We start from the raw sequence: 56,072 nt of genomic DNA, 5'->3' as shown, positions 1-56,072 counted from the left end.
TTTAGCGTTTCCGTCGCCATCAGAGCATCGTTGCCGTCCTGATAGCCTTCAAGTGCCTGCCGATCGACCAGCAAGGCCTGCGCATAGGCGCGGCTGACTTCGGTCGCCGAGTTCATCAGGCTTTCGATCGGGTCGGTGACATTATGGCTCTGGTCGAGCATGTGCATCGGTGCAAAACCGTCCGCTGCCCGTGTCTCGGCATCGACCAGTTCGTTGAAGATCAGGAACAGCCGGTAGGGATCGATCGAGCCTGTGTCCAGATCGTCGTCGCCATATTTCGAATCGTTGAAATGAAAGCCGCCGAGCTTCTTGAACTGAATCAGCCGGGCGACGATCATCTCGATATTGACGTTCGGCGCATGGTGGCCGAGGTCGACCAGGCAATGCGCCTTGGGGCCGAGTTCCTGGGCGATCAGATAGTTTGTGCCCCAGTCCTGCACCACTGTCGAATAGAAGGCCGGCTCGAACATCTTGTGCTCGGAAAAGATCTTCCAATCGTCCGGCAGCCCCTTGTAGATCGCCTTCATCGCCTCGAGGTAGCGCTCGAAGCTCTTGGTGAAGTTCACCTGTCCGGGAAAGTTGGAACCGTCGCCGACCCAGACGGTGAGCGCCTTGGAACCCAACGCCTTGCCGATCTCGACACATTCGAGATTGTGATCGACGGCCTGCTGGCGGGTCGCAGCATCGGCATGGCTGAGCGAGCCGAACTTATAGGAATGCGCCTGATCGGCGGCATCGGAAAAGGTGTTGGAATTCATCGCATCGAAACCGAGCCCCAGAGCGTTGCCCTTTTCCTTCAGTTCTGCGAGGTCATCCACCTTGTCCCAGGGAATGTGCAGCGAGACCGTCGGCGTCGCCTTGGTCAGCTGCTGGATAACCGAGCAATCCTCGATCTTGTCGAAGATATGGCGCGGTTCGCCGGTGCCCGGAAAGCGGGCAAAGCGTGTGCCGCCGGTGCCGACGCCCCAGGATGGGACGGCAACTCCGTAAGCCGATACTTTCGCTTTAACCGTGCCGATATCGATACCCCGGCGGGCGAGTTGTGTGCCAAGGTGGCCATAGTCGGCCTTCAGATCGGCAAGGCGCGCGGCATTGTCGGCGTCGATGACGTCTTGTGTGATCATTCGTGTCATGTCGTTCTCCGGTCTAGCGCGTGAACGACTGGGCATTGCCCGCATCGACATTGATGATGTTGCCGGTCGACTTGGCCGACATGTCGGAAGCGAGGAAGTAGATCGCTTCGGCGATATCCTCCGGGAAGACGCTGAGCTTCAGCATCGAACGTTCGCGGTACATCGCCTCAAGTCCTTCCATATCGGTCTTGTAGACGGCGGCGCGCTGTTCCTTCCATTCGCCCGACCAGATTTTCGAGCCGCGCAGGACGGCATCCGGGTTGACGACGTTGACGCGGATCTGGGCGGCTGCGCCTTCCAGCGCCAGGCATCGCGCAAGATGGATTTCCGCGGCCTTGGCGGTGCAATAGGCGGATGCGCCGGGAGAGGCCGCCAGACCGTTCTTGGAGGCGACGAAGACAACGTTGCCGCCGGCCTTCTGGTTGCGGAAGATGCGGAACGCTTCGCGCGAAACGAGGAAATATCCGGTCGCCAGGATATCCATGTTCTTGTTCCATAACGCCAGCGTCGTGTCTTCGATCGGGGCGGAGGAGGCAAGACCGGCATTGGAAACCAGAATGTCGAGACCGCCGAATTCCAGCAGCGTATCGGCAAAGCTCTTTTCGACAGCGGCTTCATCGGTGACGTTCATGGTAACAGAACGGACGAAATCCTTGCCGTAGCGGCCGCCGAGTTCGCTCAATGCAGAGGCAAGGGCTGCCTCGTCGATATCTGCGAGCACGACGCAGGCGCCTTCCTGCATCAGGCGGTTAGCCGTCGCCTTGCCGATGCCGCCGGCGCCGCCGGTGACGAGCGCTATTCTGCCGGCCAGCATCTTCGGCTTCGGCATGCGCTGAAGCTTGGCTTCCTCAAGCAGCCAGTATTCAATGTCGAAAGCTTCCTGTTCCGGCAGGCCGACATAGGTCGAGACACCGGATGCGCCGCGCATGACATTGATGGCGTTGACGTAGAATTCGCCGGAAATGCGCGCGGTTGCCTTGTCCTTGGCAAAGGTGATCATGCCGACGCCGGGGATGAGATAGACCACCGCATTCGGGTCGCGCATCGCCGGGCTGTTGTCACGCTTGCAGCGCTGGTAATAGGCGGCATAACCGGCGCGATATTCGGCGATGGCAGCCTCAAGGCCAGCCAGCGTCTTGTCGATATCCGGGTTTGCCGGATCGAAATCGATCACCAGCGGGCAAATCTTGGTGCGCAGGAAATGGTCGGGGCAGGATGTGCCGAGTGCCGCCAGCGGCTCAAGGTTCTTGGATGTGACGAAATCGAGAACGGCCTGGCTGTCGTCGAAATGGCCGAGCTTGCGCTCGTCGGCGCTGATCATGCCCCGAATGACCGGCATCAGCTTTTGCACAACGGCGCGGCGCTCATTGGCCGCCAGAACCGGCTTGACTGCGCCGCCGAAGGCCGGCGCCGTGTTGGTCGTCTCGAACCAGGCAATCGCCTTGTTGATGATCTCGATCGTTGTCTCGTAGGCTTCCTTGGCCGTGTCACCCCAGGTGAAGAGGCCATGGCTTTCAAGGATCAGGCCGCGTGCGTTCGGGTTTTCAGCGCAGAACTTCGACAGCCAGAGGCCAAGCTCGAAGCCCGGACGCTTCCAAGGCAGCCAGCCGATATCGGCGCCGAAAATCTGTTGGGTCAGTTCGCGGCTGTTCTTCGATGCAGCAATGGCGATGATTGCATCCGGGTGCATGTGATCGACGTGCTTCTTGGGCACATAGGCATGCAGGGGAGTGTCGATAGAAGCGGCGCGCGGATTGAGGTTGAAGGTGCAATGCGGCAGGTAGCCGACCATTTCGTCTTCATGCTTGAGGCCGCGATAAAGCCCCTTCAGGGCTTCCAGCTTCTCCATATAGAGTGTCGAAAAGCCGTCCATCTTGATCGTGCCGACGTCGCCGCCGGAACCCTTGACCCAGAGAACCTCGACCGTGCCGCCACCGAGCGGGTCTTTCTCCATGACCTTGGCGGAGGTGTTGCCGCCGCCGTAATTGGTGATGCGTTTGTCCGAACCCAGCAGGTTTGAGCGGTACAGAAGCCGCTCGGCTTCGTTCATTGCCGCTGCCTTGGCGTCGTCCCAGAGATTGGCAAGGCGCGAGCCTTGTTGCTTGTCGAGCATCTGCATTTCCTCCCGGTCAATTTTGCGCCGGCCCGGTAGAATTTGCGGGACAAAGAGCGCATTCGTTGCGATCAGATCACACAAAGATCAGCCGCATGTCAATCATAAACGATCAAAATCAGTCATATTGCACTGCACAATGAAAAAATATGATTGTTTGTGATTGACAATGCGCGGTCGTGATGGAAGCATAGACAATAGTGGAGGAACCTAATGCACGAGAAAGAGCGACACAGGATCATTCTGTCAGCTGTCCAGGACAAGCCGGTCATCACCGTGCCTGAACTGGTCGATCTGACCGATAGTTCTGAAGCGACGATCCGCAGGGATATCGCGGCGCTGCATGTGCAAAAACGTCTGCGCCGGGTGCGCGGCGGTGCGGAAGCGATCAACCCACCGCAGTTCGTCGGCCTTGCCGGCCGTCCATTCAGTGTCAACGAAGGCCTGCATGCCCGCCAGAAGCAGGCGATCGCCAAGGAGGCCGTGGCACTCTGTCAGGATGGCGAGCCGATCATCATCAATGGCGGCACCACGACGTTCCAGATGGTGCACTTCCTCGCCAACCGCCGGATGCAGGTGTTCACCAATTCCTTTCCGATTGCCGAGCATCTGCTCAAGCACTCGAAGAACACCGTGATGCTCTCGGGTGGCACGATCTACCGCGAGCAGAACATCATTTTGAGCCCGTTCGACAATGACGTGACGCGCAATTTCTATGCGCGCCGCATGTTCATGGGCGCGCAGGGGCTTGGTCCGCTCGGCCTGATGGAAGGCGACCCGCTGCTGATCCAGGCGGAGCAGAAGCTGATCGACCAGGCAGACGAACTCGTCGTTCTGATCGACTCGTCGAAATTTCACAAACGCTCCAGCCTCATTCTGTGCGGGCTGAAGCGCATCACCACGGTGATCACGGATTCGGGCATCGAGGACAGGCATGTCCAGATGCTTGAAGATGCAGGCGTCGGCTTGGTTATCGCCAATACGCGCTCGAGCATTGTTGAGGAGAATGCTTCCTCGTCGGCGTAAGGCCGGCGGGAGGGGGAGTGGGAATGCCGATGGCTTCACGCCATCAGGCAAAGTTTTGAGAGCATACAGCCGAATGAACGCGATCATTGTGATCGCGCGGCTTCAGGGAGGAGAACGTCATGAAAATTTTCAAGGCACTGATGGTCACGACGGCGGTTTCGCTGGCACTGATGGCAAACGCCGCGCATGCGGAAAACAAGAAGATCGCGCTGGTCGTCAAGGCGCTCGGCATCGGCTTCTTCGAAGCGGCCAACAAGGGCGCGCAGGAAGCCGCCAAGGAACTCGGCGATGTGGAAGTGATCTATACCGGCCCGACAACGACGACGGCTGAAGGCCAGATCGAAGTGATCAACTCGCTGATCGCCCAGAAGGTTGATGCGATCGCCGTATCCGCCAACGATACCGACGCTCTGGTTCCGGCGCTGAAGAAGGCCATGGAGCGCGGCATCAAGGTTATCTCGTGGGATTCGGGCGTCGCCAAGGACGGCCGCTCCATGCACCTGAATCCGTCGTCCAGCCCGCTGATCGGCAACATGATCATCAAGCTTGCCGCCGACCAGTTGCCTGATGGCGGCGACGTCGCCGTTCTTTCGGCAACAGCCACCTCGACCAACCAGAATGTCTGGATCGAGGAGATGAAGAAGGTTCAGGGCAATTACAAGGGCATCAATGTCGTGGCCACCGTCTACGGCGACGATCTTGCGGACAAGTCCTACCGCGAAACGCAAGGCCTCATCCAGTCCTACCCGAACCTGAAGGCGATCATCGCTCCGACCTCCGTCGGTATCGTTGCTGCCGCGCAGGCCGTCGAAGACGCCGGCAAGGTCGGCCAGATCAACGTTACCGGCCTCGGCCTTCCCTCGGAAATGGCTGGCCACGTCAAGGCCGGCTCGTCCAAGTCCTTCGCCATCTGGAACCCGATCGACCTCGGCTACTCCGCCACCATGATCGCCTATGACCTGATCGGCGGCGCGGAAGCAAAGCCGGGCGCCGAACTGAAGATGGGCCGCATGGGTACCGTCAAGCTCGACGACAACAACGAAGGCGCCATGGCCGACCCGTTCGTCTACGACGCCAAGAACGTCGAAGAGTTCGCCAAGATCTTCTGATTTGGTTTATCCCTCCCCCTTGTGGGGAGGGTCGGAGCGAAGCGGAGGGGAGGGGTTCTTTTTCTTTGAAGGAAATCCCCTCCCCAACCCTCCCCACAAGGGGGAGGGGGCGATCGAGCCAGCGCCGCTCCTCACGTATTTCAATTTCATATCACACCGGTGGATTGCCTCTTGCTGCAGGAAACGACCACATTGCGGATGAAACCCGCCGTCGCGCTCGAGGGCATATCCAAGTCCTTTCCCGGCGTAAAAGCGCTGTCCGACGTCTCGCTCGCTTTGTACCCCGGTTCCGTCACGGCGCTGATCGGTGAAAACGGTGCGGGCAAATCGACCCTCGTCAAGATCCTCACAGGCATCTACCAGCCGGATGGCGGCACGATCCGGGTTGATGGAGCCGAGACTCATTTTCCGACCGCACTCGCAGCCGCCCATGCCGGCGTCACCGCGATCCATCAGGAAACCGTGCTGTTCGATGAACTGTCGGTCGCCGAAAACATCTTTCTCGGCCATGCGCCGCGCGGCCGCTTCGGCCTGATCGATTGGAAGAAACTCAACGAAAATGCCCGCGAACTGCTTGCCCGCGTCGGCGCTGAAATCGATCCGACCATCCGGCTGCGCGACCTCGGCATTGCCAACAAGCACATGGTGGCGATTGCCCGCGCTCTGTCGATCGACGCCAGCGTCGTCATCATGGACGAGCCGACCGCCGCCCTGTCGCACAAGGAAATCCACGAGCTCTACGAACTGATCGACCGGCTGAAGGCGGACGGCAAGGCGATCCTGTTCATCAGCCACAAATTCGATGAAATCTTCCGCATTGCCGACCGCTACACCGTGTTTCGCGATGGCGGCATGGTCGGCGAGGGGCTGATTGCCGATGTCACCCAGGACCAGCTGGTCAAGATGATGGTCGGCCGCGATGTCGGTCAGGTCTTTCCGAAGGTCGATGTCGCGATCGGCGAGCCGGTCCTCACGGTTTCGGGCTACCGCCATCCGACCGAATTCGAAGACATCAATTTCGAGCTGCGCCGCGGCGAAATCCTCGGCTTCTACGGCCTGATCGGGGCCGGACGCTCCGAATTCATGCAGTCGCTGATCGGCATCACCCGGCCGTCCGCCGGTGCGGTCAAGCTGAATGGCGATGTCCTCGTCATCCGCTCTCCCGCCGAGGCGATCGAGGCCGGTATCGTCTATGTGCCGGAAGAACGCGGCCGTCAGGGCGCCATCATCGGCTTGCCGATCTTCCAGAACGTCACGCTGCCCTCGCTGCAGAAAACCTCGCGTTCCGGCTTCCTGAAGCTTGCCAACGAGTTTGCCCTGGCCCGCGAATATACGCAGCGTCTCGATCTGCGCGCCGCCTCGCTCGATCAGGATGTCGGCACGCTGTCGGGCGGCAATCAGCAAAAGGTGGTAATCGCCAAATGGCTGGCAACGCAGCCGAAGGTGATCATTCTCGATGAGCCGACCAAAGGTATCGATATCGGCTCCAAGGCTGCGGTGCACGCCTTCATGAGCGAACTGGCAGGGCAGGGATTGAGCGTCATCATGGTCTCCTCGGAAATCCCCGAAATCATGGGCATGGCCGACCGCGTCATTGTCATGCGCGAAGGCCGTATCGCCGGGCGTTTTGAGCGCTCCGAGCTGACGGCGGAAAAGCTGGTCCGGGCCGCCGCGGGCATCGGGGAGGCTGCATAATGGCAAAGCTGCTCAAGAACCGCGAAATCCTTCTGGTCATCGCCATCATCGCGCTGGTCTTCCTGATCGCGCTACGCTTCCCGGGTTTCATAGCACCGGCCAATCTGGCGCGCGTCTATAATGACACCTCGATCCTGATCATCCTGGCGCTCGGCCAGATGGCGGTCATCCTGACGCGCTGCATCGACCTGTCGATGGCGGCCAACCTGGCGCTATCCGGCATGGTGGCGGCGATGATCAATGCCGCCTTTCCGGGCGTACCGATCCCGCTGGTCATTCTCGCCGTCGTCGCCCTTGGCGCGGCCCTCGGCTCGATCAACGGCCTGCTCGTCTGGAAACTGGATATTCCGCCGATCGTCGTGACGCTCGGCACGCTGACCATCTTTCGCGGCACCATCTTTCTTCTGAGCAAGGGCGCCTGGATCAACGCCCATCAGATGAGCGACGCCTTCAAGGCGCTGCCACGCACGCCGCTGATCGGTTTTCCAATCCTGTCATGGCTCTCGGTTGTGGCGATTGCCGCCGTCTATATCCTGATGACGCGCACGCCTGTCGGCCGCGCCTTTTTCGCCGTCGGCGGCAATCCGCACGCGGCCGTCTATACCGGCATCGATGTCGGCCGCACGCGCTTCTTTGCCTATTGCCTGTCCGGTGGTCTTGCTGGCCTTTCCGGTTATCTCTGGGTGTCGCGCTATGCGGTCGCCTATGTCGATATCGCCGCCGGTTTCGAACTCGATATCATCGCGGCCTGCGTCATCGGCGGCATTTCGATTGCCGGCGGCATCGGCTCGGTCGGCGGTGCTGTGCTCGGCAGCCTGTTCCTCGGCGTCATCAAGAATGCGCTGCCGGTCATCAATATCTCGCCCTTTGCCCAGCTGGCGATTTCCGGAGCGGTGATCATAATCGCGGTCGCGGTCAACGCCCGCACTGAAAAGCGCAAGGGCCGTGTCATACTGAAGAAAGCGGAGGCGGTCTGATGGCGGAAGCGCATCTTTCACCAAGGATCATTCCGGACCGGCTGCAGAGCCGAAGCAGCCGGGCGCTGAAGAGCTGGGAAAGCCTGCTCCTCGTCGTGGCGATCCTGATCTTCACGATCAACTCGTTTGCCTCGCCCTATTTCCTCGACCCGTGGAACCTGTCCGACGCGACCTTCAATTTCACCGAAAAGGCGCTGATCGCCTTTGCCATGGCGCTGGTCATCATTTCCGGTGAAATCGATCTCTCCGTCGCCTCGATCATCGCTCTGTCCTCGACGGCCATGGGCCTTGCAGTTACCATGGGTGCCGATACGCCGATGCTGGTTGTCGTCGGCCTTGGTACCGGCCTTCTTTGCGGCGCGGTCAACGGGCTGCTGATCACCGGCCTTGGCCTGCCATCGATCGTCGTCACCATCGGCACGATGAGCCTGTTTCGCGGCCTGTCCTTCATTGTATTGGGCGACCAGGCCTATACGGGTTACCCGGCCAGCTTTGCCTATTTCGGCCAGGGCTATGTCTGGTGGGTTTTCTCGTTCGAATTCGCGCTGTTCGTGTTCTTCGCTGTCGTCTACAGCGTGCTGCTGCACAAGACCAATTTCGGCCGCGCCGTCTATGCCATCGGCAACAACCAGACGGCGGCGTTGTTCTCCGGCGTCCGCGTCGGCCGCGTCAAGTTCATCCTGTTCCTACTGACGGGCCTGATGGCCGGCATTGCCTCGATCTGCCTGACCTCGCGCCTCGGCTCCACCCGCCCGTCGATTGCCTTGGGCGTCGAGCTGGAAGTGGTGACGATGGTGGTGCTGGGGGGCGTCAGCATCCTTGGCGGATCCGGTACCATTCCAGGTGTCGTGCTCGCCGCCTTCATCATGGGCATGGTCACCTTCGGCTTCGGGCTCTTGAACGTGCCTGGCATCGTCATGTCGATCTTCATCGGCGTGCTGTTGATTTCCGTCATCGCATTGCCGATCCTGTGGTCACGCGCCCGCCGCCGCCGGGCGCATTGAGGACAGAATGGAAAAATACGCTTTCCGCATGCGGCTCAATCCCGGCATGACTGAGGAATACAAGGCCCGCCATGACGCGATCTGGCCGGAACTGTCGGCGCTCCTGACGGACGCCGGCGTGTCGGATTACTCGATCCATCTCGATGAGGAGACCCATCTGCTGTTCGGTGTTCTCTGGCGGCGGGATGATCACACCATGGCCGATCTGCCGAAACATCCGGTGATGCAGAAATGGTGGGCCCATATGGCCGATATCATGGAGACGAAGGCGGACAACGAGCCTGTCGCCGTGCCGCTGACAACCGTCTTTCATATAAAGTAGTGCCATGAAAACCATCGCCGTCATCGATATCGGCAAGACGAATGCCAAGGTCGCTTTGGTCGATCTCGACCGGTTCGAGGAAACGGCGGTACGCAAAACTGCAAACGGTGTCGTGACCGAAGGTATCTACCCGCATTTCGACGTCGAGCGCCTGTGGCGCTTCATTGCCGAAAGTCTTGCCGCGCTGAACGCAGAGACGCCGATCGACGCAATATCCGTCACCACCCACGGCGCCACAGCCGTTCTGCTCGATAGGAACGGCGATCTCGCTTTGCCGCTGCTCGATTACGAATTCACCGGCCCCGATACACTGGCCGGGGACTATGACAAGGTTCGCCCGCCCTTTGCCGAAACCGGTGCGGCACGGCTACCGATGGGCCTGAACATTGGCGCGCAGATCTACTGGCAGGAACAGACCTTTCCTAACCAGTTTGCCGACGTCGCCAGCATCCTGACCTATGCGCAATACTGGTCCTACCGCCTGAGCGGCGTTCTCTCCACCGAACTGACCTCTCTCGGCTGCCATACCGATCTCTGGAATCCCTACAAGGCCGATTTCTCGACCATGGTTGATGCGCGCGGCTGGCGGCCCCTGTTTGCGCCGGTGCGGCGTGCAAGCGATGGTCTGGGTGGGGGATTGACCCCGCAGGCGGCAAAGGACACCGGTCTGCCGGTGGGGCTGCCGGTCTATTGCGGTATCCACGATTCCAATTCCTCGCTGCTGCCGCATGTGCTGACGCGGAAAGCACCGTTCTCCGTGGTTTCCACCGGAACCTGGGTGGTGATGATGGCCATGGGCGCAAGGAAAGTGGCGCTGGACGAGGCGCGCGACACGCTGATCAATGTCAACGCCTTGGGCGATCCCGTCCCCTCGGCACGGTTCATGGGTGGACGGGCCTTTTCGACGCTGATCACCGATCCGGCGGTCACCGTTTCCGAAGACGTCGAAGCGCAGGTGGCTGCCGCTCAGTGGATGCTTCTGCCATCAGTGCCGAAAGGTTCTGGGCCTTTCCCGCACGCCAAGGCCTCCTGGACATGCAACGAGGCGTCATTGACAGGTCCGCAGCGGCTTGCCGTCGTCTCCTTTCATCTGGCGATGATGACGGCGAGTTCGCTTGATCTGATCGGCGCAGAAGGCGAGGTCGTCGTCGAGGGGCCGTTTGCGGTCAATCCGAGCTATCTGCGCATGCTGAAAGCCGCAACCGGCCGCCCCGTGCTGATCGGCAGTCAGAGCGCCACCGGCACAAGCCTTGGGGCTGCATGCCTTGTCGACGGCAGCCGGGCGCAGGCGCATACGGTGGAATTTTTGGGCGCCGTTCCGGATGCGTATGCTGCTTATGCGGCAAGCTGGACCAAGCTCGTCTCGGCATCATAGGCGACTTCGGCCAGCCTATACCGACGCCACCTGATCGGCGTTGAATATGGCTGACAACAGTCCGGGAAACCGTGCCTCCAGATCATCCTGCCGCAGCGACATATAGATGACCCGGCCTTCCGGGCGCTGCCGGATCACCCCGGCCTCGCGCAACACGCGCCAATGATGCGTCATCGTCGATTTCGAAACATCCGTTACGAAGTCGCTGCAGATACATTCGCCGGTCGCGATCTGCTTCACCGCCGCCAGCCGGATCGGATTGCCCAGAGCCAGGAGCACATCGGGCAGGTGAAGGTCGTCACGCGTGGGATGATGGTCGTTCATCAACGCAAGATAATAAACCGTTCGCGTACAGTCAAACTTTTTGGACGTCTCGCGTTGACAATTGTACGATTCTATCCGTACTATCAAATCATCATCGCTGCGCAGCCTTGTCCCCGCAACAAGAGATATCCATCATGTCATCTTTTCCCGCATCCGGCGGTCGCCAGCGGCTGGGCTGGACATTGTTCCTGCTCGCCTTCGCTCAACTGGTCATCGCCGTTGATTACAATATCGTCTTCGTCGCACTGCCAGACATTGGCGCGCAGCTCGGCTTCTCGCGCCAGACGCTGCAATGGGTCGTCAGTGCCTATGGTGTGGCCTTCGGTGGCTTCTTGCTCTTAGGCGGCCGCGCTGCCGATCTTCTCGGACGCCGCCGAATCTTTATCTTCGCCCTGGCGCTTTACGGCGTATCGTCGCTGGTCGGTGGACTGGCGGCAAGCCCGAGTGCCATCATCATCGCCCGGGCGATCCAGGGTGTCGGCGGCGCCCTGCTGTTTCCGGCAACGCTGTCTCTGGTGACGACGTTGTTCGCCGAAGGTCGCAAGCGCAACCGCGCCCTCGCTGTCTGGGGCGGTGCCGGAGCGTCGGGCCTGACCGTCGGCGCTCTGCTCGGCGGTATTCTTACCAGCGCCTATGGCTGGCCCGCCGTCTTCTTCGTCAATGTGCCGCTGGTTGCCATCATCATCGTTGGTGCCCTGATCGTCATGCCGCGCGATGTCAGCCAGGGCTCGCATCGCAGCTTCGATCTTCCGGGTGCGCTGACCGCGACAATCGGTATCACATTGCTGGTTTACGTCCTCGTCCAGGGGCCGGAATCCGGTTGGGCGTCGCCATCGATCCTGCTGGCGCTGGTGACTGGTCTCATTCTGCTCGCTGCCTTCTTCGTCATCGAAGCCCGCAGCGATGATCCGCTGATGCCGCTGCGCCTGTTTTCTAACCGCTATGCGCTGGCGGGCATGCTGCTGACACTGTTCTTCGGCGCCACGTTGGGTGCTCTACCCTATTTCGAAACCGTCCTCTTCCAGGGCATGCTCGGCTTCGATGCGCTATGGACCGGCCTGGCATTCCTCGTTCCGGCTGTCGCCATCTTCATCGGCACACAGCTGGGCGAGCGCATGGCGACCGGCTCGGGCGTTCGCGCCAGTCTGGTGGTCGGCCAGGTTCTGAGCGTCGCCGGCATGGTGGCCTTCGCCTACGGGATTTCGCCGGAATGGGGCTATATGGGGCTGGTTCCGGGCATGGCCGTGCTCGGTGTCGGGCAAGGCATGGTGTGGACGGCGATGTGGATCGTCTCGGCCACCGGAGTTGCCCAGGAAGAGCAGGGTGTGGCGTCGGGCATGGCATCCACCAGCCTGCAGGTCGGGTTGGCCGTCGGCCTCGCCATCCTGGTCGCCGTCGCCAATGGTGTCGGGGAAACGATGGGTCAGACTGCGACGATCGGGCTTATCGAAGGGACACGGTTCGCCGTCTATCTGGCCGCTGTTGGAACTGTTCTGGGACTGATCGTCGCTCTCACCCTGCCGCGCCAGGTGGAGGTGCCGGCTGCTGTTAACTACGCTCCAGCCGAATGACCCTGTGGCCCGCCCTTTGGGGCGGGTCTCACCCGCTGTTCCGGTGTGCGATCAAAGAGTGCTGTAAACAGAATGGTTATCGGACGGCTGCAGCCGTTAACGGCAAGCAGCTTCCGGGTCTCAGAATATGCCGCGATGTATTGAAGCCTCTGACGCACATAGGCGTTCAGGCGGGAAGTGCGGCTTACTATTTCCTAGAAAATACGGGCATTCAATGACTTACGATCATCCTCGATATTCAGGAGGATGGAGACTGCTGCCAGTGTAAGGGTGGCGATAAGCGTAGCGCTTAGTCCCAGAACAATCATTGCCCGTTCCTTCTACGTCATCGTCATGATGCCGCTTCACTTTGTCCGGCTATGCTTGCACATGGCTTGCCCGGTCAGAATAGGCAGTAGTTAATGGCGGGGTCTCTCAAGATCAACTCCCAAGTTTTACCATTGAAAACCTGTTGTTTCTCCGATGGGCGCAAACCCCCGTTTCATAGGCGGTTGCGCCCGGTGAGGGCAATATGCGGTCAATTTTAGTGAAAGAAGATACGGACCATCAACCGTTAACCTTCAAGCAAGGAATTAACCATAAACATGGTCGTACACGTTGGAGTGGGAAAATCTACTTCCCCGCAAGGCATGACGCCGTACCGACGAACCGGTTCCGACCCGGTATGCACTTTCACCGGATATCTATTGGGAACGAAGCGGCCGATCGCCGTGGCCAGCTGGTATTGCAGCCGTCGCCACTTGGCGTCTTGCAAGATGGCACGTTTGGGCAACGCCCCTTTGGAATATCCGTTGATGAGTGGATGCACCGTGCGCCGTTCAAGGCGCGTGGAGATGCTGCAACAGTTTGATTTTCTACAGGATACCTCTGAAAACCGCCCGGTTTGCAGAGATGAGATACCGGACCGGGGAAAAGCGTGAGGCAGGAAACGTCGCCAGATCAGACCAGGAAAGCTCAGGCAGGCAGCCTGCTCGAGCGCTTGCGTTTTGCCGGGCTCGATGAAGACCAGACCGACGTCTTGCGCAAGCATCGCCAGTCGTTGGGCGCAGAGGTCGAACTCGCATTGCGCGACCTGTTCCAGCGCCTCCAGACCTTCCCGGATGCCGCACGCCATTTCACCAGCGACCGCCAGATCGACCGGCTGCACGACCTTCAGTCCTCGCATTGGAGCGTGCTGACCGACGCCCGCTTCGACAGCCTCTATGCCGAGCGCGTCAAGGTTCTGTCGGATACCGAGAGCAAGATGGGTCTCGACCCCCGCTGGCAGATCGCCGGCCACGCCGTGGTGCTCGAACGTCTGATCTGTTCGATGATCGAGCAGTTCTGGCCGAAATCGATGCTGTCGCTGGGCAAGGCGAACAGGAAGGAGCTGGCCGACCTCGTCGCCGCTCTCGTCCGCACCGTTTTCGTCGACACCGAGATTTCCGTTTCCCTGCGCTTCAACGAACAGCGCCACAGCCATCAGCGTCAGCTCGCCGAGCAGCGCAAAGCCGGTGAAGCCGAAGCACTGGCCTTGTTTGGCGATGTCACACAGGCGCTTGGCCGTGGCGACCTCTCCGTCCGCACGCCGAATGACGTGGCCGCTGCCTATCAGCCGCTGGCCCAGGAACTGAATGGCGCCCTTGATGCCATGCAGAACGAGTTCATCGGTCTTGCCGACCGCGCCGTCACCATGGAAACATCCTCGCGCGATCTTGCCGGCCAGACTGAACAATTTGCTCGGCGGGCGCAGGAACAGTCCGTAGTGCTGGGTGAAACCGTCGGGTCGCTCGGCGCCATCGTCGACCGGGTCAAGCACAATGCCAGCCAGACACGGGCCGCGGAAAAGAGCGTTGCGGTTACCCGCCAGTCGGCGGAACATAGCGGCGAAATCGCCGGTCAGGCGATATCAGCCATGGCCGATATCGAAGCGTCGGCCGAAAAGATCGGCCAGATCATCGGCGTCATCGACGAGATTGCCTTTCAGACCAACCTCCTGGCGCTGAACGCGGGTATCGAGGCTGCACGGGCGGGCGAAAGCGGCCGTGGTTTTGCGGTCGTCGCCCAGGAAGTCCGCGCCTTGGCGCAGCGTTCAGGCGATGCGGCGCGCGAAATCAAGCAGTTGGTCTCCAGCACGAAGTCGCAGGTCGAAGCGGGCGTCGAACGCGTCGGCCGCACGCAGGACGCCATCAGCAATATCGTCGAGCAGGTGCGTGGCATCAACGATGCCATCGCCGGGATTGCCGAAGAAACCGCCGAACAGGTCACCGGCCTTCAGGCCGCGACATCCGATCTGAGCCGTATCGGCACCGAAATCGGCGCGAGCGCACATCAGGCGACCGCCGCCAAAGAGAGCTGCGACGACCTGCACACCGTCATACTCGAACTCGGCCAGACGATCCGCCAGTTCCATGTCCAGCGGCAGGCGCCGAAGACGGGATTCTCACCGTCCTATTCGACCCCGGCCATCATGGCACCAGCCGGACGGCCGGGCGAAATCATCGGCGACAGCAATGACGGCTTCGAAGAGGGCTTCGGCCTGCAGGGTCGCCTTGCCGGATGGGGCCGCTGATGCAGAGCCGTCACAAACACATCCTGCCAAGCTCAGTGGTTTTCGAGGGCCGGAACGTGCGCTCGCATGGGCGTGCCGAAAACCAGTTGAACCATCCCTGTAAATTACTCCCAGCCAGACAAGGAAAGTAGAGATGGCAGCCAAGAAAGCCGCTCGGAAAAGTTTGAGCCTCGCACCGGTTCTCGACCTCAACGAGGCCAACGCGCTGCACGGCAAGCTGATGGCTCTGCGCGGCAATCCGCTCGCGATCGACGCATCTGCAGTCGAGCGTATCGGCGCTCTGTGCGTTCAGGTCCTGATGGCCGGAGCAAAGAGCTGGGAAGAGGATAATCAGTCTTTCACCTTCGCCAAGGTGTCGGACGCATTTACGAAAACGACACAGCTCATCGGGGTCAATATCGACCACCTGATGGCAAAGGAGATTTGAGACATGAAAAAGAAAGTTCTTACAGTCGATGATTCCCGAACCATCCGGAACATGCTGCTCGTCACGCTGAACAATGCCGGTTTCGAAACGATCCAGGCCGAGGACGGCATCGAGGGGCTCGAAATTCTCGAGGACGCCAATCCGGATGTCATAGTCACCGACATCAACATGCCGCGTCTGGATGGCTTCGGCTTCATCGAGGGCGTGCGCAAGAACGAGAAATTCCGGGCAATTCCGATCCTGGTGCTGACCACCGAAAGCGACGCGGAAAAGAAGAACCGTGCTCGCCAGGCCGGTGCGACCGGCTGGATCGTCAAGCCGTTCGATCCGACCAAGCTGATCGATGCAATCGAGCGCGTAACCGCCTAAGCCAGGATTTCTCCCCATGGATATGAACGAAATCAAAGAGATTTTCTTCCAGGAATGCGAGGAGCAACTCGCGGAATTGGAATCCGGTCTCCTGAGGCTCAATGACGGCGACCGCGATCCGGAAACGGTGAATGCGGTTTTCCGTGCGGTCCACTCGATCAAAGGTGGTGCCGGAGCGTTCGGGCTGGACGATCTCGTCTCTTTCGCACATGTGTTTGAGACCACGCTTGATTGCGTTCGTTCCAACAAGCTGGAACCCAACCCGGATGTCCTGAAGGTCATGCTGAAGTCTGCCGACGTGCTGGCTGACCTGACCAATGTCGCACGCGACGGCGGCAGCGTCGATCAGGCGCGTTCCCTGCAGCTGATCCGGGAACTTGAGGCGTTGGCCAAGGGCGAGGCGCCTCCGGCTGCCGCAGCCCCGGTCGCAGCTGCGCCGAAGGCCGCTCCGGTTGCTGCCGCACCGGCACCTGTTGTCAGCGACGACGGTTTCGTTCCGGTCGCCTTCTCCTTCGACGATTTCGGCGGCGATGATCTGTCCGCCGATCTCCCGGCTTATGACGTCGTCTTCAAGCCGAAGTCGGAACTCTACACCAAGGGCAACGAAGCGACGTTGCTGCTGCGCGATCTGTCGCGCCTCGGCGAGATGAGCATCCATTGCAACATGGATAGCCTGCCATCCCTCGACCTGATGGACCCGGAGGCCGCCTACTTCTCTTGGAAAGTGTCGATCAAGACCGACAAGGGCGAGGATGCCGTGCGATCGGTGTTCGAGTTCGCCGAGTGGGATTGCGATCTCGAAGTGACGGCGCTCGAAACCGGTGAGGTTGCCGAAGCTGCCGGTGACGATCTGCCGATGCAACCGGTGCCGTTTGATCTGTCCGCGCTTGATGATGAACCCGATGCGCCGCTTGGCGTGGTCGAGGAAGAAGAGCAGATCGCCGCCGTGCAGCAGGCCGTCGCTGCTGCCGAAGCCGCATCCAATGTCGTGCAGATGGCCGCCAGCGCCTCGCGCGCTGCCACCAGTGACAAGGGCGCAGCCGCTGCTGCGGCCCAGAACAATGCCCAGCAGGCATCTGCTGCCGCACCAACCATCCGCGTCGATCTCGATCGTGTCGACCGGCTGATCAACCTCGTCGGCGAACTGGTCATCAACCAGGCCATGCTGTCGCAAAGCGTCATCGAGAATGACTCGAATGGCGTCTCCTCGATCAATATGGGTCTGGAAGAACTGCAGCAACTGACCCGCGAGATCCAGGACTCGGTCATGGCGATCCGCGCCCAGCCGGTCAAGCCGGTGTTCCAGCGCATGGCCCGCACGGTTCGTGAAATCGCCGATATTACCGGCAAGTCGGTTCGCCTCGTCACCGAGGGTGAAAACACCGAAGTCGACAAGACGGTCATCGACAAGCTCGCCGAGCCTTTGACCCACATGATCCGCAACGCGGTCGATCACGGCCTCGAAATGCCGGAAAAGCGCATTGCCGCCGGCAAGAATGCCGAAGGCACGGTCAAGCTGACCGCCAAGCATCGCTCCGGCCGTATCGTCATCGAACTCTCCGACGATGGCGCCGGCATCAACCGCGAAAAAGTTCGCCAGAAGGCGATCGACAACGACCTGATCGCAGCCGATGCCAACCTGTCCGACGAGGAAATCGACAACCTGATCTTCCACGCTGGCTTCTCCACCGCCGACAAGGTCTCCGACCTTTCGGGACGTGGTGTCGGCATGGACGTGGTCAAGCGCTCCATCCAGGCACTCGGCGGACGCATCAATATCTCGTCGAAGCCCGGCCAGGGCTCGGTCTTCACCATGAGCCTGCCGCTGACGCTGGCCGTTCTCGACGGCATGGTCGTCACGGTTGCCGGCCAGACGCTGGTCGTACCGTTGACCGCGATCGTCGAAACCCTGCAGCCGGATGCGGCAGCAATCCACTCCTTCGGCGCGACGCAGCGGTTGATCTCGATCCGCAACTCGTTCTGCCCGCTGGTCGATGTGGGACGCATCCTGAACTTCCGGGCAACTCAGGCCAATCCGGTCGAAGGTGTCGCCCTTCTGGTGGAATCCGAAGGCGGCGGCCAGCGTGCTTTGATGGTCGATGCCATCCAGGGCCAGCGCCAGGTCGTCATCAAGAGCCTCGAAGCCAACTATACGCACGTACCCGGGATTGCTGCCGCCACCATTCTCGGTGATGGCCGCGTTGCGCTCATCCTGGACGTCGATGCTGTCGTTTCGGCATCGCGCGGCCAGTCCCTCCACACCGAAACATCGCTCGCCGCTGCAGGGTAAGGACCATGACGCTTCCCGCCAAAAATGTGACGAATGGAGAGCGCGAACTCATCGCATTCCGGATCGGCAATCAGGAATTCTGCGTCAACGTCATGTCCGTGCGGGAGATTCGCGGCTGGGCCCCGGCAACGCCGATGCCCCATGCGCCACAATATGTGCTTGGCGTCATCAACTTGCGCGGTGCGGTCCTTCCGATCATCGATCTGTCGGCCCGCCTCGGCATGAAACCAGCCGAGCCGACAGTGCGCCACGTCATCATCGTGACGCAGGTCAAGAACAAGGTCGTCGGCCTGCTTGTCGAGGCGGTCTCCGACATATTGACGATCAAGGACGAGGATATCCAGCCGACGCCGGATATGACGTCCGAGTTCGAGCGGACATTTGCCCGCGGCATCCTGGCGATCGAAGGGCGGATGATCTGCCTGATCGAACTGGAAGCCGTGTTTCCTCATACCGAAAGTGAAGCTGCATGAGCATGCCAGCCGCCTTTGACAGCAAACTGCCTCCGGACGAATGCCTGGCGAGCGGAGAATATCCGCTGACCCGCCGCGACCTCGTGGAGATTGCTGCCATGATTTATGCCGATGCCGGCATCTATCTCAACGAATCGAAGGCTTCGCTCGTTTACTCGCGGCTTTCCAAGCACATCCGCAACATCGGCCTGAAGGGTTTTCGCGAATATTGCCAGCTGGTGTCATCGCCCGCCGGTGCCGCCGAGCGCCGCGACATGCTTTCGCACCTGACGACGAATTTCACCCGCTTCTTCCGCGAAAACCATCATTTCGAGCATCTGAAGTCCGACGTTCTGCCGGAACTTCTGGCCCGCGCCAAAAATGGCGGCCGGGTGCGTATCTGGTCGGCGGCCTGCTCGGACGGGCAGGAGCCCTATTCGATCGCGCTGACGGTCCTGTCGATGCTGCCGAATGTAGCAGACTACGATTTCCGTATTCTTGCGACCGATATCGATCCCAAGATTCTGGCGCTGGCCCGGGCCGGTGCCTATGACGCGACGGCCCTTGAAACCGTCAGCCCGACAATGCGCAAGCAATGGTTCACCGAAACCTCAGTCAACGGCCGCCAGAAGTGGCAGGTCGATGACCGGGTGAAGAAACTGATTACCTTCAACGAACTCAATCTGATGGCGCAGTGGCCATTCAAGGGCCAGTTCGACGTGATCTTCTGCCGCAACGTCGTCATCTACTTCGACGAGCCGACCCAGATGAAAATCTGGTCGCGGTTTGGCGGCATGCTCAATCCCAAGGGTCATCTCTATATCGGCCATTCCGAACGCGTCTCTGGCGATGCGAAGTCGGTCTTCGACAATATCGGCATCACCACCTATCGCTACACCGGCAAACCGCAGGGAGGCCGCTCATGAGTGCTGCGCGCGTTCTTGTCGTTGACGATTCCGCCACCATGCGCGGGCTGATCACTGCCATTCTCAGCAACGACCCCGAGATTCAGGTCATCGGCCAGGCAGCTGATGCCATGCAGGCGCGCCAGGCGATCAAGGACCTCGATCCCGACGTCATCACGCTCGACATCGAGATGCCCAACATGAACGGGCTGGAATTCCTCGAAAAGATCATGCGCCTGCGTCCGATGCCGGTGATCATGGTCTCGACGCTGACGCACAAGGGGGCGGAAGCCTCGCTGGCGGCCTTGGAAATCGGTGCCTTCGATTGCGTCGGCAAGCCGCTGCCGGGCGATCCGCATCCGTTCCGGGATCTCGCCGAAAAGGTGAAGGCTGCGGCCCGCTCGCAGCGCAAGTTCATCATTTCGGGCAACAAGGTTGCGGCGCCAAGCGCTGCCAACGCCAATGCGGCTTCCGATTACCGGGCAGGCAGAAAGATCGTTGCGATCGGATCGTCCACGGGCGGTGTCGAGGCTCTGATCACGGTTTTGCAGAAATTCCCGGCCAATTGCCCGCCGACGGTGATCACGCAGCATATGCCGCATACCTTCACCAAGAGCTTTGCCGAGCGCCTCAACCGCATCTGCGCGCCAACCGTCGCCGAAGCAACGGATGGCGCGCGGCTGGAGATCGGCAAGGTCTATCTGGCCCCGGGCGGCGAACGCCATCTGCAGGTCGTCAACCCGACATCACCCAGCTGCCGTCTGCTGGACCGCGAACCGGTCAACGGTCATCGCCCGTCCGTCGATGTGCTGTTTGATTCCGTCGCGGAACTCGCCGGACGCAATGCCGTCGGCGTGATCCTGACCGGGATGGGCCGCGACGGCGCATCGGGTCTCTTGAAAATGCGCCACGCAGGTGCCCGCACGTTCGGTCAGAATGAAAAAACCTGCGTCGTCTATGGAATGCCGAGGGTTGCCTACGAACTGGGTGCCGTCGAAACACAACTCCCCCTCGGCTCAATCGGGGAAGAAGTCCTGAAAAGCACTGCCGCCCGAAGAGAAGGAAGCGAATAAATGTCCCTAGCGGAAAAAATCAAAGTTCTGATCGTCGACGATCAGGTCACCAGCCGCCTGTTGCTGGGCGATGCCCTGCAACAGCTTGGTTTCAAGCAGATCACCGTTGCCGGTGATGGCGAGCAGGGTGCCAAGATCATGGCAGCACAGCCGCATCACCTGGTGATTTCCGATTTCAACATGCCGAAGATGGATGGCCTTGGCCTGCTTGCTGCCGTGCGCAACAATCCGGCCACGAAGAAGGCCGCCTTCATCATGCTGACGGCTCAGGGCGACCGCGCGCTGGTGACCAAGGCAGCGGCACTTGGAGCCAACAACGTGCTCGCCAAGCCTTTCACCATCGAGAAGATGAAAGCTGCAATCGAAGCCGTATTTGGGGCATTGAAATGATCACTGAGGCTGCGACCAAGCGTGTGCATGTCATTCAGGGCGAATGGAAGGTGGTGAACGATCCAGATGTCGTGCTCTCGACCATCCTCGGTTCCTGCGTGGCTGCGTGCATGCGTGATCCGGTCGCGGGCGTCGGTGGCATGAACCATTTCCTTCTGCCGGGTTCGGCGGATGCAATTTCGTCGGGCGGCGATGCAACGCGCTACGGCGTGCATCTGATGGAATTGCTGATCAACGGGCTCCTGAAGAAAGGGGCCCGCCGCGAGCGGCTTGAGGCGAAGATCTTCGGTGGTGCCAAGACGATCGCGCGCTTTTCCAATGTCGGCGAACAGAACGCGCTGTTTGCGCGCCAGTTCCTGTTGGACGAAGGCATCCAGTTGGTCGGTGAAAGCACCGGTGGCGATCATGGCCGCAAGCTCGAATACTGGCCGCTCAGCGGCCGTGCCCGGCAATATGCGCTGACCGGTGTGGAGGCACAGAAGGCCGTGGCTCAGGAACAGCGCCCAAGGCCTGTTCCCAAGCCGGTCGACAATTCGATCGAATTTTTCTAGCGCTTTGGTGGCATCCCAGGCTCGGACCGGGATGTGCTTTGGCAAAGTGTTTAGCGTAGCCGTTCGGTGGGGGTGTTCCCGGACGGCATTTGTTGCCAGCGTGAGGGCGTGTAATGCTGACTGAAATGAAGAGCCATATGCCTCACGTCGATGAGGCGCTCCCGGATGCGATGATGCGTATCGTCTCGGAACTCTACGACGTGGCTTATCTCATCGAGCGGATCGAGCCGATGCTCAGCGATATTCATGGAGAGGCCGTCCTGGAGTCGGCCGATCGGATAAAGGTCCTGCAGGGTATCGACCTGGCCGTCCAGAAGACCCGCGGCCTGGCGGAATTCATCGATACCGTCACTGCGGCCATTCCGCAATCCTGGCTGGTGGACGTGACGACGGCGCTCAATCTCGTCAAGCTTGCCGACATGCAGAAGTCGCTCGGCAACGGAATGTTGCGTCACGGCCATTCTCAGCCGCTGACCGAGGCAGCCGGCGATTTCGAGGCTTTTTAGCCCGCACCGACTTCTCCCTGCTTAATTTTACCGCCGCCTCGACAACCGTCGTGAGCGGCGGTTTTGTTTTGCGCCGGTCGCGGAATGCGGATGTTTTGAGCCCGTACCACAGGCGCCGGATGACGTTCCTAAGCGCCGTAATTCTTGGGTTCTAGCGATGCAAACAGAAGTGCGCGACCTGCTTGCCGACCCTCGCCATGTGGCATTCCGGGGGCGCCGTAAAATCCGTCAATCTGCTGGGGGATCTGCTGCAGAAGGAACTAATATGTCGGAATCGTTACAGTTTTTTTGCTGCGGACAACAAAACAACGCGGAACTTTATGGCGACTGGAGGGTTTTGTCGGCGAGGGTCATTTAACGATCCCAAGGAGATCCCAGTGAACAAATTTATCATCGCATCGGCGATCGTCGCCATGTCTGCATCGTCCGTATTCGCACAGGCAGCAACGCCTTCCGCCAATCCCAACGGCGACACGCCCGCAGTCGCAACCCCGTCTGATCAGAACACCACCGCACCGGTTGAAGGCGCAAACAGCTTCACCGAAGGTCAGGCCAAGGACCGCATCGTCGAAGGCGGCTATGCCGACGTTACCGAGCTGAAGCTTGATGACAAGGGTGTCTGGCAGGGCAAGGCCACCAAGGACGGCAAGCCCGTGATGGTGTCCCTGGATTACCAGGGCAACATCGTCGCCAAGTAAGCCAAAAACAACATCAAGGAGAAACACCATGACAAAGACCGTTACAGGACTTTTCGACCAATATGCTGACGCGAGCGCCGCTGTTGACCAGCTGAAGGCCGCCGGTATTTCTGACAATGACATCAGCATCGTTTCCAACAACGCCGATGGCCGTCACAAGGGTGACAACGATGTTGCCGAAGACGCTGGCACTGGCGCCGGCATCGGCGCAGCCGTCGGCGGCGTTGGAGGCCTGCTGACAGGTCTCGGCATTATGGCAATTCCCGGTGTCGGTCCAGTTGTGGCCGCAGGCTGGTTGGCTGCAACGGCTGCTGGCGCTGTTGCTGGCGCCGTGGTCGGCGGAGCTACCGGTGGTATTATCGGTGCGCTGACGGATTCCGGCGTCGATGAGCGCGATGCGCATGTCTATGCTGAAGGTGTCCGCCGTGGCGGAACGCTGGTAACGGCGAAGGTTGATGATGCGCGCGCCGTCGAGGCTGAAGCGATCCTGAAGCGCTCGAACTGGGTTGATCTCCCCGCCCGCCGGACGGCATACGAAGGCCAGGGCTGGAACGGTTTTGACGATACATCAAAGCCTTACACCCAGGCCGAAATCGATGCGGACCGCGCCCGTTATCCAGGCCGTGTTTTGTAATCTGACATCATCGTGATCGAAAACTGCCCGGGGCCGTCGAAAGACGGCTCCGTTTTGCACTGAGTTTGGGGCCGTCGAAAGACGCTCCGTTCTGCATTAAGTTTGGGCCCTCGAAAGACGGCTCCGTTTCGCATTGAGTTCCGCAATGGAACGTGCTGCCTGCTTTCCCGACGTCGGCGTTCCAAGACAAGTTCGCGCAAGTTTCGTTTCCTAGTGTGCCAATCGGGACTGGTAGATTTACGCGTGATTTGACGAATCCATAAGCGCCGGATCGACCCAGAAACCCAAATGTTTGGATCTGCGCATGTTCACTCCCCAGGCGATGTTGTCTGAACGGAACATGCGCCACTGGGTGCGGAAACAGAATGAATCTGTTGGATCAACTTTCGACGGTCACGAAAAACCTGGCCAGCCTGGGGCAGGGTAAACTCATTGCGCTGATCTCAGCCGGTGTCGTCGCGGTAGCGATCGTTCTGGCGGCCGCGCTCTTCGTCAATAAACCTTCCTACGAAACGCTGTATGTGGGGTTGGAAAGCAACGACCTCAACCAGGTGAGCGTCGCCCTTGCCGAAGCCAATATCAATTTCGAGGTGGGGGCCGATGGGGCGAGCGTTCAGGTTCCGGTGGGCATGACGGGCAAGGCGCGGCTGTATCTGGCTGAACGCGGACTGCCCAACAGCGCCAATGCCGGCTACGAACTCTTCGACAATGTCGGTTCGCTCGGCCTCACCTCCTTCATGCAGGAAGTCACCCGCGTCCGCGCCCTCGAAGGGGAGATCGCGCGCACCATCCAGCAGATTTCCGGAATTTCCGCCGCCCGCGTCCACATCGTCATGGCCGACCGTGGCAGCTTCAGAAAAGCCGAACAAAACCCGACAGCCTCGGTGATGATCCGCGCCAGCGCCAATATCGGCCGCAACGCTGCAGCCTCGATCCGCCATCTGGTGGCTTCGTCGGTTCCAGGCCTCGGCATCGACGACGTGACCATCCTCGATTCCACCGGCCAGCTTCTCGCCTCCGGTGATGATCCCGCCAACAGCGCCATGAACCAGTCGCTTGGCATCATCCAGAATGTTCAAAGAGAAGTCGAAAACAATATCGACAAGGCTCTGACGCCTTTCCTCGGCATGGACAACTTTCGTGCCAGTGTCACGGCCAAGCTGAACACCGACACCCAGCAGATCCAGGAAACGGTGTTCGATCCGGAATCGCGCGTCGAGCGGTCAACCCGGGTGACCAAGGAAGAGCAGAAATCCAGCCAGCAACAGGCCGATAATGCGGCGACCGTTCAGCAGAACGTTCCGCAAGCGGCGCCGACAGGCGGTGCGGCCGGACCTCAGTCGAACGACCAGACCGAGAAGAAGGAAGAGCAGACCAACTACGAGATCAACTCGAAGACCGTCGCCACCGTCAAGAGCAGCTATACGCTGGAGAAGCTCTCCGTCGCCGTCGTGGTCAACCGCGGCCGGGTCGCCGCGATGATCGGCGAAGGTGCCGACCAGGCAAAGATCGATGCCTATATCCAGGACATGCAGAAAATCGTCGCCTCCGCCGTTGGCCTCGACCCGGCGCGTGGTGACATGATCACCCTGACGGCCATGGATTTCGTCAACACGCAGCTGCTCGATGAAGCGGTCGCTGGCCCCGGCATCATGGAAACGCTGACCCGCAATCTCGGCGGTATCATCAACGCGCTTGCCTTCGTCACTGTGGCCGTCGTGGTCGTCTGGATGGGAATGCGTCCTCTTGCCCGCTCGATGGGTCTGGGTGGCCCGGGCGTAGCTCTCAACGACAACGAGCCTGTCAGCCTGGAATTGCCGGACTTCTCGCCTGCCGCAAACGGCGGTGCAGGCGGGGCTCTGATGGAAGGCTTCGGATCCGACTTCGGCTTCGACAGCACCGACGACCTGCTCAGCCTGGGCGACGACAGCGAGGGCGGCTTCAACCGGCGCGTCAAGGAAGGCCCGGAACGCAGGCTTGCCCGCATGGTCGAAATCAGCGAAGAGCGCGCCGCCAAGATCCTGCGCAAATGGGTCGCTGAAAAAGCAGCCTGAGACCCGACGCATTCTCCTGCCTCAGACCAAGCACTGCGAAAACCCGCCACCGGCGGGTTTTTCCGTATGGAAATTTCGACGGCTTCACTGAAGCCGCCAGATCAGCGCGAGCGTGCCCCGGGATGAGCACCCAAAATTGCACGGGGCTTCTGGATGTCGAGTGTGCGGCAGGCAAAAGGTTCTGCTCGGAAAAGCTAGAATTCCTGCCGTTTTCTGTATTGCCTCGCCGCTTGAGAACGGTTGCAAGAATCGCGTCCGGCCCGAACGATGTAACTGGAGCAGTCCGAGATTCGTTATATTTAACAAATCGTTAATTTTTCTCTGGGGAAAACCGGGTTTGTCTGCCGCAATAGGTGTGGCAGCGTAGGTATTGATTCCGGCCGCCAGTAATAATTCCGGTAGAACCAAATATTACGTTGGATTTTCGCCGTTAATTGCTTTGGTTTCCGTTCTGTTCTCAAATTTAAACGATGGGTTTTTGATGATGTATTTTCGCAACAATGTCCAAAACAAATAAGAAAATCAAAACTTGACAAAGGGAGCCGATTCAATCGGCGCTGGTTTGTTTTGCTGTTTTAGCATTCCATTACACGGCCAGCGCCGCCGCTTTGACGACAACAGGGTGGGTTCCCCATCCGTTATTCTTCGAAAAAGGTAATTATTACAATTACCTAAAATGCAGCGGCTTTCGCTCTGAAAGGCGATCGCCTATTTCCTGCGCCCTGATGGGCGAATCGACTCATGGATTCTTCAAAAAGTAAATCCCGATAAGGGGGCAGTAGTTTTTCGCAAGGGGCGATGTACATTTTATGTAGTGATTCGCGTACTGATTCGCGTGTGTCGAAGAATGCGGACGCTTCGATACGGTTGCCGGCGGCGGCGAAAACGCTTGATTGAGCACGGGGCGAATCCATCACGGGGGTAATGTCATGGATGCTCTACAAACAGAAGGTGCCACTTGGCCATTGCCAGGGGCGGTCGGGCGCGGTGTTGGACGGGGTTCTTCCAAAGAGCAGCTCATTCGCAGGCTTGGCGAATTTGCCGAGCGCGGCAATCTGAACAAGGGACTTGCGGCCCTGACGGACTATGTGGGAGCAACCCACTATCTCCTCGCGCGCTATGATTTGTCCCAGGACGAAGGCCTTGATTTTGTCGTATGCTCGGACTGGCCGTTCGACGTCGTCAAGCGCCTCGGCAAGGTGATGTCGCAACTCCACTCCAAGACCAACGAGATGGAAAAATGCCTGTCGGTCATGCAGCCGGTGTTCATGAGTCTTCCCGACGACATCGACATCAGCCGCGGCATCAGCCGGGAATACTGCGCGATAACCTTCAATGTCGGACGCGCCCGGTTGTCGCTGATGCTGCTCTTTCCGCAGGACGTGATCCTGTCGCAGGAAAGCCTGAGGGATGTCGGTCTGCTGACCGGTTATTTCGCCAGCTTCACCACCGAACGCGGTGCGCGCACAGACCGTGATTTTGAATTGACGGACCGCGAACTCGAATGCCTGTTCTGGATCGCCGAGGGCAAGACCAGCGACGAGATCGCGGTCATCCTCGGCATCTCGCGAAACACGATCAACAACTACATCACCAGCGTGATGCGCAAGACGGCGACGAAGACCCGCTCCGAGGCCATCGCCTATGCCGTTCGCAACAATCTCGTCTAGGAGGACGGTCATGACCTATTTCCTCCCACATGCGCGCACAGGCGACGACGCCAAGGCTGGCAGGCTGCAGGCGAGGGCGTCGAAGGCGGCAACGCTGGTGGCGCGGCTGCAGGCGATGCAGAAACAGATCAACGCCAAGAATTTCGCCGTTCTGCGGCTGAACGGAAACGGTCTTCCGGCAACACGCAAGCTAAGCTGCGTCCTCGACAATTGGGGTGTCGAGAGCGAAGCGATGGCGCATGAACTGGTGTCTGCCTACGGCGCCGAGATGCTGGTGCACCTGGATGCGTCGCTGCTGCCAATGCTGTGGAACGGCATGGGCGAGCACCAGGCGGCGGAGACACCGGACTTTGCCCGTTTCACCCAGCGTCTTCCCGCCCGCGTCCTGCCCTATTCCGGGATTGCCCTGCCGGTCAGGCTGGGCGCGCAGGGCAACGGCTATGTTCTCTTCATGGGCAGCTACATCGATCTGTCGAGCGAGGTGATCATCGACCTGCACGGACGCAGCTGCCAGATCATGACCGATCTTCTGGCCAGCGACGAACGACGCATGCTTCCATCGGAATCGCTGAGCGACCGTGAAATCGGCTGCCTGCAGATGGCTGGCGACGGGTATATCAGCGAAGAGATCGCCGAGAAGATGGGACTGTCGGTGCATACGGTCAACGCCTATCTCGGGGCCGCGACAACCAAGCTGGATTCGGTCAACAGAATCCAGGCGATCGCCAAGGCCATTCGGCTCGGTTATATCAGCTGATCGTGATTTTCAGCCGTCATGGCCCGGTATCCCGTATCCGGAAACTCAGCTCGCCAGAGCGGTCGGATAGGATTTGACGAATTTCGCCGCGTTCAGGCTCTGGGCCAGGAACGCCGTATTCTCGTCCGGATCGCTGGACGGGCTTTGAAATGCGATATGGTTGATTTCCAGGCCGGCTGAGTCCTTGCCCAGAGCCAGCTGCGCATAGACCGTGACGCCATCCGGCTTCAATTCGAGATCAAGGGTGATCTCCGGCTCCGTTCCCCAGTCCAGCGAGTAGTTGCCGCCGATACCGAAGTTGACGGTGCCGGGAAGAAAATAGAGCTCGGCGGCTGATGACACCAGGTCCGACAGGCTCCCGTGCGATTCAAAACGCAGCATCGCGATAAAGTCGGCGGCATCGATCAAGCGCAATTCCGTCGCAACAGGACGGATCGCGTCGGCTACAATTTTCTCGCGTTGTTCCGAATATTCGCATTTTTTCATTGGGATCACGTCATCCGTTTCGGCTGCGTTGCATAGATCCGGTGAATCAGTTCGGCGACTGCCTTGTAAAACACCGGTGGAATCACACTATCCACCGAGACTTGCGCAAACATTGAGCGTGCGAGAGGCGGGTCTTCGAAAACCGGAATGCCATTTTGCTCGGCGATCTCGCGAATCTTCAGCGCGACGAGGTCCTGCCCCTTGGCAACGACGACCGGCGCATCGCCTTCCTCGCGGACATAACGCAGCGCAACGGCATAGTGCGTCGGGTTTGCGATGACGAGCGTGGCACGCGGCACCGAGGTAATCATGCGTCTGCGCGCCCTGTCGCGGGCAATCGAACGAAGTCTTGCACGGATGATCGGGTCGCCCTGGGATTGCTTCAGCTCCTCCTTGACCTCCTGCTTCGTCATCCTCAGTTCGGTGTACCAGTGATGCCGTGTCCAGAAAAAATCGGCGATGGCAATGACGGCCGTCGAGATCAGGATGACGATCATGATCTTGTTGAAGTCCTTCGACATCGTCGAAAAGATCGTCAAAGGGTCCGAGAACATCGAATCGAGCGTGGCATAGTAGTCGTTCCACAGTGTCAGCACGATGATCAGCGAGACGACCGCAACCTTGGCAACGGCCTTGGCGAATTCGACGATACCTTGGATCCCGTAGATCCGCTTGAACCCGCCGATCGGCGAAATCCGGTTCATCTTCGGTGCGACCCGGTCGAGCACCGGGCTCGGCAGGTTCTGAAGAATGGAGGAACCGATCCCGAACACGATCAAAAGCACGAAAAAGGGAATGAGCAAAGTGCCGGCCTTCGAGAAGAGGTGCGTTATCAGCGCAACCACATCCGTCGATGTGTTGATACGCCAAGCCTCCGGCTGCTCGAAAATATCCTTCAGCGATTCAGCCACGGTGGCGAAGCCCTGCGGCAGGAAGAAAACGACAAAGATGTAGATGGCGACGACCGAGGCGAACATGGTGACCTCGCGCGAGAAGGGCGTGTTGCCTTTCTCCATGGCGTCGGTCATTTTTTTCTCGGTCGGCGATTCTGTTTTACTGTCTTTGTCCTGATCGTCCGACATCGGATGAAGACCTCTTGCGTCTGGCTGCAGCAGTGCTTGCTGTGAAAACTGTTGTGAGCCGGGGCAGGAGGGCATGCAAGGAAGATATGCGCGGGAACCCAACGCTTCACAGAAAGTAGGCGGGTGCGGGCAAGCGCCTAGCAAAAAGCCCTCCAACCGCGATCGGGTGGAGGGCTTTTATATCGGTTCCGGAGCCAAGCGGCAGTGCGCGGTTAGGCCGCCACGGCTTCCTTTTCCTTCAGTTCGATCTGGCCGCTGGCGGCAAGGCGAATGGCTTCCTGCGTGATCGAGCGGCGGGCAATGGCGATATCGCGCGGATTGATGCCGACGTCGCCGGCCGCAAGATCCGATTCGATCATGCGCCGCTGGCGCGCGCCGATCGAGGCGAGGACGGATTCGCGCAGTTCCATACCGGATCCGCGCAGCGCCATGGTGATGATGTCGCCCGATACGTCGTTGAACAGCTGAACGCGGCTGCGCTGCGGCATGTAGAGAACGTCGTCGAAGAGGAAGATCTTCGGGCGAACCTTCTTGACCGATTCGGTGCTGAGTGTTTCGAGCGATGCAAGCAGCGTGTCGACCTGGCTCTTTTCCAGCTCGTTCATGACCTCGGCGATCTTGATCGACCCGATCGAGTTCTTTTCGGCGTCCATCTCGCGCATCATCTCGACCACGCGGGCCTCGATGATCTGGGCGGCCTTGGGGCTGACGGTCTTCATGTTGACGGCGCGGTTGATGATGTCGGCGCGGCTGCTTTCCGGTAGCTGCAGCAGGACCTTCGCACCGAAGGTCGATGGCATCATCGACAGGACATAGGCGATTGTCTGCGGATGTTCCTTGCCTAGGCTCTGGGCGACGAAAGCCGGGTCGGAATCCTGCAGGCGGTCCCAGATATTGGCTTCATAGGCGGCAAAGGCGGTGCGGCGGCCGAGCAGGCCGTCGACTTCATCCGGCGTCAGGCCTTCCTCAAGAATACCTTCGATGGCCTTGGCATTGTCCATCAGGCCGGCACCTTCAGTGAACAGGTCCTCAAACTCGTTCACCAGGATTTCCAGTTCGTGGGGCGGGATCGAGCGGAGTGATTGCGCGGAGGCGATGATGCCCTGCAATTCGCTCTGCGTGAAGAATTTCAACAACTTGCCGGCTATTGGCTTGCCCATTGCAAGGAGAACAGCAGCGGCCTTATCCATCTGGGTAAGTGGCCTGGTGGGCGCCGAAGCCTCGAAATTGTCGAAATCCATCATGGATTGATCCTCATGACCCTCCTGCATAATTCCTTAAATCGGAATCGATTTATGGAAAAATTATGCAGCAGATTAAAAGTGTTACAGCGACCTTTGCGCGTCATGAGAGACGCGCGGCGCTGTAACCGGGTTCAAACTTTACTGGTACCCTTGATTTCGATGAGTTTTACACCGAAACGTGTTTCGTCTTCGTCGAGAACGGTGATTTCGCCACGACCGATAACCCGGCCGTTGACGACGATTTCCACCGGTTCGCCGATCCTGCGGTCAAGCGCGATCGTCGCGCCTTCCGTCAGGTTCATCAGGCCGGAGACCTGCATGCGGCTGGTGCCGAGAACAATCTGGACGTCGATCGGGATATCCATGATCAGGTCGAGATTGGCCGTCATGCCGCTGCCGGGTTCACCAGTCGGCTGGTCTTCGAACGTGTCGCCACCGAATGCTTTTCCGCCGAAAGAACCGGCGTCGAAGGCAGGTGCTGCCGAAGCCTCCGCCAGATCGGCAAAGCTGTTGCTGGCGCCGAAATCGCCGCCGAAGCTGCTGAGATCAGTTTCGGCTGAAAATGTGCTGCCGAAATCCGATGTTTCGCCGGTGGCGGGTGCAGCCGCGAAATCCATGCCGAAATCGTTTTCCAGCCCGGTTCCGGTGGCATCGCTTTGCAGGACGCCACGCAGATCGTCGATGGCCTGATCGAGTTCGGCATCGCCGCCGCTCAGGATCGCCTGGTCTTCTATTGGTGCTTTCTTCGGTGCCATGTGCAAACTATTCCAGTTGAAACTTGCCCCAACCATGTTGCCGGGTAAGGCAGGGGCTTTTTAACTCATCAGGTGGTGGAGAATGTCGCTCTCCGAACCGTGGGTGTCCTTGATCCGCACCGTATATTTCGCGCCGGACCGGCCGAATTCGCAGATATAGAGGTCGCGGCCGTTGGCATTGATCTCGACGCGCACATCCTTGGCATCCTGAAACGGAATGACGTCGCCGGGCTGCAGGCGGCTGATGCTGTCCAGCGTCAGGCTCTGAAGCTTGATGCGCGCTTCCAGGCTCACCGTCGAACGTCGGACCTGCTGTTCGAGCTGTTCGCCCCATGCGCCCTTGGCCTTGCGGCCCTGACCGATGCCTTTTGGGAACACAACGGCCGTTTTCAGAAGGGTCTGCTGTGGAACGATGATCGAGAAGGTCGAAAGAACGGGGCCGAGGCCCATCGTCACGTTGATGCAGGCGGCGTAAACGTCGGCGACCTCCGGGTCTGCCGCCGGCCGCTGGCTGGCATTGTAGGGACGCCCAACCACCGGCTCGAAGCTTCCGGCAACGGTGACCGCCGATTTCAGCACGTCGGCGACCTTTTCGAAGATCATTGTCGCAACATCGAGCTCGATGTTCGACAGCGAACGGGGCTTCGGTTCCTCGATGGCGTTTGCCGGGGCGCCGAGCAGGATTTCCATCAGCGTGATGATCACCGGACTGTCGCAGCTGATGACGAAATCGGGGCACCAGTTGCGCAGCGACGTATCGCACAGGGCGACGCCATTGCCGAGATTGGCGATCAGTTCGCTCTTCAGGCCGGTATCGAAGCCGGCATAACCGATCTCGATGTCGAGACCGGTCTCGTTCTGGAAAATGTCGGGCAGGAACTCGGCAAAGACGTGGCCGAGATCGCTGCACAGCTTGCTGATCGTCTTGGTATCGCCGAGCGCGCCGGTCATCCGGGCGAGCAGCTTGCGGTCGAAGGTGTAGACGTTGTTGTTGGTCGCTGAGGTCATCGGATCAAGCCGCCTTGCTTTCGCCGCCGCCACCGGGGTTCATCATCTCCTGCTCGACCGCGTCGATCGACGGACGCTCGTAAGCCGAGATGGTCTTGCGGCCGTATTCGAGCGCAACCTGGGGCACAGAGCCGTTCATGTAGGCCAGCAGCGTCTGCTTGACGATGATGTAGAGGCGGTTCTGCTTGTCGCGGACGGCCTTGATATTGGCGATCACCGGGCTGGCGATACAGTAGGACAGGAAGATGCCGAGCATGGTGCCGACGAGGGCGGCTGCGATCTTGCCGCCCAGCACTTCCGGCGATTCGGAGATGGCGCCCATCGCCTTGATGACGCCGAGAACGGCGGCGACGATGCCGATGGCCGGGAAGGCATCGCTCATGGTCGTCAGCGCGTGATAGGGCTTCATCTTGTCGTGGGTGATGGTGTTGATTTCCTCGTCCATCAGCGCCTCGATCTCGTGGGAGCGGGCGTTACCGATGATGATGAGGCGGACATAGTCACAGATGAAGGCCGTCAGTTCCTTGTTCTTCAGAACCGTCGGGGCCGACTGGAAGATCGAGGATTCATCCGGGTTGTCGATGTGGCTTTCGATCTCGTTGCGCGACTTGGTGCGCAGGTCGCGCATCAGGCTGTAGAGAACCCCCAGCGTGTCGAGATAATTGCGCTCTTTCGGAACCTTGTGGGTGAAGGCCTCGCCGAGTGCCTTGCCGGTATCTTTCAACACCTTCATCGAATTGGCCATGATGTAGCCGCCGATGCCGGCGCCGCCGATGATGACAAGTTCGAAGGGCTGGTTCAGGACCTCCATATGGCCGCCCATGGCAATGAAGCCGCCGAGGATACAGCCCAATGTCAAGAGGAGCCCGATGATGATGTTCATTTCGATACCTGCCGCAATGGTGGATTTTCGACGGTATGGTTAGGCTGCCAGCCTTGCGTGAGGCTGGCTGTCGGCCACATTTGAAGGCGTTGCGGGGAAACAGGTTCGCGCAAGCAACAGCGGTCAGATTTCCGTTCAATCGGCGCGCGATGCGTCATTTTAATGGATGAACGGGGACGTGTCGTGACGACGACTTACACCAGCTACCAGATGATAGCAGGCAACCTCAGCAAGTCGCTGGAGCGGGTGTCCGAGCAGCCGGATGTGGCGCGCGAAACCGAGTATTACCTCGCCAACATCGGCAACGTCAAAACCATCGATGACTTCTTCGCCGATACGCGGCTTTACAATTACGCGATCAAGGCGCACGGCCTCGAAGACATGGGCTATGCCAAGGCGTTCATGCGCAAGGTGCTGACCGAGGGAGTGGACAAGGACGACTCGTTTGCCAAGCAGCTGACCGACAGCCGCTATTCGGGTCTGGTGGAATCACTGAATTTTGCCCGCAACGGCACGGCGGCAACGTCTTTCGACAAGGCCCAGAAGGGCGTCGCCGACAAATACATGCGCCAGACGCTGGAACAGACGGCAGGCGAAGACAATGCCGGCGTTCGCCTGGCGCTCTATTTCGAACGGACGGCACCGACCGTCACAAGCGCCTTCGGACTATTGGCTGATGATGCCCTGGCGCAGGTCGCCCGTACTTTGCTGCAAATGCCCGACGAGTTTGCCGCTGCCGATATCGACAAGCAGGCGGCAGCGATCGACAAGGCAATCGACATCAAAGACTTCAAGGATCCGGCCAAGCTGTCGAAACTGCTCGAACGGTTCACCGCTCTTTGGGAACTCGGCAATTCTTCGGACCCTTATGATCCGCTCGCCGTCTTCGGCTCATCCAGCGGCTATGGCATTTCCTCCGATCTCCTCCTTTCCATCAATACGCTGAAACTCGGGGGACGCTGAAATGCAGACCGGTCTCTATGTTGCCGTCTCCTCGCAGATGGCGCTTGAAAAACGCATGAATACGCTGGCCGATAACGTCGCCAATTCCAGCACCGTCGGCTTCCGCTCGACGGAAGTGAAATTCAACCAGATACTTGGTGACACGCGTCCGACGAAGGTATCGTTCGTTTCAGAGGGGAAGGAATTCCTCAACACCAACAATGGCGGTTTGAACCGGACGGGCAACCAGCTGGACTTCGCCATCAAGGGGGATGCCTGGTTCCAGATCGATACGCCCGGCGGCACGGCTCTGACCCGGGACGGCCGTTTTACCATAACGGAAACGGGCGATCTGGTCACGCTGCGCGGATATCCGGTGCTGGACGCTGGCGGTGCGCCGATCCAGCTCAATTCCCAAGCCAGCGACATCAAGGTTGGTGCCGATGGCTCCGTCCAGCAGGATGGGGCGCAGGTCGCATCGCTCGGGCTGTATGAAGCCAATTTCAGCAATGGCTTTTCCCGCTACGACAACAGCGCCGTCATTCCAAGCTCCCCCCCGGAGCCGGTCGTCGATCGCTTCGACGTCGGCGTGATGCAGGGTTATGTCGAGGAATCCAACGTCAATCCGGTTCAGGAAATGTCGCAACTGATCATGGTGTCGCGCGCCTTCGAAAACATTACGGCTTTGATGCGCGACAGCGAAACGTCGATGAGTGAAGCGATCAAGACACTCGGCGGCAGCAAGTAGCATCCTTGATTCTCGACAGGATTAAAGCCACGCCCGGCGCACTTTTGCGACGATGCGGGCAGACGGCAGGAACCGGCATGCAGAACGACAAACTCCAGATCAGCAATTCGTCGACGTCGCTTGCAGCACTCGGGGGCCTCGTCGGGCGCTATTCCAATCCGGAATTCTCGATCGCACCGGGTGGTCACGTCCAGTCGATTTCGGCGGGTTACTATACCGTGACCGGCCTTTCCCGGCATGTCCGCCTCGGCGACTTCGTCGCGCACAAGAGTTCAACCGGCGTTCACCTCGGTGAGGTCGTGAAGGTCGAACAGGAGATCGTGGTGGTGTGCCCGATCGAACCGGGCGATCCGATCGGTATCCATGACACGGTGATCCGCAAGGGCGCCTTCCGCATTGCCCCGACCGAATCCTGGTGCGGCCGCACGATCAATTCGCTCGGCGAACCCATCGATGGACGCGGCCCGCTGCTGCAGGGTGATATCCGCCGGCCGATCTCCAATACTGCACCGCCGTCGATGACCCGCAAGCGGGTCGAGCATGGCTTCCGCACCGGCGTGCGGGCGATCGATATCTTTTCCCCGCTCTGCCTTGGCCAGCGTCTCGGCGTCTTCGCCGGTTCCGGCGTCGGCAAGTCGACACTGCTGTCGATGCTGGCGCGTGCCGATGCCTTCGATAAGGTTGTCATCGCGCTGGTGGGCGAACGTGGCCGTGAAGTGCGCGAATTCATCGAGGATACGCTCGGCGAAAACCTGTCCAAGTCGGTGGCCGTGGTCGCGACCAGCGACGAAAGCCCGATGCTGCGCAAGATGGCGCCGCTGACGGCCGTGACGATTGCCGAGCATTACCGCGACCAGGGCGACAATGTGCTTCTGATCGTCGATAGCGTCACCCGTTTTGCCCATGCCATCCGCGAGGTTGCCACCGCTTCGGGCGAGCCGCCGATCGCGCGCGGCTATCCCGCTTCCGTCTTCACCGAGCTGCCAAGGCTGCTGGAACGCGCCGGTCCAGGGGCCGAAGGGGCAGGGACGATCACCGCGATCATCTCCATTCTCGTCGACGGCGACAATCACAACGACCCGATTGCAGACTCGACCCGCGGTATTCTCGACGGTCATATCGTCATGGACCGCAGCCTTGCCGAGGAAGGCCGCTATCCGCCGGTCAATCCGCTGGCTTCGGTGTCGCGTCTGGCGCGAAAAGCCTGGACGCCGGATCAGGAAAAGCTTGTCGGGCGCCTGAAATCGCTGATCCACCGCTTCGAGGAAACCCGCGATCTTCGTCTGATCGGCGGTTACCGGCCGGGCAGCGATCCGGATCTGGACATGGCGATCAAGCAGGTCCCCGTCATCTATGAGATTTTGAAGCAGACGCCCGGCGAGCGGCCGGCCTTCGACGCGTTCACCGACCTTGCCAATGCGCTGAAGGCGGCAGCCAACGCCGGCCAGGCCGGAAACATGCGGAGGGGATGAGCCATGACTGATTATGACGCCGATGAAGTCGTCCCGCAGCGCAAGTATGGCGAGCGCACACCCCTGATCGACAAGGCGCTCGGAGCAACAGGCGTTGTTCTTGCGGCGATAGCCACATTTTTCCCCTGGTATGCCTTCCTGCATCAGGACAAATTCTCGATGCCGACGCTGTGGCAGGGCAATATGCGCGACGTGCCAGGCCGCGAGGGCACGGGCGGTTCCGCCTCACCGACGGCCATGATGGAGCGCGATGCCGCGACCCAGTCCGCCATCGACCAACTGACGACGGCCACGGTTCCGAATTCGCAGGGGACGAAGAAGCCCGGCGTCCAGGACGATCTGGAGCAGCCGTTTCCATCCGCCACCGGCTTCAAGCTGATGCATGTCGCCAACGGCCGCGCTCTGATCGAAGACAGCAGCGGCATGTATATTGTCCGCATCGGCTCCGCCCTTCCCGACAATAGCCGTCTTGCGACATTGGAACAACGCGACGGGCGCTGGGTGATGATCACCTCCAAGGGCGACATTTATCAGGCTGACTGATCCGGCTGTTCTTCATCGAATTGCCGTTCGCTCCGGCCCCATGAATGGGAAGGGGCTATGGACCCCTGTCCAGTTCCCGGCTTTTCCGGTGGCACAGGACCATGCAGTGCCAAAATGCATCACGCCCGCAAAGCCCGCATCTGCCGCGTTTCCCATATGCCGTCCAATTCAGTCCCACGCAAGATTGCGTGCCTAGGTTCTCCAGCAACAAGCATGGAGTCGCATGATGCAACCTATACAGCTTTTCGATCTCGCGTCCCGGCAGGCGCAATGGCTGGCAGTCCGCCAGAACGTCGTCGCCGGGAACATCGCCAACGCCAATACCCCGCATTATGCAGCCAAGGACGTCAAGCCGTTCGAAAGTGTGATGCAGCAAACCGGCTTCCAGATGGCGTCCACCAACCCAGCGCACTTTACCGATGGTAGCAGCGCCGCGCAGGTGACGGAAACCAGCATGCTGGACGATGCCGAAGTCCAGCAGTCGGGCAACAGCGTCCGGCTTGAGAAGGAATTGATGAAGACCGGTGAAATCAAGCGCGACTACGAGCTCAATGCCGGCCTCGTAAAGGCGTTTCACCGGATGATGCTCATGACGGTACGGAAATAACGGCCATGGATCCTCTTGTCTCAGCTCTCAAGGTTTCGGCCTCCGGTCTCGAAGCGGAATCGACGCGCCTGCGCATCGTTTCGGAAAATATTGCCAACGCACGTTCCAGCGGCGACGCGCCGGGCACCGACCCCTATCGCCGCAAGACGGTCAGTTTTGCAGCGGAAGTCGATCGCGCCAGTGGCGCATCGACGGTCGAGGTTCAGCGTCTGGGAACAGACGATTCCGACTTCTCCGTCGAATTCGATCCGGGTAACCCGGCGGCTGATGCCAAGGGCATGGTCAAGATGCCGAACGTCAACGTGATGATCGAAATGGCCGACATGCGGGAAGCAAACCGCTCCTACGAGGCCAATCTCCAGACCACGAAGCAGGCACGTGACCTGATCTCCGCAACAATCGACCTTCTCAGGGCATCGCAATAATGATCGACGCAATCAAAACTATCAGCGCGGCAATTTCGACCGTCAAGGACGCCACCTCCACATCATCAGCCTCGTCCGCCCAGAGCATTCTCGGTGGCGCGGCCACGGCCGGCAAGTCTCAGAGCTTTGCCGAAGTCATGGGCAACATGGCGACCGAGATGACCAACGGTCTGAGGCAGTCGGAAGTCAATTCGATCCAGGGCATTCGCGGCGAAGCCAATACCCGCGAAGTCATCGATTCCGTCATGAATGCCGAGCAGTCGCTGCAAACCGCCATCGCCATCCGGGACAAGGTCGTCAGTGCCTATCTCGAAATCGCACGCATGCCGATCTAAAGGAAAAATGTAATGAAGGCTCTTTCGATCGCCGCGACAGGCATGAACGCCCAGCAGCTGAACCTGGAAGTGATCGCGAACAATATCGCGAACATCAACACCACCGGCTACAAGCGCGCGCGGGCGGAGTTCTCCGACCTTCTCTACCAGACGGAGCGCGCTCAGGGCGTGCCGAACCGCGCCAACCAGGCGATCGTTCCGGAAGGTGCCATGATCGGCCTCGGTGTGCAGACCTCCGCCGTCCGCAACCTGCATCTGCAGGGCAGCCTGATCAGCACCGGCAACAATCTGGACATGGCGCTGATCGGCCGCGGCTGGTTCCAGATCGAGACGCCGGACGGCGAAACGGCCTATACGCGCGCCGGTGCCTTCAACACCAATGCCGATGGCCAGCTCGTGACCATCGATGGCTACACGGTCGTGCCGGAGATCACCGTGCCGCAAAACGCCAGCGAGGTCACCGTCAGCGCCTCGGGTGAGGTCTCGGTGCGTGTCGGCAACGACACCGTCCCCACCGTGCTAGGCCAGCTGACGATTGCCAACTTCGTCAACGAGGCAGGTCTTGAGCCGCAGGGGGACAATCTCTTCAAGCAGACGCCGGCGTCCGGCGAGGCGGTCATCGGCACTCCGGCCGATCCGGGTTATGCACAGATCAAGCAGAAATACCTCGAAGCGTCGAACGTCGATCCGGTCAAGGAAATCACCGACCTGATCTCGGCTCAGCGCGCCTATGAAATGAATTCCAAGATCATCCAGGCCGCCGACGAAATGGCTGCGACGGTCAGCAAGAACCTGAGATAAAAGAGGGATTGGCAAACATGACGTTTCGCCGGACTGTCAATGTGCTGCTATTGAAAGCTGCCACTCCCCGCGGAGGTTTGCTTCTGCGGGCGTTGGCCGTCGCTGGGGCCATGGGCGCCGGGTTGGTGCTTCCAGCCCATGCCCTGGCCGAAAAGCGCATGGCTGTCATTCCGACCCAGACGATCTATCCGGGCGAGGTCATCGATGGCAATCGGCTGGAGGAGGTCGAGGTGACCAATCCAGCTCTGGCCGGCGACTATGCGGTCTCGACGGAACAGGTGACCGGCAAGGTGACCAGCCGCACCCTGCTGCAAGGGCGCGTCATCCTCTTCTCGGCATTGCGCGAACCCTATGCGGTCGAGCGCGGCAAGGCGGTCCGGATCGTCTTTACCAACGGCCCCCTGACGATCACAGCCGGCGGAGCCCCGCTGGAAAATGCCGCAGTCGGCGATCTCATCCGGGTGCGCAACACCGATTCCGGCATCATCGTCTCCGGAACGGTGATGGATGACGGTACAATTCACGTGGTGGCAAAATGATCTTTCGTTTCGGCAAATGGTGCCTGGCAATTGCTGCCGTGCTTTCGATGACGATCGCGCCGGCACAGGCCGCGTCGCGCATCAAGGATATCGCCTCGCTGCAGTCGGGACGCGAAAACCAGTTGATCGGCTATGGTCTGGTGGTCGGCCTTCAGGGCACCGGCGACAGTCTGCGCTCCGCACCGTTCACGGCGCAATCGCTGCGCGCCATGCTGCAGAACCTCGGGATCTCGACGCAGGACAACGAATCCCGTTCGAAGAACATTGCAGCGGTTCTGGTCACCGCCAACCTGCCGCCCTTTGCCAGCCCCGGCAGCCGCATCGACGTCACGGTCGGGTCGCTTGGCGATTCCACCTCGCTTCGTGGCGGTACGCTGGTGATGACCTCGCTTTCCGGCGCCGACGGACAGATTTATGCGGTCGCGCAGGGATCCGTCGTCGTCACCGGTTTCAGTGCGCAGGGGGATGCCGCATCGGTAACGCAAGGGATCACCACATCCGGCCGCGTTCCGAACGGTGCGATCATCGAGCGCGAACTGCCGGCCAAGTTCAAGGATGGGTTCAATCTCGTTCTGCAGCTGAGAAATCCGGACTTTTCGACGGCTGTCGGCATGGCCGCGGCCATCAATCGCTACGGCAAGACCCAGTTTGGCGGCAGCATCGCCGAGGCGCGCGATTCCCAGGCGGTTGTTATCGACAAGCCGAAGATGGCCGATCTGTCCCGCCTGATGGCCGATATCGAAAACCTCGTCGTCGAGACCGATGTGCCCGCGCGCGTGGTCATCAACGAACGGACCGGCACGATCGTCATCGGACAGGATGTGCGGATCAACCAGGTCGCCGTCAGCTATGGAACATTGACGGTTCAGGTAACCGAAACGCCGACCGTCGTGCAGCCGGAGCCGTTCTCGCGGGGGCGTACCGAGATCGAACCGAATACGACAATCCAGGCGTCCGAGGATGGCGGAACCGTCGCGATCCTCGATGGTTCCAACCTGCGCTCTCTGGTCTCGGGCCTCAATAGTATCGGGGTGAAACCGGACGGCATCATTTCCATTCTCCAGGGCATCAAGACAGCCGGCGCCCTTCAGGCGGAGCTTGTCTTGCAATGATGACATATCGTCCTCCCAGCGCTTCCAACGGCCTGCGCCGCCGTCTGATGTTGATCGCCGCCGGCTGCACCATGTTGGCCATACCCGGCGCCTTTGCCCAGGAGGTCGCTGCGCCGGCTGTGGGCATCCCGGCCAACGGCAATGAGATCCAGCAGTTCTGCACCAATATCGCCGACGCGGCGCGTGACCAGCGGTATCTTCTGCAGAAGAAAGACCTCGAGAAGCTGCAGTTCGATATCGACGAACGTATCGCGACGCTGGAGAAGCGCCGCGCCGAATACGAGGACTGGCTGAAGCGCCGCAACGATTTTCTCAAACAGGCCCAGATCGGCCTGGTCGGAATCTACAAGACCATGAAGGCGGATGCGGCGGCAGCCAAGCTGGAGCTTGTCAATCCGGGTGTCGCCGCGGCGATCCTCATGCAGCTTCCGCCGCGCCAATCGAGCCTGATTCTCAGCGAAATGAGCAATGAAAAGGCGGCGGTTGTCACCAATGTCATTTCCAGCGCCACAGACCCGGACACATCGAAGGAACCGTCATGAGATATCCGATTTCGGTTCTTCTCGCCGCCAGCCTGCTGTCGGGATGCCAGAACCAGACCTTCAACGAGATCGGCAGGGCTCCGGCCATGAGCCCGATCGGCAGCGGGCTGCAATACGCCCAGACGCCGCAGATGGCGATGTATCCGAAGGAGCCGCGCCAGGTCATGAACGGCTATTCGCTCTGGAGCGACAATCAGTCAGCCCTATTCAAGGATGCCCGCGCGCTGAAAGTCGGCGATATCCTGACCGTCGATATCCGTATCGACGACAAGGCATCGTTCGACAACAAGACGGACCGCAGCCGCACCAATGACAGCGGGTTCAAGATTGGCGCGAACGGCCAATCGGAATCGAGCGATTTCGGCTGGAAGGGCGGGCTGGACTACGGCTCGAACACCAAGTCCAAGGGCGAGGGTACGACCGAGCGCTCCGAAAAGCTCGTCTTGCTGGTGGCAGCCGTCGTCACCGGCGTGCTCGAAAACGGCAATCTGCTGATCAGCGGCTCCCAGGAGGTCCGGGTCAATCACGAAATCCGCATTCTCAATGTCGCGGGTATCGTCCGGCCCTACGACGTCGACGCGAAGAACATGATTTCCTACGAGAAAATCGCCGAGGCGCGCATCTCCTACGGTGGACGTGGCCGGTTGACCGAAGTCCAGCAGCCACCATGGGGCCAGCAGGTCATGGATATCGTGTCGCCGATCTGACGGATCGGCAGCAGATTTAAAGTGCTACAGCGACCTTTGTGCGTCGTGAATGACGCGCGGCGCTGTAGCGGCCAACTCTTGATGGATTTTGAAGATGGAAGATGCCGATCTCGCCAATGGCGGTCCGAAAAAGTCATCGCCGGTCGTCATGATCGCGGCGCTTGCGGTCCTGACCTTGATCGCAGGCGGCGGCGGCTGGCTAGTCGGCGGCATGCTGGCACCCAAACCTCTCAGCACCGAGGAAGCCAGGATCGTCGAGGAAGCCAAGGCAGCAGTCGCCCTGAAAAATGCTGGCCTGAAACCAGAAGGTGAGGCTGGCAAGAAAGACGAAGGGTTGCCGAAAATCGCAACCGAAGCCAACGGCGTCGTCCAGCTCGATGCGATCACCACCAACCTTGCCTATCCGACCGAAAACTGGATCAGGCTTGAAGTTGCTCTTCTTTTCAAGGGCGCCCCGGATGTGGCTATGGCAGAGCAGATCCATCAGGATATCGCCGCTTATCTGAAGACCGTATCATTGCAGCAGATCCAGGGACCGCGCGGATTTCAATATCTCAAGGATGACATCGAAGAACGGGTTGACCTGCGCTCCGAAGGGCGCGTAACCAATGTCATCTTCAGGACGTTTGTTATCCAATGATTCGCTCATGATCCGGACTATCGCATTCATAGCCGCCATGCTGGCGATGTCGGGTATCGCGGGAGCGCAAGGCTTTCCCGCCGATATCCTCAACACGCCCATCGACGGCTCGGTGGCGTCCTGGATCATCCGCACATTCGGCCTTTTGACCGTCCTGTCGGTCGCCCCTGGCATTCTCATCATGGTGACGAGCTTTCCGCGCTTCGTCATCGCTTTTGCGATCCTGCGCACCGGCATGGGGCTCGCCACGACGCCGTCCAATATGATCATGGTCAGCCTCGCGCTGTTCATGACCTTCTATGTCATGGCGCCGACCTTCGACCGGGCCTGGCAGAACGGCGTCAATCCGCTCCTGCAGAACCAGATCAATGAAACGGAGGCAATGACACGCATTGCCGAACCGTTCCGGGAATTCATGCTTGCCAATACCCGCGATAAGGACCTGCAGCTGTTCATCGACATCGCCAAGGAGAAGGGACAGACGGTCGTCGTCGGCGACAGGGTCGATTTGCGTGCTGTCGTGCCGGCGTTCATGATTTCAGAGATCAGGCGCGGGTTCGAGATCGGCTTCCTGATCATGCTGCCGTTCCTGGTGATCGACCTGATCGTCGCGACGATCACAATGGCGATGGGCATGATGATGCTGCCGCCCACATCCATTTCGCTGCCGTTCAAGATCCTCTTCTTCGTCCTTATCGACGGCTGGAACCTGTTGGTCGGCAGCCTGGTGCGATCTTTCAACTGATCCCGCAGTCGTGGTTAACGTTCCGTCTCTTTTTCGACACGGACGTATCGCGAAAAATTTTCTAAGTCATTGAATTATAATAATAATTACTGAGGATCTGCGATGCCGGTCGCGTGTCTTGGCGGGCCGTGACGCTCGCATATTCACAGGGCATTTAAACATATCGCAATGTTTGCCTGCGACATTACCCTCACATAACGGATTTGGATTTCCTGACCAATCAGGAGCCGAGTGGCATGATGCCGAGCCGTTATCACCGGTAAGTATTTTAGTCCGGTATGTCCCCAATCTTGTATTTTGTATCCAGAGGGACAACCCCAATGACAAGCATCCTGACAAACTCTTCCGCAATGACTGCACTCGCGACGCTGCGCTCCATCAGCTCGGACATGGAATCGACCCAGGGTCGTATTTCGTCCGGCCTCAAGGTTGGTAACGCATCCGACAACGCTGCTTACTGGTCGATCGCTACGACCATGAAGTCGGACAACAAGGCTCTTTCCACGGTTCAGGACGCTCTCGGTCTCGGCGCTGCCAAGACAGACACAGCCTATACCGGTCTGAACGCTGCCATCGACGTCGTTTCCGAAATCAAGCAAAAGCTGGTTGCTGCCCGCGAGCCGGGCGTTGACAAGCTGAAGATCGACAAGGAACTGACCGAACTGAAGAACCAGCTGGTTTCGACGGCGCAGTCGGCTTCCTTCTCCGGTGAAAACTGGCTCTACAACGACACGGCCACTGCCGTCGGCACCAAGGAGATGGTCGGCTCGTTCACACGTGACGCTTCCGGCAACGTAGCTGTCGGCGTCCTGAAATTCGACGCTGCCACCTCTGTTCTGATCGACACCAAGACGGCTTCGAACGGCCAGCTGACCAAGGACATCACGGTCACCCAGCCGAGCGGCGCAACCACCACCACCGCCACCTACCGCCTGATCAACACAGCTGGTTCGACCGGCGCGACGGGCACGCAGATCACATTGACGGCATCCACCAGCGACGACAGCATCGAAGGCATGATCAGTGCCGTCGACAAGATGCTGACGAACCTGACGGACTCGGCTGCAACGCTCGGCGCGACCAACAAGCGCATCTCGATGCAGGACGACTTCATGGCCGACCTGATGGACGTGATCGACAAGGGTGTCGGCCGTCTCGTCGATGCCGACATGAACGAAGAGTCGACCCGCCTCAAGGCTCTGCAGACACAGCAGCAGCTCGGCATCCAGGCTCTCTCGATCGCCAACTCGGACTCGCAGAACATCCTGTCGCTGTTCCGTTAATCGAAAACGGCGCGGGGCCGCCATCCCCCCCAAACGGCCGGTTCCGCGACCTATCGAAAACCGCATCTCGCAAGAGGTGCGGTTTTTTCTTTGCCACGAAAAAAAGTTTTCCTCCTTTAGGTTTTCTTTAACCATGTTGGTGTTTTCTATGGTCATCGAAACAGCGGGTTAACCAAGAAAATTAACGCGTTAACAGGCATGAAGCTGGCCGCTGTTTCCCGGTACTGACCGGAATGTCCCTTCCATTTCACCTGTTCAAAAGGGGCAGTAAATACCATGACAAGCATTCTCACCAATTCGGCTGCAATGGCAGCACTCTCGACCCTGCGTTCGATCAATTCCGGCATGGAAACGACGCAAGGCCGCGTGTCCTCGGGCCTGCGCGTCGAAACCGCTGCCGATAACGCTGCTTACTGGTCGATCGCTACGACCATGAAGTCGGACAACAAGGCTCTTTCCACGGTTCAGGACGCTCTCGGTCTCGGCGCTGCCAAGACAGACACAGCCTATACCGGTTTGAACGCAGCCATCGACGTCGTCTCCGAAATCAAGGCCAAGCTGGTTGCCTCCCGCGAACCGGGTGTTGACAAGCTGAAGATCGACAAGGAACTGACCGAACTGAAGAACCAGTTGGTTTCGACGGCGCAGTCGGCTTCCTTCTCCGGTGAAAACTGGCTCTACAACGACTCGTCCACTGCCCTCGGCACCAAGGAAATGGTCGGCTCGTTCACACGTGACTCTTCCGGCAACGTAGCTGTCGGCGTCCTGAAATTCGACGCTGCCACCTCTGTTCTGATCGACACCAAGACGGCTTCGAACGGCCAGCTGACCAAGGACATCACGGTCACCCAGCCGAGCGGCGCAACCACCACCACCGCCACCTACCGCCTGATCAACACAGCTGGTGCGACCGGCGCGACGGGCACGCAGATCACATTGACGGCATCCACCAGCGACGACAGCATCGAAGGCATGATCAGTGCCGTCGACAAGATGCTGACGAACCTGACGGACTCGGCTGCAACGCTCGGCGCGACCAACAAGCGCATCTCGATGCAGGACGACTTCATGGCCGACCTGATGGACGTGATCGACAAGGGTGTCGGCCGTCTCGTCGATGCCGACATGAACGAAGAGTCGACCCGCCTCAAGGCTCTGCAGACACAGCAGCAGCTCGGCATCCAGGCTCTCTCGATCGCCAACTCCAACTCGGAAAACATTCTCTCGCTCTTCCGTTAATCGGAACAGGCAGGACGATAGCGCCGGCGGGTCGAATTCATCACCGATCCGCCGGATATTTCGCAAGCCGCGTCCCGCAAGGGGCGCGGTTTTTTCGTGCCTGCATGTCGGGCACCGCGGCCGTTAACGAAGTGGCAATTGAGTTTTATTTTCGTTCATTTTCATTACCGACTTGCTAACGCGCTTAATGATTTGTTAACCATGTGACTGTTAAGTGTTCGTTAAGAGCGATAGGCTGTCCTTGGGCTAAACATAGGGCAGTTTGCATGACGCTGGTCCCGTCGCTACCGGTTACGATCCGGAATGTTCCGTTTAATTTCGAACTGGGGCAATGACCATGACCAGCATTTTGACCAATTCCGCCGCTATGGCGGCTCTCCAGACATTGCGTTCGATCAACTCGAACATGGAAGAAGTACAAAACCGCATTTCGTCCGGCTACCGCGTCGAAACCGCAGCCGACAACGCCGCGTACTGGTCGATCGCGACCACCATGCGTTCGGACAATGCAGCCCTCTCGACCGTTCAGGACGCGCTCGGGCTGGGTGCGGCGAAGGTCGATACATCCTACGCCGGTATGAGCTCCGCGATCGACGTTGTCTCCGAGATCAAGGCCAAGCTGGTCGCCGCGCGCGAGCCGGGCGTGGACAAGACCAAGATCAACAAGGAACTGACGGAGCTCAAGAACCAGCTGGCGTCAGCGGCTGAATCCGCTTCTTTCTCGGGTGAAAACTGGCTGTACAATGACAGCACGACGCCTGCGGGCACAAAGTCTATCGTCGCGTCCTTCAACCGGTCGACCAACGGTACCGTGTCGGTCTCGACGCTGGACTATAACACGGCAGCGTCGATCCTGATCGATACGAAGAACGCTTCGCTCGGCCAGCTGACCAAGTCTGTTGGGGTCACCCAGCCAAATGGTGCGACGACTGCAACTGCAACCTACAAATTGCTTGCGTTTGCCGGCGCCACTGCGGCTGCAGGCAACCTCATAGAACTGACGGCCAGCACCAGCTATGATGATATCGAAGGCATGATCAAAGCCGTCGATGCCATTTTCAGTAACCTGACTGACTCCGCGTCGACGCTGGGTGCCATCACCAGCCGCATCGACATGCAGGAAAACTTCGTCGCCAATCTGATGGATGTGATCGACAAGGGCGTCGGCCGCCTGGTTGACGCCGACATGAACGAGGAATCGACCCGGTTGAAGGCGCTGCAGACGCAGCAGCAGCTCGGTATCCAGGCGCTCTCGATCGCCAATACCAATTCGGAAAACATCCTGCGCCTGTTCCAGCAATAAGCCCAGACGCGCCGGACCGGCGGGCATGAAACCGGTTCGCGCATCCTCAGTCGCTGCCCTTTTGCGGGGCTGCGAACTCTTTTCCGCCAAGCCGCGGTCATCGGCAGGTGGAAACGGTTGGACCGCGCTCATTGCCCAAGCGCGGTCCAACACCTCATACCGAGGATGGATGACAGGAGCCTTATTCTAGCGGCTCCCGTCATCGATCCTCGGTGCTATACCGGTCTCGCATGCAGGAGACTTCCCACCGGGGCCGGATATATCTGTGACCTACATTTTCGCACAAGTTTGACCGGATAGTCTCCAACCGCAGCCATCCTCATCCGGGTTGCCAGCCGACATGATTGTCGTGCTGCCGTTGTATGCTGCTTGCAAGCCGGTCCTCCCGGCATCGGGCTGGTACGGATTGAAAATGTTCGGGCCGCGCGGCACTCTCGCTCCGCAGGGTCCTGAAGGAGACATTCCGGAAGTGTCACAGTCTTATGTTTTCAGGCTTGTTAGCCCAGTGCCGTCCACAAACCAACGGGCGGCCGGCTTGACCGTGGTCCGGTTTACCGGAGGCTGCCGATGAGTGCGTCCATTTCCCGCTACCTCAAGGATTTCAGCGTTCCGAAAGTCGATCTGTCCCTGGTTCCACCACGGTATTTTCCGGACCTGGACGACGATTTTCCGGCCAACGGTGCTTTTGCCATGAAGCCGCAGGCCCAACCGCAAATCGACATTGACGCAGAGCGCCGCGATGCGTTCGCTCGGGGACGCAGTGAAGCGGAAAGCGAGCAGACAGCTCTTCATGACGCGGAAATTGCCGCGCTGAATACGCGCCATGCTGCCGAACTTGAGGCTACGCGGGTGCGCTGCGAAAATGAAATTGCCGCAATGATCTATGATCGCTTTTCCGATATGGGCTCGCAGCTTGTGACCATGCTGTCGGATCAGACGGCGCGGGCGCTGGCCCCTGTCATGGACGACGTGCTGTTGCAGAAATCCATCGCTGATCTCGCCCGGATGATCACGCTGTCGCTCGGCTCCGGCGAAGGCGTCAAGATCACCGTGAAGGGACCCGTAGCGCTGTTCGAGGCGCTGAAACGTCATCTGAATGATGAAACCCTGATTTTCCGCCATCTGGAATCCGACGACATCGATCTCTCGGTCGAGTTCGGCGATTCCATTCTGGTGACGCGCATGGCCGCCTGGGCCGATACCGTTGGCAAGGTGCTGGCATGAACGAGAACGACGGCCATCACCACGGCAAGAACGAAATCATCATCATCAAGCGTCACAGTGGCGGCCATGACGGACATCACGGTGGCGCCTGGAAGATCGCCTATGCCGACTTCATGACGGCGATGATGGCATTCTTTCTCGTCATGTGGCTGATCAACGCGGCCAATCCGCAGACCAAGGCAGCGCTTGCCTCCTACTTCAACCCCGTGCAGCTGACCGATGCAAAGCCATCCGAAAAGGGCGTCAAGCAGCCGGCCAAGGATGCCAAGGGTGAAGAAGACCAGATGAAGTCGAAGGTCGATGGCACCGAGACCAAGACCGGCGGTTCGGCGAAGAACGGTGACGACATGACTGCGACCTCCGGCGAGGAAACGCAGTATTCCGACGCCGACTTCTTCGAGAACCCCTATTCGGTAATGTCCGAAATCGTCAATGAAGTCGGCCGCAACGCCAATATCAGTGCCAAGGGTGATGGCGGCGCCTCGACGTCCGGACCTGCGACCGGCGCAGAGGGGGGCGAAGCCTATCGCGACCCGTTCGATCCGGATTTCTGGACGAAGCAGGTCGAACTGCAGAACGCGGAAAAAGGCGGTGACAGTCTTGAGGCGAAGGCCGGAGATGGTCCTGCAGACGCCGCCAAGGAAGACGCCGCCAAGGAAAAAGTCGTTACTTCTGCAGAGCAGTCCGAAGCGGCACAGAAGGATGCGTCCGGCAAGACGGCGATTGACCCGCCTGCAGCTTCCGGGAACGCAATGCCGGTCAAGTCCGGCGAAGATGCTGCCAAGGCTCTGAAAGCCGAGATCGAGAAGGAAATCGGCGGCTCGGCCGGCAAACTCGCCGAAGGACTGCTGGTCACTCCGACCGAGGGCGGCCTTCTGGTAACGATCAGCGAGCAGGGCGATACGCCAATGTTCGGGCTGGGCTCTGCTGTGCCTGAAAAGGACATGGTTATCGCCATGGAGAAAATCGGCAAGCTTCTTTCTGCTCGCAGCGGCGCCATCGCCATTCGCGGCCATACCGATGGCCGCCCGTTCAAGAAGGGCGCCTACGATAACTGGCGGCTGTCGTCCGATCGTGCCCAGAGCGCCTATTACATGCTCATCCGCGGCGGCCTCGCCGAGAGCCGTGTCAGCCAGATCAGCGGCTTCGCCGACAAGCGCCTCCAGGATACGAAGGACCCGCTGGCGCCGGCCAATCGCCGCATCGAAATCCTGCTGCAGACGAACCAGGGCTGATGGTGATGTTGAAGGCGATGCGCATCCTCCTTCTCTGTGCATGTGCCGCCGGGACAATCCCGGCGACGGCAGCGCATGCGCAAGGCCCGGAGGATCTGCCGCCCTACAAGATGCTGCGCTCGCTGCAGGCTATCCAGGACGCCATCGTGCTTGGCGATCATTCGGCGGCTGAGATGCAGCGCTTCATGCTGGCGGCGATCGACAAGCGTCTGCGGGAATCCGATCCCACGGTTTTCGATGATCCGCGCAATGTCGATGCCGCTTTCCTCTATGCGATGAGCGGTGGCAACCCGGAAACCCTGTCCTATCTCGCCAATCACGACATCGGGGGCAATTTTGATACCCGGGTTGTCGATGCGCTAAGCCACTACCTCGCAGGCAAGGGCGGGCTGATGGTGGAAAACCTGGCGAAAGCCATTCCGGAATACCGGAACTCGCGGATTGGGCCGTATCTCTATTTGGTTCTCGGCAACGCGACGGCACAGCAGAGCCCGGCAAAGTCGCTGCAATATTACGATTGGGCCCGTCTGACGGCGCCGGGTACCAACATCGAGGAAGCCGCCCTGCGGCGTTCGATATCGCTGGCGACCCGTGGTGCCATGCCGGAGAAGGGCTTTGCCTATTCGCTCTCCTATGCCCGCCGGTTCCTGACGTCTCCTTATGCCAGCCAGTTTGCCGATGTTTTCGTCGAATTGGCAGTGGTCAATTACAGCGAGAAGACCGAAACAAAGATCCAGGAAATTCTTGGCTTCATGGACAAGCCCCGGCAGCGCGAAGTCTATTTGCGCATTGCCCGCCGCGCAGCGATTGGCGGCATGCAGGAACTGGCAACGCTCGCCTCAACGCGGGCCCAGGATCTTTCCGGCGTTGCCGATGCAGGCCCCAAGGCCTTGGCCAGCCTCTATTCCGGCCTGGTCGGTATTCCATCGAAGGGTATTCTCGAAGCGGTCAAGGATATCAGTGCCATTCCCGAAGCGGAGCTGTCACCCCGCGATCGCGCCTTGCGCCAGGCCGCAACCGTGATCGCCGAGGAAGTGCTGCGTGCACCCCAGCCGGAAAGCTTGACGCAAGCATCTGTTTCTAATGTCAAATCCGAAATCAAAACGGAAAAGAGCGGAGCTGACACCGGCAGCGGTGACAGTCCGTTTGCAACGCCGGCGTCGGAAGTGGCTTTAAAGGCGGCTCAACCCAATGCGATGCCGCAGGCGGCCTCGTCCGGGCAAGCTCCGGCTGACCCGGTTCTCGACGCATTTTTGAGCACAGGCCGCTCGAAGCTCGACGAGATCGATTCTCTCCTGAAGGGGGAAGACCAACAATGACATTCGTAGACGACAACCTGCTGGGAGCAAGTCCCGTAAGATCAGGCAAGGCGGGCGGAAAGTCGGGGGGCAAGCCGGATGATATGGACGCCGCCAATCAGAAGTCCGCGTTCGAAAATGCTTTTGCGGACGCCGGCAAAAAGAAACAGCCGGTGGTCTCGATCAACGGAAAACCAGGTGTCGAGGGCAGCCTGACGCAGACCCTCAAGTCTTCTGCGGCCGAGGTGCTGGTTGCCGCGTCCAAGGAAACAGGAACCGATCCCTTGGCTGTCGATTCCGGCGAGAACGGCCTTTCGCCGCTGCAGAGCCTTGCCACGGATCACGATGGCCTCATGAAATCCTTGCTCGGTTCTTCCTCCACCGCGGACACTCACGTCAAGGGCAAGATGCCGGTGCAAGGTTCGCTGGCCGCCGCAAAAGTGGATCATCTGCAGAAATTCTCGCTGATGCAGGCGAGCCGCGCCGGCGCTGGCGAGGATGCGGGGGAAACCATTGACGGGCTGGTTGGCGAGAAGATTGCCGGCCTGATGAAAAATGCCGGGACAAACCTCGCCCGGCACGACGACAAGACTATAAACCCGGATGACGCCCTGGCGGCGAACGCTCCGGACGCGGCTGCGGGCGATGTCAGCCAGTTGCTCAGTCTTTTGGATGCTACGCAGAAGCCGGCGGCGGCAAGTCAGTCGGTGACGGCTGGCACGGCCCCAGGCATGTCCGAGTTCCAGGCGCTCGCCGAACGGGCCGGCAAGGCGAAGCTTGGTGCGAAGGATACGGCGAAGACCGAAGGGCAGGCAGGCGGCGATGCGAACGCGGTCAAGAATGCCACCAAGGCCGGAACTGATGCTGAAGCTGACCAAGTGTTCCGCTTTGCGCGCGCCGATGGCAAGGGGCAAGCGGTGTCGATGAGCGTGGCTTCGGATGGAGACAAGGCTGTCGCCAAGAACGAGGCGTCAGCTGCCACAGCCAGGGCTGAAACCGTTACAGTGGTAGAGGCGCGCCGCTATCTCGGCTTGGCGCCTTCAAGCAACGCGTCGGCTGTGACCAACCAGATCGCCAGCAACCCGGAATGGGCCCGCGCGCTCCAGCCGGGCAGCACCGGAGATCATTCACAGTTGACGCAGGTGGCCACCGGCAAGGTTCTGAACACGTTGAAGATCCAGATGCACCCGATCGATCTCGGCATGGTCACGGCAACGCTGCGGCTCAAGGACGACGAGTTGCATGTCGAGATCAAGGTTGAGACCGGCGATGCCTTCCGGCAGCTGAGCGATGATCAGAGTGCCATGGTCAAAGCCTTGCGCGCGCAAGGCTTCGCCGTGGATCAGGTCAATATCGTCTTCAACGCTTCGGACACGTCCGGCAGCACCGCGCAGCAGCAGCCACAGCCTCAGACAGGCCAGCAGGGCCGCGAGGCCGCTGGAGACGGCGCCAAGGGGCAGCGCAATGACAATGGCGGTCAGGGACAGGGCGGCGAAAGGTGGACGGGCAATGAAGGTAGCGGCGATGCGTCTTCTGGGACTGAGCTTAACCGCGCTGGTGATGTCTATATGTAACGTCCAGGCAAGCCCCGGCGTGTGCGAAAGCGAGATCACGGCGGCGGCGGCGAAGTATCAGATACCGGCGGGCATCCTTTATTCCGTCGGGCTGACGGAGACCGGCCGGAAGGGATCGCTCCAGCCGTTTGCGATGAACATCGAAGGCAAGGCTTTTTTTGAGAACAGCGCCGGAGGGGTTCTGCAGCGCTTTGCTGCGGCGCGGGCGCAGGGTGCCAAGCTGATCGATCTCGGTTGCATGCAGATCAATTATTACTTCCATGGCGAGAATTTCAGCTCGCCGGACGAGATGCTCGACCCGCGAAAGAATGTCGAATACGCGGCCCGGTTCCTCTCCAATCTACATACCCGGCACGAAACCTGGACAATGGCCGTTGCCCGCTATCACGCCGGACCGAACAATGATCCGGCGCAGAAAAAATATGTCTGCCGTGTTATCGCCAATCTGGTCGCGACGGGCTACGGAAAATGGACGGCGAATGCGTCGAATTTTTGCCAATAACTCAACTAAAAGATGAATTATAAATAGCTTTTATTGCTCCTGGCGATTGCGTCAACATTGAGTTGGAAAAATGACCACAAGCGGTTTCTTAATAGGCTGTTAACGTTTCCACATAAAAAATAGTGTCATATGCGGACGCTGCCACTATATCTAGTTCAAATCGGCACACAAATCTTAATCTACTATTAATTTCAGTCACTCACATTCCATAGTTGTTCATGAATCCCCCGATTCGTACCTCTTAACCATAGATGCGCGATATTGATTCGGAGGCGGACGAATGATCGTAGTGGTTGATGAGCGTGAGCTCGTGAAAGACGGATATACTTCACTATTTGGACGGGAGGGCGTGCCCTCCCAGGGGTTCGATCCAAGCGAATTCGGCGATTGGGTTTCGAAGGCGGCCGATAGCGATATCGATGCCGTCGAGGCGTTCCTGATCGGCCAGGGCGAAAAGGCCATGAGCCTTCCCCGCGCTATCCGGGACCGCTCGACGGCCCCGGTCATCGCCATCAGCGACAGCCCTTCATTGGAAACGACGCTGGCATTCTTCGATTGCGGCGTCGATGACGTCGTGCGCAAGCCGGTTCACCCCCGCGAAATTCTGGCGCGTGCGGCAGCAATCCGCCGCCGCCTGAAGGCGCTGGTGAATTTCACTGACATCGGCCCGATCCGGGTGTTTTCAGACGGCCGGGATCCGGAAGTCCAGGGCGAAGTTTTCGCCTTGCCGCGCCGCGAGCGCCGCATTCTCGAATACCTGGTCTCCAATCGTGGACGCCGCGTCTCCAAGTCCCAGATTTTCAACGCCATTTACGGCATTTTCGATGAGGACGTCGAAGAAAACGTCGTTGAAAGCCATATCAGCAAGCTGCGCAAGAAGCTGCGCAAGCGGCTCGGTTTCGACCCGATCGATTCCAAGCGTTTCCTTGGCTATTGCATCGACTGGAGCTGATTGTCGACGGGGCTTCGGATGTGCGGCATCCGGCACCCCAAGACAGGTTCACGCAAGGCCCACCCCATAGTCTCGCCATAACGATAAAACGAGGATCGGACATGAGTCTTTACGGAATGATGAGAACCGGTGGTTCCGGCATGAATGCCCAGGCAAACCGCCTGGGTACGGTCGCTGAAAACATCGCCAACTCTAACACCACCGGCTACAAGCGGGCATCGACGGAATTCTCCTCGTTGATCCTGCCGACCAGCAACGGTGCTTACAATTCCGGTGGTGTCGAAACCAAGGTGCGTTACAGCATTTCGGAACAAGGCCCGACGACCTACACGACATCCGGCACCGACATGGCCATCAACGGCGGCGGTTTCTTCATCGTCGAAGGTGCAAATGGCTCCAACTTCCTAACCCGCGCCGGCGCCTTCACGCAGAATGGCGATGGAGATCTGGTAAATTCCGCCGGCTACACGCTGATGGGTTACGAGTACAAGGCAGGCGTCGATCCGACAGTCGTCGTTAATGGATTTGACGGTCTGACCAAGGTCAACCTCGCCTCCGATGGCTTGGTCGCAAAGGGCTCGACCAAGGGCGCGATGGGTGCGACGCTCAACTCCGGTGATGCCGTCGGTGCGGAATCCACGACCTCGCTCAAGGTTTTCGACAGCCAGGGCAATGCGCGCCTTCTCGACTTTGTCTATAAGAAGACCGGCCCAAATGCTTGGACAGTCGAAGTGCGTGACCGCGCCACCTATGCCGCACCGGCTACCGGTGTCTTGGGCACAAAGACACTCGCCTTCGATGCTGCTGGTCAATTGACGACCAATCCGGCAACGCTGACGACGACCGCAATCAACGGTCTTCCGGGCACGGGAGCCAACCTCGGCGCGTTGACGATCGATCTCACCAAAACACAGCAGCTCGGCCGAGAGTTCACTCCGGATGGCGGTACGATCGACGGTAGTGCCCCAAGCAAGGTGGCTGGCTATCAGATCGACAAGGAGGGCGTCGTTTACGTCAAGTACGAAAACGGCACGCTCGACCCGCGCTACCGCGTAGCCTTGGCCAATGTCCAGAGCCCGGACAATCTCATTCCACAGTCTGGGAATGTTTATTCGCAGGGCGTGGATTCGGGCGTCATCATCACCGGTTTTGCCGGCTCCGGCGACTTCGGCAGCATTCAGTCCGGCGCGCTCGAAGGCTCCAACGTCGATATCGCTAACGAACTGACGGCGATGATCGAATCCCAGCGTAGCTACACGGCAAACTCGAAAGTCTTCCAGACAGGTGCAGACCTGCTGGACGTTCTTGTGAACCTGAAGCGATAATTGAAAAGGTACGGTCTGCGTCATGTCGCTGTCATCAGCCATCAACACCGCACAGACGATATTCAACAACACGGCGGCCCAAACGGCACTCGTTTCGAAGAATATCCAGAATGTGAGCAATGCGGACTACTCCAGGCGCATGGCAATGCTTGGCACGAGTGGCAACGGTGCGCAGATCGTATCCATTCAGCGCGCCCAGAACGACGCGCTGATGAAGCAGCATTCCATCAGCATTTCGCAGTCGTCGGCTCAGGACGCTTTGCTGACCGGCCTGGAAGCAGTCAAGGCGGCGCTCGGCGGCAATGGCTACGAGACCTCGCCATCGAACTACCTCAAATCATTCCGTGACAGCCTGCAGACCTTGGCGGCGGCACCCGGCAACGCATCCATCGCGGCCACAACCGTGGCGAGCGCCTCGGATCTCGCCAAGTCGTTGAATAAGACATCTGCCTCCGTCCAGGACGTGCGCTACGATGCCGATAAGGAAATCGACGCTTCCGTTCAAAAACTGAACAAGCTGCTCGCCGAATTCGAAAAGGCCAATA

At 59.5% G+C, this 56,072-nt stretch carries 57 protein-coding genes (2 of these 57 running past the window's edge); 48 read left to right on the top strand and 9 right to left on the bottom strand.

Going from position 1 to position 56,072, the window contains the following annotated elements:
* Both rhaI and ACP7BS_RS07520 read right to left on the bottom strand, forming a co-directional pair.
* Positions 1-1,133, bottom strand: partial view of an L-rhamnose catabolism isomerase gene (gene rhaI, locus ACP7BS_RS07525; RefSeq protein ID WP_426237315.1) — the 5' portion only. It extends 160 nt beyond the left edge of the window; only the first 1,133 of its 1,293 coding nucleotides appear in the window; the start codon lies at positions 1,131-1,133; its stop codon lies beyond the left edge, outside the window.
* Positions 1,134-1,146: 13 nt separating this feature from the next.
* Entirely contained in the window at positions 1,147-3,246 is a 2,100-nt protein-coding gene (locus ACP7BS_RS07520) for a bifunctional rhamnulose-1-phosphate aldolase/short-chain dehydrogenase (RefSeq protein WP_426237313.1), read from the bottom strand.
* Positions 3,247-3,459: 213 nt separating this feature from the next.
* Between ACP7BS_RS07520 and ACP7BS_RS07515 the strand changes: the two genes are divergently transcribed.
* The 7 genes from ACP7BS_RS07515 (at position 3,460) to ACP7BS_RS07485 (ending at position 10,754) form a co-directional block, all read left to right on the top strand.
* Positions 3,460-4,272 carry a DeoR/GlpR family DNA-binding transcription regulator gene (locus tag ACP7BS_RS07515; RefSeq protein WP_426237311.1) on the top strand — a complete coding sequence of 271 codons (813 nt, stop codon included), beginning with the start codon at positions 3,460-3,462 and terminating at the stop codon, positions 4,270-4,272.
* A 119-nt stretch (positions 4,273-4,391) separates the two neighbouring features.
* Positions 4,392-5,381, top strand: coding sequence for a rhamnose ABC transporter substrate-binding protein (rhaS, locus tag ACP7BS_RS07510; RefSeq protein WP_426237309.1), 990 nt, complete (start codon positions 4,392-4,394; stop codon positions 5,379-5,381).
* Positions 5,382-5,579: 198 nt separating this feature from the next.
* Positions 5,580-7,076 carry a sugar ABC transporter ATP-binding protein gene (locus ACP7BS_RS07505; protein WP_426229441.1) on the top strand — a complete coding sequence of 499 codons (1,497 nt, stop codon included), beginning with the start codon at positions 5,580-5,582 and terminating at the stop codon, positions 7,074-7,076.
* Positions 7,073-8,053, top strand: coding sequence for an ABC transporter permease (locus ACP7BS_RS07500; protein ID WP_426237476.1), 981 nt, complete (start codon positions 7,073-7,075; stop codon positions 8,051-8,053). Before ACP7BS_RS07505 ends, ACP7BS_RS07500 begins: the two co-directional genes overlap by 4 nt.
* Positions 8,053-9,057: an ABC transporter permease gene (locus tag ACP7BS_RS07495; RefSeq protein WP_426237307.1), complete on the top strand. Its 1,005-nt coding sequence runs from the start codon at positions 8,053-8,055 to the stop codon at positions 9,055-9,057. The genes ACP7BS_RS07500 and ACP7BS_RS07495 overlap by 1 nt, the downstream gene beginning before the upstream one ends.
* 7 nt (positions 9,058-9,064) lie before the next feature.
* Positions 9,065-9,379 carry an L-rhamnose mutarotase gene (rhaM, locus tag ACP7BS_RS07490; protein ID WP_426237304.1) on the top strand — a complete coding sequence of 105 codons (315 nt, stop codon included), beginning with the start codon at positions 9,065-9,067 and terminating at the stop codon, positions 9,377-9,379.
* Between the two features lie 4 nt (positions 9,380-9,383).
* Positions 9,384-10,754, top strand: a complete 1,371-nt coding sequence (locus ACP7BS_RS07485; RefSeq protein ID WP_426237302.1) for an FGGY-family carbohydrate kinase — start codon at positions 9,384-9,386, stop codon at positions 10,752-10,754.
* Positions 10,755-10,769: 15 nt separating this feature from the next.
* Here the strand turns inward: ACP7BS_RS07485 and ACP7BS_RS07480 are convergent, their stop codons facing one another.
* Complete coding sequence (locus ACP7BS_RS07480; protein ID WP_426237300.1) at positions 10,770-11,078, bottom strand: ArsR/SmtB family transcription factor; 309 nt, start codon at positions 11,076-11,078, stop codon at positions 10,770-10,772.
* Positions 11,079-11,212: 134 nt separating this feature from the next.
* On the opposite strand from ACP7BS_RS07480, the gene ACP7BS_RS07475 reads away from it, so the two are divergent.
* From ACP7BS_RS07475 to visR, 16 genes are all read left to right on the top strand, one after another.
* A complete protein-coding gene (locus tag ACP7BS_RS07475) occupies positions 11,213-12,649 on the top strand; it encodes an MFS transporter (RefSeq protein ID WP_426237298.1) in 1,437 nt (478 codons plus the stop codon).
* A 916-nt stretch (positions 12,650-13,565) separates the two neighbouring features.
* Entirely contained in the window at positions 13,566-15,200 is a 1,635-nt protein-coding gene (locus ACP7BS_RS07470; protein ID WP_426237296.1) for a globin-coupled sensor protein, read from the top strand.
* Between the two features lie 133 nt (positions 15,201-15,333).
* Entirely contained in the window at positions 15,334-15,627 is a 294-nt protein-coding gene (locus ACP7BS_RS07465) for an STAS domain-containing protein (protein ID WP_426123783.1), read from the top strand.
* A 3-nt stretch (positions 15,628-15,630) separates the two neighbouring features.
* Positions 15,631-15,996 (top strand): chemotaxis response regulator CheY1, encoded by a 366-nt coding sequence (gene cheY1, locus ACP7BS_RS07460; RefSeq protein WP_068951143.1) that lies wholly within the window; start codon positions 15,631-15,633, stop codon positions 15,994-15,996.
* 16 nt (positions 15,997-16,012) lie between these two features.
* Entirely contained in the window at positions 16,013-18,286 is a 2,274-nt protein-coding gene (locus tag ACP7BS_RS07455) for a chemotaxis protein CheA (RefSeq protein WP_426237294.1), read from the top strand.
* A 5-nt stretch (positions 18,287-18,291) separates the two neighbouring features.
* Positions 18,292-18,759, top strand: coding sequence for a chemotaxis protein CheW (locus ACP7BS_RS07450; protein ID WP_426237292.1), 468 nt, complete (start codon positions 18,292-18,294; stop codon positions 18,757-18,759).
* A complete protein-coding gene (locus ACP7BS_RS07445; protein WP_426237290.1) occupies positions 18,756-19,664 on the top strand; it encodes a protein-glutamate O-methyltransferase in 909 nt (302 codons plus the stop codon). The genes ACP7BS_RS07450 and ACP7BS_RS07445 overlap by 4 nt, the downstream gene beginning before the upstream one ends.
* Complete coding sequence (locus ACP7BS_RS07440) at positions 19,661-20,716, top strand: protein-glutamate methylesterase/protein-glutamine glutaminase (protein ID WP_426229109.1); 1,056 nt, start codon at positions 19,661-19,663, stop codon at positions 20,714-20,716. Before ACP7BS_RS07445 ends, ACP7BS_RS07440 begins: the two co-directional genes overlap by 4 nt.
* A complete protein-coding gene (locus ACP7BS_RS07435; RefSeq protein ID WP_037105534.1) occupies positions 20,717-21,106 on the top strand; it encodes a response regulator in 390 nt (129 codons plus the stop codon). It begins immediately after the preceding gene.
* The gene (gene cheD / locus ACP7BS_RS07430; RefSeq protein ID WP_426229108.1) at positions 21,103-21,657 is read left to right on the top strand and encodes a chemoreceptor glutamine deamidase CheD; all 555 of its coding nucleotides are present in this window, start codon (positions 21,103-21,105) and stop codon (positions 21,655-21,657) included. The genes ACP7BS_RS07435 and cheD overlap by 4 nt, the downstream gene beginning before the upstream one ends.
* A gap of 113 nt (positions 21,658-21,770) precedes the next feature.
* Positions 21,771-22,163, top strand: coding sequence for a chemotaxis protein CheT (cheT, locus tag ACP7BS_RS07425; protein ID WP_426237288.1), 393 nt, complete (start codon positions 21,771-21,773; stop codon positions 22,161-22,163).
* A 377-nt stretch (positions 22,164-22,540) separates the two neighbouring features.
* A complete protein-coding gene (locus ACP7BS_RS07420; protein WP_426237286.1) occupies positions 22,541-22,861 on the top strand; it encodes a PepSY domain-containing protein in 321 nt (106 codons plus the stop codon).
* 28 nt (positions 22,862-22,889) lie between these two features.
* Positions 22,890-23,495 (top strand): general stress protein, encoded by a 606-nt coding sequence (locus tag ACP7BS_RS07415; protein WP_426237284.1) that lies wholly within the window; start codon positions 22,890-22,892, stop codon positions 23,493-23,495.
* A gap of 365 nt (positions 23,496-23,860) precedes the next feature.
* Positions 23,861-25,549, top strand: coding sequence for a flagellar basal-body MS-ring/collar protein FliF (gene fliF, locus ACP7BS_RS07410; protein WP_426237282.1), 1,689 nt, complete (start codon positions 23,861-23,863; stop codon positions 25,547-25,549).
* Between the two features lie 929 nt (positions 25,550-26,478).
* The gene (gene visN, locus ACP7BS_RS07405; protein WP_426229104.1) at positions 26,479-27,219 is read left to right on the top strand and encodes a transcriptional regulator VisN; all 741 of its coding nucleotides are present in this window, start codon (positions 26,479-26,481) and stop codon (positions 27,217-27,219) included.
* A gap of 10 nt (positions 27,220-27,229) precedes the next feature.
* A complete protein-coding gene (gene visR / locus ACP7BS_RS07400; RefSeq protein WP_426237280.1) occupies positions 27,230-27,976 on the top strand; it encodes a transcriptional regulator VisR in 747 nt (248 codons plus the stop codon).
* Positions 27,977-28,021: 45 nt separating this feature from the next.
* On the opposite strand, the gene ACP7BS_RS07395 is transcribed toward visR, so the two are convergent.
* The 6 genes from ACP7BS_RS07395 to motA all read right to left on the bottom strand — a co-directional run bounded on the left by ACP7BS_RS07395 (position 28,022) and on the right by motA (position 33,434).
* Entirely contained in the window at positions 28,022-28,462 is a 441-nt protein-coding gene (locus ACP7BS_RS07395; RefSeq protein WP_426229102.1) for a hypothetical protein, read from the bottom strand.
* A 5-nt stretch (positions 28,463-28,467) separates the two neighbouring features.
* Positions 28,468-29,544, bottom strand: coding sequence for a flagellar biosynthesis protein FlhB (gene flhB / locus ACP7BS_RS07390; RefSeq protein WP_426237278.1), 1,077 nt, complete (start codon positions 29,542-29,544; stop codon positions 28,468-28,470).
* A gap of 212 nt (positions 29,545-29,756) precedes the next feature.
* Entirely contained in the window at positions 29,757-30,788 is a 1,032-nt protein-coding gene (gene fliG, locus ACP7BS_RS07385) for a flagellar motor switch protein FliG (RefSeq protein ID WP_426229100.1), read from the bottom strand.
* A 131-nt stretch (positions 30,789-30,919) separates the two neighbouring features.
* Entirely contained in the window at positions 30,920-31,543 is a 624-nt protein-coding gene (gene fliN, locus ACP7BS_RS07380) for a flagellar motor switch protein FliN (RefSeq protein WP_426229099.1), read from the bottom strand.
* Between the two features lie 60 nt (positions 31,544-31,603).
* Positions 31,604-32,551 (bottom strand): FliM/FliN family flagellar motor switch protein, encoded by a 948-nt coding sequence (locus ACP7BS_RS07375; protein ID WP_426237276.1) that lies wholly within the window; start codon positions 32,549-32,551, stop codon positions 31,604-31,606.
* Positions 32,552-32,555: 4 nt separating this feature from the next.
* On the bottom strand, positions 32,556-33,434 hold the full coding sequence (gene motA / locus ACP7BS_RS07370) for a flagellar motor stator protein MotA (RefSeq protein ID WP_113552311.1): 879 nt from the start codon (positions 33,432-33,434) through the stop codon (positions 32,556-32,558).
* A 183-nt stretch (positions 33,435-33,617) separates the two neighbouring features.
* Between motA and ACP7BS_RS07365 the strand changes: the two genes are divergently transcribed.
* The 25 genes from ACP7BS_RS07365 to flgK form a co-directional block, all read left to right on the top strand.
* A complete protein-coding gene (locus tag ACP7BS_RS07365) occupies positions 33,618-34,397 on the top strand; it encodes a DUF1217 domain-containing protein (protein ID WP_426229096.1) in 780 nt (259 codons plus the stop codon).
* Between the two features lies 1 nt (position 34,398).
* Complete coding sequence (gene flgF / locus ACP7BS_RS07360; RefSeq protein WP_426229095.1) at positions 34,399-35,124, top strand: flagellar basal-body rod protein FlgF; 726 nt, start codon at positions 34,399-34,401, stop codon at positions 35,122-35,124.
* A 77-nt stretch (positions 35,125-35,201) separates the two neighbouring features.
* The gene (fliI, locus tag ACP7BS_RS07355) at positions 35,202-36,596 is read left to right on the top strand and encodes a flagellar protein export ATPase FliI (protein WP_426237273.1); all 1,395 of its coding nucleotides are present in this window, start codon (positions 35,202-35,204) and stop codon (positions 36,594-36,596) included.
* 3 nt (positions 36,597-36,599) lie between these two features.
* Positions 36,600-37,139: a flagellar protein gene (locus ACP7BS_RS07350; RefSeq protein WP_426237271.1), complete on the top strand. Its 540-nt coding sequence runs from the start codon at positions 36,600-36,602 to the stop codon at positions 37,137-37,139.
* Positions 37,140-37,365: 226 nt separating this feature from the next.
* Positions 37,366-37,746, top strand: a complete 381-nt coding sequence (gene flgB / locus ACP7BS_RS07345) for a flagellar basal body rod protein FlgB (protein WP_426229092.1) — start codon at positions 37,366-37,368, stop codon at positions 37,744-37,746.
* A 5-nt stretch (positions 37,747-37,751) separates the two neighbouring features.
* Positions 37,752-38,171, top strand: coding sequence for a flagellar basal body rod protein FlgC (flgC, locus tag ACP7BS_RS07340; protein WP_426229091.1), 420 nt, complete (start codon positions 37,752-37,754; stop codon positions 38,169-38,171).
* Entirely contained in the window at positions 38,171-38,506 is a 336-nt protein-coding gene (locus ACP7BS_RS07335; RefSeq protein ID WP_426229090.1) for a flagellar hook-basal body complex protein FliE, read from the top strand. The genes flgC and ACP7BS_RS07335 overlap by 1 nt, the downstream gene beginning before the upstream one ends.
* Before the next feature lie 12 nt (positions 38,507-38,518).
* On the top strand, positions 38,519-39,307 hold the full coding sequence (gene flgG / locus ACP7BS_RS07330) for a flagellar basal-body rod protein FlgG (RefSeq protein ID WP_426229089.1): 789 nt from the start codon (positions 38,519-38,521) through the stop codon (positions 39,305-39,307).
* A 17-nt stretch (positions 39,308-39,324) separates the two neighbouring features.
* Positions 39,325-39,846: a flagellar basal body P-ring formation chaperone FlgA gene (flgA, locus tag ACP7BS_RS07325; protein ID WP_426237269.1), complete on the top strand. Its 522-nt coding sequence runs from the start codon at positions 39,325-39,327 to the stop codon at positions 39,844-39,846.
* Positions 39,843-40,958 carry a flagellar basal body P-ring protein FlgI gene (locus tag ACP7BS_RS07320; protein ID WP_426229087.1) on the top strand — a complete coding sequence of 372 codons (1,116 nt, stop codon included), beginning with the start codon at positions 39,843-39,845 and terminating at the stop codon, positions 40,956-40,958. The genes flgA and ACP7BS_RS07320 overlap by 4 nt, the downstream gene beginning before the upstream one ends.
* A gap of 47 nt (positions 40,959-41,005) precedes the next feature.
* The gene (locus tag ACP7BS_RS07315; protein WP_426229438.1) at positions 41,006-41,500 is read left to right on the top strand and encodes a MotE family protein; all 495 of its coding nucleotides are present in this window, start codon (positions 41,006-41,008) and stop codon (positions 41,498-41,500) included.
* Entirely contained in the window at positions 41,497-42,207 is a 711-nt protein-coding gene (gene flgH / locus ACP7BS_RS07310; RefSeq protein ID WP_426123754.1) for a flagellar basal body L-ring protein FlgH, read from the top strand. The genes ACP7BS_RS07315 and flgH overlap by 4 nt, the downstream gene beginning before the upstream one ends.
* Before the next feature lie 94 nt (positions 42,208-42,301).
* A complete protein-coding gene (locus ACP7BS_RS07305; protein WP_426229086.1) occupies positions 42,302-42,847 on the top strand; it encodes a flagellar basal body-associated FliL family protein in 546 nt (181 codons plus the stop codon).
* A 7-nt stretch (positions 42,848-42,854) separates the two neighbouring features.
* Positions 42,855-43,592, top strand: coding sequence for a flagellar type III secretion system pore protein FliP (gene fliP, locus ACP7BS_RS07300; protein ID WP_113245438.1), 738 nt, complete (start codon positions 42,855-42,857; stop codon positions 43,590-43,592).
* A gap of 320 nt (positions 43,593-43,912) precedes the next feature.
* Positions 43,913-44,875 carry a flagellin gene (locus ACP7BS_RS07295; RefSeq protein WP_426229085.1) on the top strand — a complete coding sequence of 321 codons (963 nt, stop codon included), beginning with the start codon at positions 43,913-43,915 and terminating at the stop codon, positions 44,873-44,875.
* 276 nt (positions 44,876-45,151) lie between these two features.
* Positions 45,152-46,114 carry a flagellin gene (locus ACP7BS_RS07290; protein ID WP_426237267.1) on the top strand — a complete coding sequence of 321 codons (963 nt, stop codon included), beginning with the start codon at positions 45,152-45,154 and terminating at the stop codon, positions 46,112-46,114.
* Positions 46,115-46,451: 337 nt separating this feature from the next.
* Positions 46,452-47,417: a flagellin gene (locus ACP7BS_RS07285; RefSeq protein ID WP_426229083.1), complete on the top strand. Its 966-nt coding sequence runs from the start codon at positions 46,452-46,454 to the stop codon at positions 47,415-47,417.
* Between the two features lie 567 nt (positions 47,418-47,984).
* Complete coding sequence (locus ACP7BS_RS07280; RefSeq protein ID WP_426237265.1) at positions 47,985-48,641, top strand: hypothetical protein; 657 nt, start codon at positions 47,985-47,987, stop codon at positions 48,639-48,641.
* The gene (locus tag ACP7BS_RS07275) at positions 48,638-49,876 is read left to right on the top strand and encodes a MotB family protein (protein ID WP_426237263.1); all 1,239 of its coding nucleotides are present in this window, start codon (positions 48,638-48,640) and stop codon (positions 49,874-49,876) included. Before ACP7BS_RS07280 ends, ACP7BS_RS07275 begins: the two co-directional genes overlap by 4 nt.
* A 5-nt stretch (positions 49,877-49,881) precedes the next feature.
* The gene (gene motC / locus ACP7BS_RS07270; RefSeq protein WP_426237474.1) at positions 49,882-51,195 is read left to right on the top strand and encodes a chemotaxis protein MotC; all 1,314 of its coding nucleotides are present in this window, start codon (positions 49,882-49,884) and stop codon (positions 51,193-51,195) included.
* The gene (locus tag ACP7BS_RS07265; protein ID WP_426237261.1) at positions 51,192-52,748 is read left to right on the top strand and encodes a flagellar hook-length control protein FliK; all 1,557 of its coding nucleotides are present in this window, start codon (positions 51,192-51,194) and stop codon (positions 52,746-52,748) included. The genes motC and ACP7BS_RS07265 overlap by 4 nt, the downstream gene beginning before the upstream one ends.
* Entirely contained in the window at positions 52,699-53,250 is a 552-nt protein-coding gene (locus ACP7BS_RS07260; RefSeq protein ID WP_426237259.1) for a transglycosylase SLT domain-containing protein, read from the top strand. Before ACP7BS_RS07265 ends, ACP7BS_RS07260 begins: the two co-directional genes overlap by 50 nt.
* 280 nt (positions 53,251-53,530) lie before the next feature.
* Positions 53,531-54,202, top strand: coding sequence for a transcriptional activator Rem (gene rem / locus ACP7BS_RS07255; RefSeq protein WP_060636008.1), 672 nt, complete (start codon positions 53,531-53,533; stop codon positions 54,200-54,202).
* Between the two features lie 101 nt (positions 54,203-54,303).
* On the top strand, positions 54,304-55,527 hold the full coding sequence (locus ACP7BS_RS07250; RefSeq protein ID WP_426229078.1) for a flagellar hook protein FlgE: 1,224 nt from the start codon (positions 54,304-54,306) through the stop codon (positions 55,525-55,527).
* Between the two features lie 22 nt (positions 55,528-55,549).
* Positions 55,550-56,072: the 5' portion of a flagellar hook-associated protein FlgK gene (gene flgK, locus ACP7BS_RS07245; RefSeq protein ID WP_426229077.1), read on the top strand. 920 nt of this gene lie beyond the right edge of the window; the window shows 523 of its 1,443 coding nt (coding positions 1-523); the start codon lies at positions 55,550-55,552; the stop codon falls past the right edge of the window.

The organism is Pararhizobium sp. DWP1-1-3 (assembly GCF_049896125.1).
Taxonomy (GTDB): Bacteria; Pseudomonadota; Alphaproteobacteria; order Rhizobiales; family Rhizobiaceae; genus Pararhizobium.
The sequence above is the reverse complement of the archived record's forward strand: the minus strand, read 5'-3'. Positions and strand labels throughout refer to the sequence as shown.

Excerpts from the sequence above, each read along its gene's own strand:
- visR (WP_426237280.1), top strand. The coding sequence starts at position 27,230 with ATGACCTATTTCCTCCCACATGCGCGCACAGGCGACGACGCCAAGGCT.
- ACP7BS_RS07285 (WP_426229083.1), top strand. The coding sequence starts at position 46,452 with ATGACCAGCATTTTGACCAATTCCGCCGCTATGGCGGCTCTCCAGACA.
- ACP7BS_RS07415 (WP_426237284.1), top strand. The coding sequence starts at position 22,890 with ATGACAAAGACCGTTACAGGACTTTTCGACCAATATGCTGACGCGAGC.
- ACP7BS_RS07435 (WP_037105534.1), top strand. The coding sequence starts at position 20,717 with ATGTCCCTAGCGGAAAAAATCAAAGTTCTGATCGTCGACGATCAGGTC.
- ACP7BS_RS07480 (WP_426237300.1), bottom strand. The coding sequence starts at position 11,078 with ATGAACGACCATCATCCCACGCGTGACGACCTTCACCTGCCCGATGTG.
- ACP7BS_RS07495 (WP_426237307.1), top strand. The coding sequence starts at position 8,053 with ATGGCGGAAGCGCATCTTTCACCAAGGATCATTCCGGACCGGCTGCAG.
- fliP (WP_113245438.1), top strand. The coding sequence starts at position 42,855 with ATGATCCGGACTATCGCATTCATAGCCGCCATGCTGGCGATGTCGGGT.
- ACP7BS_RS07475 (WP_426237298.1), top strand. The coding sequence starts at position 11,213 with ATGTCATCTTTTCCCGCATCCGGCGGTCGCCAGCGGCTGGGCTGGACA.
- cheT (WP_426237288.1), top strand. The coding sequence starts at position 21,771 with ATGCTGACTGAAATGAAGAGCCATATGCCTCACGTCGATGAGGCGCTC.
- ACP7BS_RS07375 (WP_426237276.1), bottom strand. The coding sequence starts at position 32,551 with ATGACCTCAGCGACCAACAACAACGTCTACACCTTCGACCGCAAGCTG.
- ACP7BS_RS07515 (WP_426237311.1), top strand. The coding sequence starts at position 3,460 with ATGCACGAGAAAGAGCGACACAGGATCATTCTGTCAGCTGTCCAGGAC.
- ACP7BS_RS07450 (WP_426237292.1), top strand. The coding sequence starts at position 18,292 with ATGACGCTTCCCGCCAAAAATGTGACGAATGGAGAGCGCGAACTCATC.
- ACP7BS_RS07305 (WP_426229086.1), top strand. The coding sequence starts at position 42,302 with ATGGAAGATGCCGATCTCGCCAATGGCGGTCCGAAAAAGTCATCGCCG.
- visN (WP_426229104.1), top strand. The coding sequence starts at position 26,479 with ATGGATGCTCTACAAACAGAAGGTGCCACTTGGCCATTGCCAGGGGCG.
- ACP7BS_RS07320 (WP_426229087.1), top strand. The coding sequence starts at position 39,843 with ATGATCTTTCGTTTCGGCAAATGGTGCCTGGCAATTGCTGCCGTGCTT.
- ACP7BS_RS07520 (WP_426237313.1), bottom strand. The coding sequence starts at position 3,246 with ATGCTCGACAAGCAACAAGGCTCGCGCCTTGCCAATCTCTGGGACGAC.
- ACP7BS_RS07280 (WP_426237265.1), top strand. The coding sequence starts at position 47,985 with ATGAGTGCGTCCATTTCCCGCTACCTCAAGGATTTCAGCGTTCCGAAA.
- cheY1 (WP_068951143.1), top strand. The coding sequence starts at position 15,631 with ATGAAAAAGAAAGTTCTTACAGTCGATGATTCCCGAACCATCCGGAAC.
- cheD (WP_426229108.1), top strand. The coding sequence starts at position 21,103 with ATGATCACTGAGGCTGCGACCAAGCGTGTGCATGTCATTCAGGGCGAA.
- fliI (WP_426237273.1), top strand. The coding sequence starts at position 35,202 with ATGCAGAACGACAAACTCCAGATCAGCAATTCGTCGACGTCGCTTGCA.
- rem (WP_060636008.1), top strand. The coding sequence starts at position 53,531 with ATGATCGTAGTGGTTGATGAGCGTGAGCTCGTGAAAGACGGATATACT.
- fliN (WP_426229099.1), bottom strand. The coding sequence starts at position 31,543 with ATGGCACCGAAGAAAGCACCAATAGAAGACCAGGCGATCCTGAGCGGC.
- ACP7BS_RS07275 (WP_426237263.1), top strand. The coding sequence starts at position 48,638 with ATGAACGAGAACGACGGCCATCACCACGGCAAGAACGAAATCATCATC.
- flgF (WP_426229095.1), top strand. The coding sequence starts at position 34,399 with ATGCAGACCGGTCTCTATGTTGCCGTCTCCTCGCAGATGGCGCTTGAA.
- flhB (WP_426237278.1), bottom strand. The coding sequence starts at position 29,544 with ATGTCGGACGATCAGGACAAAGACAGTAAAACAGAATCGCCGACCGAG.
- ACP7BS_RS07485 (WP_426237302.1), top strand. The coding sequence starts at position 9,384 with ATGAAAACCATCGCCGTCATCGATATCGGCAAGACGAATGCCAAGGTC.
- flgH (WP_426123754.1), top strand. The coding sequence starts at position 41,497 with ATGAGATATCCGATTTCGGTTCTTCTCGCCGCCAGCCTGCTGTCGGGA.
- flgC (WP_426229091.1), top strand. The coding sequence starts at position 37,752 with ATGGATCCTCTTGTCTCAGCTCTCAAGGTTTCGGCCTCCGGTCTCGAA.
- ACP7BS_RS07350 (WP_426237271.1), top strand. The coding sequence starts at position 36,600 with ATGACTGATTATGACGCCGATGAAGTCGTCCCGCAGCGCAAGTATGGC.
- ACP7BS_RS07335 (WP_426229090.1), top strand. The coding sequence starts at position 38,171 with ATGATCGACGCAATCAAAACTATCAGCGCGGCAATTTCGACCGTCAAG.
- fliG (WP_426229100.1), bottom strand. The coding sequence starts at position 30,788 with ATGATGGATTTCGACAATTTCGAGGCTTCGGCGCCCACCAGGCCACTT.
- ACP7BS_RS07315 (WP_426229438.1), top strand. The coding sequence starts at position 41,006 with ATGTTGATCGCCGCCGGCTGCACCATGTTGGCCATACCCGGCGCCTTT.
- ACP7BS_RS07395 (WP_426229102.1), bottom strand. The coding sequence starts at position 28,462 with ATGAAAAAATGCGAATATTCGGAACAACGCGAGAAAATTGTAGCCGAC.
- ACP7BS_RS07260 (WP_426237259.1), top strand. The coding sequence starts at position 52,699 with ATGCGTCTTCTGGGACTGAGCTTAACCGCGCTGGTGATGTCTATATGT.
- ACP7BS_RS07440 (WP_426229109.1), top strand. The coding sequence starts at position 19,661 with ATGAGTGCTGCGCGCGTTCTTGTCGTTGACGATTCCGCCACCATGCGC.
- ACP7BS_RS07250 (WP_426229078.1), top strand. The coding sequence starts at position 54,304 with ATGAGTCTTTACGGAATGATGAGAACCGGTGGTTCCGGCATGAATGCC.
- ACP7BS_RS07455 (WP_426237294.1), top strand. The coding sequence starts at position 16,013 with ATGGATATGAACGAAATCAAAGAGATTTTCTTCCAGGAATGCGAGGAG.
- rhaM (WP_426237304.1), top strand. The coding sequence starts at position 9,065 with ATGGAAAAATACGCTTTCCGCATGCGGCTCAATCCCGGCATGACTGAG.
- ACP7BS_RS07265 (WP_426237261.1), top strand. The coding sequence starts at position 51,192 with ATGACATTCGTAGACGACAACCTGCTGGGAGCAAGTCCCGTAAGATCA.
- fliF (WP_426237282.1), top strand. The coding sequence starts at position 23,861 with ATGAATCTGTTGGATCAACTTTCGACGGTCACGAAAAACCTGGCCAGC.
- ACP7BS_RS07445 (WP_426237290.1), top strand. The coding sequence starts at position 18,756 with ATGAGCATGCCAGCCGCCTTTGACAGCAAACTGCCTCCGGACGAATGC.
- rhaS (WP_426237309.1), top strand. The coding sequence starts at position 4,392 with ATGAAAATTTTCAAGGCACTGATGGTCACGACGGCGGTTTCGCTGGCA.
- motC (WP_426237474.1), top strand. The coding sequence starts at position 49,882 with ATGTTGAAGGCGATGCGCATCCTCCTTCTCTGTGCATGTGCCGCCGGG.
- ACP7BS_RS07465 (WP_426123783.1), top strand. The coding sequence starts at position 15,334 with ATGGCAGCCAAGAAAGCCGCTCGGAAAAGTTTGAGCCTCGCACCGGTT.
- flgA (WP_426237269.1), top strand. The coding sequence starts at position 39,325 with ATGACGTTTCGCCGGACTGTCAATGTGCTGCTATTGAAAGCTGCCACT.
- ACP7BS_RS07505 (WP_426229441.1), top strand. The coding sequence starts at position 5,580 with ATGAAACCCGCCGTCGCGCTCGAGGGCATATCCAAGTCCTTTCCCGGC.
- flgB (WP_426229092.1), top strand. The coding sequence starts at position 37,366 with ATGCAACCTATACAGCTTTTCGATCTCGCGTCCCGGCAGGCGCAATGG.
- ACP7BS_RS07290 (WP_426237267.1), top strand. The coding sequence starts at position 45,152 with ATGACAAGCATTCTCACCAATTCGGCTGCAATGGCAGCACTCTCGACC.
- flgG (WP_426229089.1), top strand. The coding sequence starts at position 38,519 with ATGAAGGCTCTTTCGATCGCCGCGACAGGCATGAACGCCCAGCAGCTG.
- ACP7BS_RS07295 (WP_426229085.1), top strand. The coding sequence starts at position 43,913 with ATGACAAGCATCCTGACAAACTCTTCCGCAATGACTGCACTCGCGACG.
- motA (WP_113552311.1), bottom strand. The coding sequence starts at position 33,434 with ATGAACATCATCATCGGGCTCCTCTTGACATTGGGCTGTATCCTCGGC.